Source organism: Nocardia sp. bgisy118 (assembly GCF_057708605.1).
The window spans coordinates 1-56,431 of the sequence record NZ_JBYISM010000034.1 but is presented as its reverse complement, the minus strand read 5'-3'; the positions used below and the strand labels follow the sequence as shown (position 1 = coordinate 56,431).

Here is a 56,431-nt window from a genome sequence, read left to right as displayed (position 1 = left end):
CGACTTCGGCGGGAGAGGTCCAGGCGCGAGCTATCTGTGTCCCGAAGAGAGTCAGCACGTGCTCGGGGTCGCCGTCGGAGGTCGCCATCGCGGCGGTGATCGCCTCGTGTGAGCGGGCGGCCAGATCGCCTGCCGCCGCCAAGAGCAACTCGTCTTTGCTCGGGTATCGGGCGTAGATCGTCTTCTTCGACACCCCAGCCTCGCGCGCGATGCGAGCGAGGTTCGCCTCGGCGTATCCATGGGTCACGAACTCCGCCGACGCGACCGCGATGATGTGACGCCATCGCGCGGCCAGCGTGGACGCAGGCGGCCGACCGGGGCTCACTGTCCGCGGCCGGGATTGCTCCGACGATGCGCTCCTTCCTGCTGTCACGTTCTCGACCATCGCACACCCGCCCGCATTTCGGCCAACCAACCCTTGACAAATGGAACTCACGAGTTCCTATACTACAAAGGAACCCGTTGGTTCCGTTAATGCGCGGCCAGTACGGAGTCGCCGCGGAGAGGCCAGGACCCGCCGCATGACTCCATGACTGCGCGCGACGCCTCGAACATTTCCCCGGATATCGAGCTGATCGGTCGTTCGCCGACCGTGTGGAAGGACCCTGCAATGCCCATCGACCAGATTTCGGCGACACGCGCCGAAGTGACGAGTTGGTTTTTCGAGGACTATCTGCCGCGATGGGTCGGCGTTGCCGCCGGGACCTCCTCGGACGGACCCGAGTGCATCCTCGACTACTGGGGCACACCCATGCACGTGACCGTATCGGACCAGTCGTTCTGGTGCCTCGATCACGCCAGCGTTCTCGCATTTCTGGAGCTCAACCTCGCGCCGTTGCGCGAGTCGGGCTACAGCCACACCGTGGTGCCCGATCGCCGCGTCACCGTCTACAACGCCGTCGGCGCCGCGATCGAGGTGATCTGGTCTCGTCGCCGCGCGGACGAAAGCGAAATCCAGCGCTGGGCCGTTCATTTCGAAGTCGCCAAGTCCGCCGCCGGGTGGCGGGTGATCGCTGTCCAAGCCATCGACACCGCCACGAGCGTGCTCGGGGAGATCTGGTCCTGGGAATCGTCGACCGAGGTGGCCAGCCATGGCTGAGCAGAAGTATCCACCGCTGGTCATGCCCGAGGGTGTCCTCCGCGAGAAGTCCACGATCTGGAGCAACGGCATCCCGCTCGACGCGGACGTGTACCGCCCGGCGACCATCCCTTCCGAGGCCGCGCTACCCGCGGTGGTGTTGTGTCACGGCTGGGGCGGTAGCAAGCACACCGCCGAACGCTATGCCGCGCTGTTCGCCTCCGCGGGCATGATCACTCTCACTTTCACGCAGAGCAGCTGGTTCGGCTCCGGATCGCCACTGCATCTGGTCGGCGACGCCCCCGAACGTGACGACAACGACGAGGCTCTGGCCCGAGTGCGGTTCGTCCGAGATCTGGTCGACCCGTTCGCGTGGACCGCGAATCTCCTTGCCGCCCTCGACTACCTCGAAGGCGAGCCCAACGTCGACACCGCTCGTATCGGAGTCTGGGGAACCAGCTACGGCGGCGGCATCGCCGTCTACACCGCCGCCCACGACACCCGCGTCAAAGCCTTGACCGTTCAGGTGCCCGCCATCTCGCTCGGGCAGGGACCGCTCTTCGAATTCGCCCGCAAATACGCGATCGACACCGCCCGCGGCAATGCCGACGCCATCCCCAAGGGCATCGACCGATTTCCGACCGCGGAGGGCACCCCGTTCCTGGCCACCATGGCGCACTTCGATCCACTCACCCAAGTCGAGCGGTTGCAGGTGCCGACCTTGATCATCGATGCCGGCGAGGAGGAGTTGTTTCCCACTCCCGACAACGGGCGCCGCGCCGCCGAGATCCTCGAGGACGCGGGCGTCGTCGTGGTCGACTACCAGGTCATCCCCGGCATCACCCACTACGGCATCTATTTCGACGGCTACGAGCCCGGCAGCCGGGCCGCACTCGACTGGTTCGAGCGCTACCTATGACACCGTCACGGGCCCGCGGTCTCGTGGTGCCGACCGCACTCGGCGGGCTTCATGTGCACGACGCCGGGCCGGAACACAGTCCCGCAGTATTACTTTGGCCAAGTTTGTTCACCGACGGACAGACCGGCTGGGGAACACAACTCTCCGTTCTGCACAAGCTCGGGTGGAGAACGCTGCTGGTCGACCCCTACGGCACCGGCGAAAGCCCCTCGCCGCCACGGCTGTTCACGATGGAGGAATGCGCCGACGCGGCGGTACAGGCACTGGACGCCGCCGGTGTCGACCGCGCCGCCATCCTCGGGCTTTCCTGGGGCGGCTTCGTCGGATTGCGGGTCGCGCTCGCCGCACCCGAGCGTGTCGTCGCGCTGGTGCTGTCGAATTCCAGCGCGCGCCGAATGTCCCCGCTCGAACGTCAGCGCGATCGTGTGCTGTCGCTGCTCGTGCGGATCGGAATTCCCAGCCGCCCAGGCAAATCGGTGGTGGCTCAGTTGCTGGGCGAGTACACCCGAAGGCACGACCCCCAATTCGCCGCCGAACTCGCCGATTCCATCGATCGCCTCGACAACGTCGGCCTGTCCAGAGCCATGCGCTCGGTGCTGGCCGAACGCACCAGCGTGGTCGACGCCCTGGCGCGGATCACCGCCCCCACCCTGGTGATCGACGGCGCCGACGATCCCGCGTTCACCCGTGGCCACTCCGCGGAATTGGCGAAACGCATACCTGGCGCACAACTCGAAATACTCCCCCGCACCGGCCATCTCGCGCCGCGCGAATCAGCCCTCGCGGTCTCGAAACTCATCGAACAGTTCCTGACCGGACTGAACCCACGGTGACTTTACGCAGCAGCCTGTGCGAGCTGCACTGAAAGGAGCAAACAAATCATGACGGAATTGCGCTACGAAGTGCTGGTGAGCGACGGGGTTACCCGCAACCGGCCGGAACGCCTGCCCGACGGCGGGCCCATCGTGTCGTCCCCGTTGGCCTCGACGCTGATCATGGGCGAAAAGACAGCCGTGCTGGTCGACCCGCCGTTCACCCGCAAGCAGACCCGGCAGGTCGGCGAATGGGTGGCGAGCTTCGGAAAACAGCTGACCTATATCTACGCGACCCATGGGCACGGTGACCACTGGTTCGGCACCGGCGAACTGCTCGAACGATTCCCCGGCGCGATTCCGTATGCCACCGAAGGAACCATCGAAATAATGCGCAAGAATGTCGAGCTTCGGGAGTATTTCTGGGATTCCGACTTCCCGGGCCTGATTCCCGACACTCCCCTGGTCTACCAGCCGATCCCGGCCGAGGGATTGGAGCTGGAAGGTCATCGGATCACCGCCGTCGAAGTCGGCCACACCGACACCGACGACACCACCGTTCTGCACGTTCCTTCGATCGGCCTGGTCGTCGGAGGCGACGTGGTCTACAACGGAGTGCACCAGATGCTGCTGGAAACGGGTGGTGGCGGATTCGAATCATGGCTTGCCGCACTCGATATCGTGGAGTCGCTCGAACCCCGCGCGGTGGTGGCCGGACACAAGAACCGCGATCTGCCCGACGATCCCAGCATCATCGACCAGACTCGCCGATACCTGCGCGACGCACAACAGCTGCTCGCGGACAAGCCGACGCCACAGCAGTTCTTCGACGACATGGTCGCCCGCTATCCGGAGCGGCTCAACCTCGGCCCCGTCTGGTACGGCGCGCACGGCCTACTGGGGGTTCCTCTGCCGCACTGATCGCGGCGAGACCACGGAGTTGTCCGCAAGCCGTGGCGCGAACCAGTGCGCTACCGCAGACCTTCCGCACGCCTCGCACAGGCCACAAGCTTTGCGAGGCGTGTGAAAGGTGTGCGAGGCAAGCGGTGATCGTGCGGGCTCGATCTCGGCGGTTACCGCGACGGCGGGTTCTCCTGATCCGCCAAGTGGGTCTCGAAGAAGGCGAAGATGCGACGCCAGGCGTCGGCGGTCGCGTCGGCGTTGTAGCCGAGCCCGGTGACGCGCAGCAGCCGGTCGCCGGGGAAGGTGTTGGCGAAGCCGTGGGTGACGCCCGGGTACGTCTTGATGTCGTGGGCGACACCGAATTCGGTGAGCGTGCGCTCCAGCTTGGCGGGTGCGCCGACCAGGGACGGGTCGAGGCGGCCGTAGCTGGCGACCACCGGGCAGATGCCGTCGAGCAAGGTCCGGTAGTCGCCGTAGAGGCCCGGATAGAAGGGGGCCGCCGCGTCGAAGCCGCGGGGTGCGGTCAGTAGCGCGAACCCGCCGCCCATGCAGAAACCGATCACGGCGGTGCGGCCGGTGCACGCCGGATCGGCCACCAGGCGATCGCGTGCCGCGAGGATGTCGCGCAGCGGGACCGCGTCGGCGTCGGATTTGCCGCCGGTGAACCACAATGCGCGCATCACCGCCCGCATACAGCGTGCGCGGCCGCGCGAGAACAGATCGGGGGCGATCGCCAGGTAGCCGTGCTCGGCGAGCATCGCCACGTGCCCCTCGAGATCCGGGCCGAACCCCAGCACGTCGTGCACAACGACGACGCCCGGCCACGGACCCGCACCCGAAGGCCGGGCGATCAGCGCGGGCAGGGGGCCGTCCGGTGCGCTCAGCTCGACCGTGTCCATGATCGGAAATGTACGCCGTGCGGGTCGAGGGCGGGCCGCGTTGACGGAAGCGAGATTCGCCGGGCTTCGGCGGTTGCCCGGAGGATGCGGGCCCGACCGAAACTGGACCACCGACCGATCCTGCGCTGGTGCGGCGGGTTCGTCATCGCCTTCAGCAGGATGTCGTCGAAACCGGCACCGGAGAAGGTCGCGACGCCGCTACCTCGAGATGGCGAGTGTCACCGAGGCTCGATACCTCGCGGTTGTGAAAGAAGTCGTCCTCGGTGAGCACGGTGATACTGCCCGACGCCGCTCGGAAGGCGACGTAACCCGCCGAATCGATCGGCATCCCGATCCACGCCGCCACCACGAATGTCATTGCGCCGCCGTGCGTCACGATCACTTGGTGCTCGCCGGGGCTGTCCAGGATCTCTCCCATCGCGGCGTAGATGCGCTGCGCCAGAGACATTTTGGTCTCCGCACCCGCGATGCCCTCGTCGTGGCGCAGACGTTCGCCGACCGCGGGCGGCGGAACGAATCGCCGATCCAGCCACGCCTGCGGCCGTCCGCCCGCCTCGCCGTAGGACTTCTCGCGCAGTCTCGTGTCGAGGATCGGCGCCACGCCCAACGCCTCGCCGATCGCTTCGGCCGTCTGCGCGGTGCGCAGCAGATCCGAGGAGTACACCCGCACATCGGCGTCCTCGGGTATCCGCGCCCGCAGTGCCTCGCCGATAGCCGCCGCGGCGCACAGGCCCGCCGCGGTGAGCTGCGAGTCGTACCAACCGCCGACCACCCGGTCGACGTGATGGGTCGCCTCCGGGTGCGTGACGACGTAGATCTTGCGCACCGAATCTCCTTCTCCCGCGGGCTGCCCGGAGCAGTTCGGGTGGCGCGCACGGCCGATCGCCGACCGCGCTGAAAGGGACTCCCACCCACTTTCACAGTAACGGCTCGGACAAGGAAAAACATCGGCCCGCAGGGCGATGTTCGATGGGCGGCACTTCCCTAGCCTGGTGACCTCTACCCGGATCGATCGATACGGAGGAACAGTGGACAATCTGGACGACAAGGTCGCCGTGGTCACCGGCGCCGGCAGTGGTATCGGGCGCGGGATGGCCGAAGCGTTCGTCGCGGCGGGTATGCGTGTGGTGCTCGCCGACATCGAGGAAGCCGCGCTCGGCGCCACCGCGGCCGAGCTGCGCGACGCGGGCGCCGACGTGCACCCCGTGGTCACCGACGTGTCGGTACCCGGCGACGTCGCCGGCCTGGCCGAATCCGCGTTGCGCGCCTACGGCGCCGTGCACGTGCTGTGCAACAACGCGGGCGTCTTCGCGGGCAGCAAGCCCAGCTGGGAGAGCACGCTCGACGACTGGGCGTGGGTGCTCGGCGTCAATCTGATGGGCGTGGTGCACGGCATCCGCACGTTTCTGCCCGTGATGATCGAGCAGGGCGAGCAGGCGCACATCGTCAACACAGCGTCGATCGCCGGATTGATCGCGGGCGGCTCGGTGTACGGGGCGTCGAAAACCGCGGTGGTCGCGCTCTCGGAAACCGTCCAGTTCGAACTCGTCGACGGCGGATACCGGCCGCGCGTCTCGGTGCTGTGCCCCGGACTGGTCGACACCGGTATCTACATGTCCGAACGCAATCGCCCGGCGCGATATCCACGGGTCGGCCCGCGCCCGAGTGGTTGGTCGATCGACGCGGCCAGGCAGGCGTTCCAGCAGGGCCTCGATCCGCGCGGCGTCGGCGACCTGGTGGTGGAGGCGATCCGCGAGGAACGCTTCTACGTCCTCACCGGCACCGGATACCTCGAGCACATCCGGCACCGCGCCGAACAGATCGTCGAGCAGGAGAACCCGACGATGCCGCCGATGGTGGCGAACTGATCCACCCGGGTGCGCACCAGCCTTCACCGAGAATCGGGCGCCAGGCATTGCGGCGGCAGCGGGAACCAGCGCAGCGCTTCGAAATGCGATGGGAGGCCGGTGGAACCGTCGGGGACCTCATCGGGGCGTGCCTCGAACAGGGCGCGGGCCGTACGGAGGTGTTCGGCCAACGCGTCCTCGTCGAGGGTCTCGCGGTCTGTCGAATAGTGCAGCGCGCCCGCGCTGTCGTACCAGAGGTCCGCCAGACGCAGCGGGGGCTGGTGGGTCCCCTCGCGGTGGCGCCACAGGCCGGTGTCCGGACTGAAGACGTAGTCGGTGAGGAGACGGTGGCCGAACGAGGCCAGCAGTTCCACGGCCTCGATCAGATAGTCGCGCACGGTGTCGGAAATGAAGTAGTTGAAGTTGACACGTGTCCAGCCGGGTTTGATGCCTTCGCAACCCAGGGCGATCTCGTCTCGGTAGGCGGCCGAATTCTGCGCATCGATCGCCAGGAGCCGGTGCCCGTACGGGCCAGCGCAGGAGCAGCCGCCGCGAGCTTGGATGCCGAACAAATCGTTGAGCAGCGCGACGACGTAGTTGTGGTGCAGGTAGCGATCCACACCGGACCGGACGCGGAAGGACACGATGGACAGTCGTCGGGCACGAGGGTGGCCGAGGATATCGATGTTCGGGTGATCGCGCCACCGGCCGAAGGCATGACGCCACAGCCGCTGTTCCCGTTGCTCGATGAGGTCGGTACCGACCGCGTCTTTGAGCGCGAAGACCAGACCGGCACGGATCGACTCGATGATCGCCGGGGTTCCGCCCTCTTCCCTGGCAACGGGATCATCCAGGTAGCGGTGCCCGATCGGGTCCACGAACGCCACCGTGCCGCCGCCCGGCACGGTGGGCACGGCGTTGCGCACCAACTCACGACGGACCACCAGAACGCCAGGAGTCTGCGGTCCGCCGACGAACTTGTGCGGCGAGAGGAAGATCGCGTCCTTGTGGTCGCCACGACCGGGAGCGCTCTCCCGCACCCGGATCGGCACGTAGGGACCGGCAGCAGCGAAGTCCCAGAAGGACAACGCGCCGTGCTCGTGAAGCAGGGCGGCGATCCGGTCGGTATCCGATAAGACGCCGGTGACATTCGAGGCGGCCGAGAAGCTACCTATGCGCAACGGCCGGTCCGCGTAGTGGATCAGCCGCTGCTCGAGTTGTCGCTGATCGATCTGACCGTCGGCGTCTTCGTCGATCACCACCAGGTCGGCGATGGATTCCCGCCATGGCAACTCGTTGGAGTGGTGTTCGTAGGGACCGATGAAGACCACCGGTCGCTGCGCATCGGGAATCTTCCCGTCCCACCGGTAACGCTCGACCAGCCCGGACGGAACGCGGAGCTCGAGAATGCCCACCAGCTTGTTTACCGCCGCCGTGGCCCCGGACCCGCAAAAGATCACCAGATCGTTCTCGGTGCCGCCGACGGCGTCGTGGATGATCCGGCGTGCGTCCTGCCGCAGCAGTGAAGTCTGCAATCCGGTGCCGGAGCTCTCGGTGTGGGTGTTGGCGTAGCGCGGCAACACCTGCCCGCGGATGAAGTCTTCGAGGAAATCCAGCGACCGGCCCGAGGCGGTGTAGTCGGCGTAGGTGATCCGGCGCCGACCATAGGGTCCGTCCAAGACCGCGCCTTCACCGATAACCCCCTGCCGAACTCGCTCGAGCAACGGTGAGGTGGGGACCGGCGCGGCCGAGACATCCACACTTCCCATTGTCATGTCCATGCCGTCCCTCTTTTCACCGTGGAGCACCGATACCCGGCTACCAACCACCGTGCCCCGGAGCCACGCGCCGCGCCAGGGCCATTGGTCCGCCTGCTGAATTATTCGAGCAACTATTTGCTGAAGATATGCTGTATCGGTGGTGTCCGCGCCGCCGCCGATGCTGGCCCGTTCCGGACGACCGCCCGCTGACCCGGACGGTTGGGCTTTCGAGATGAAATGGGACGGCATGCGCGCCATCGCCGCGGCGGCCGAAGGGACGTGTCAGCTCTACAGCCGCAACCGCAAACAGGTCACCGGCTCGTTCCCCGAGATCGCCGCCGCCGTCGCCGCCGCGGCAGGCGATCACCGGGTGACCATCGACGGAGAGATCGTCGCGCCGGAGCGAGCGAGCGGCGCACCGTCGTTCTCCCGGCTTCAGCGACGCATGCACGTGCAGACGCCGTCCGCGCAGCTGATCCACGACGTTCCGGTGCTCTACATGATCTTCGACCTGCTCGCCCTCGACGGGCACGCCACCGTCGCCGTGCCGTACTCGCAGCGGCGAGAACTGCTGGCGCGGCTCGACCTCGCCCGCCCGCCGATCCAGTTGTCGCCCTATTGGACCGACGTCGATCCCGAGACGCTGGCGGCGGCCGCGGCGGAGAACGGGCTAGAGGGCCTGGTCGCCAAACGCCTCGACTCCACGTATCAACCCGGCGAGCGGACGCGCAACTGGATCAAGACGCCGTTCCGGAAGACCGCCGAAGCCGTCATCGCCGGATGGTTGCCGGGAAATGGCCCGTTCGCCAAGACATTCGGCTCTTTGATACTGGGAGCACACAATTCGGCGGGGCGGCTGGTGCCGATCGGGAACGTCGGCACCGGATGGACACTCGTCGAACGCCGCAGCCTGCGCGCCCGCCTCGACGAAATCGCCCGTCCCGATACGCCTTTCGATGTGCCGCCGCCGCGCGCGGTGGCAGCGGCGGCGCACTGGGTCGAGCCCGAATTGGTCGCCGATATCGAATATCGCGAGGCCACATCCGAGGGATTGCGTCATCCCAGCTGGCGGGGGCTGCGCATCGACAAGACTCCCGCCGAGATCACTTGGGAAGTACCAGAGTAGAGGCAACGAACGCTCACGCTCAGCGCCTCTCACCGCTGACCTCACCCGGAGAACGAATCATGAGCCGCTACAGCCTGCGAGACAAAGTCGTCCTGATCACCGGCGCCACCGGCGGCATCGGAGCCGCCTGTGCCCGCGAACTGCTCGACCGTGGAGCTCGGCTGGTCCTCGTCGACTTGGACCAGGCCGCCCTCGACGCTCTCGCCGCCGAGCTGGGGCGCGACGCGGTGCTCGCGGTCACCGCCGACGTGACCTCCCTCGCGCGGATGCGCTGGGCCGCCGATCAGGCGGTCGCCCGCTTCGGCCGCATCGACGTCGTGTTCGCCAACGCCGGTATCGCCGTCGATCCGCCGGTCACCGTCGCCACCGCCGACGTGGCGGCCTACGAAAAGGTCATCGAGGTGAACCTGCTCGGCGTGTGGCGCACCGTCAAAGCCTGCCTGGACGAGGTCGTCCGCAACGACGGCTACGTCCTGGTGAACGCGTCGATCTACGCGTTCATGAACGGACTCGCCAACTCCGCCTACGCCACGTCCAAGGCCGGGGTCGAAATGTTCGGCCGCTCGCTGCGAGCCGAGCTCGTGCACACCGGCGCTCGCGCAGGCGTCCTGCTTCCCGGCTGGGTCGTCACACCCCTCGCCCGCCCCGCGCTCGGCGGCAACCGGACCGCGACCACCATGGCCGAACGCGCCTTCAAAGGCCCGCTGGGAAAACCGGTACAGCCCGAACAGATCGCACGCGCGGTCGCGGCCGGTATCGAACGACGAGCGGCCCGCATCGTCGAACCCCGACGCTGGGTACCGTTCTCACTGCTCCGCGGCCTTTTCGCCACCGCAACCGACGCCTGGCTCGACCGGGACACCACCATGGCCACACACATTCAGCGTCTCGAATCCGAAGCGAAACGCTGACCCGGGCGCGGTCGGCGCATCCCGTACCACCCGGGCGCCGACGGGTTGCCGCGATACCCCGGTGGCCGGATCGCCCGCGCAGAGTTCGCCGAAATCGACGACGCCGGACAGTGTTCCGTCCGCGACGACGATGCCGCGCTGCAATCGCCACAGACGCGACCGGTGCGGGGTTTGCCGACCTCACCGCGCTCGACGCCATCGGTGCCGCGCTGCGGATCGGCACACGCGCAACCGGTGTGAAAACTGTCGATCCCGAGGCGGGTGGCGGACGTCAGCGGCGGAAACGCTGCCACCACCGGCGCGGCGGCGGACTCGCGGCCTCCGGCGCACGCCGCGGAGCAGCAGACGACGACGTCCCGGGCGCGGGTGCGCGGTCGGCACGCCAGTGAGCCACTACCGCGTCGGCGTCCACCGGCCCGACCGGCACGTGCGGTGGCGTCGGCGCCCGCAGATAGCGGACCACGCGCCGATTGAGTTCGGCGATCGCGGCGCGAACCTGACGCTCGGCATCGAATTCGGCCACCGTCTCCTCAATGCGCTCCACATCGCGGCGCAGAACGAGCGAGTCCGGCAGCATGCCGTCGGCGCGCACCCCTTCGCGCCGCAGGTAATCGCGCAACCACCAGTTCTCGTCCACGGGGGTGCCTGCTCCGGGAATCGGGCGGCCCGCGCCGCGCAGATTGTCGAACTCGCCGCGCTCGGTAGCCTCGCGGACCTGTTTGTCGATCCACGATTCGAAGGTCAGATCCGGCGGTTTGCGCTCGGTCACGTCATCCAGCGTACCGAGGCGGGTGTGGCGGCTTCGCGACGTCGGAATGGGATTGTCCGAGAACAGGATTCGGGGAAAGTCCGCGCGTGACCGCTGGCGCGACCTACCGTCGAGGCACAGTGCCGGGCGTCGTGAGTGAGACCGAAATGACCGAACCGAACACCTCCTGTGCCGCTTTTCAGCGCGTGGCCGCGATCGATCCGGACGCCGTGGCCGTCCGATCGATCGGAGGGAAGCAAAGCCTGACATGGCGCGAGTACGCCGACCAGGTCCGTGCCGTCGCCGGCGGACTCAGCGCGCTCGGCGTCGGGCGCGGCGACACCGTGGCGTTGATGATGGGCAACCGCGTCGAGTTCTATCCGCTCGAGGTCGGCGCGCAGCACACCGGCGCCACCTCGTTCTCGGTGTACAACACGCTCTCCCCCGACCAGTTGCGGTACGTGTTCACCAATGCGGGCAACCGGGTGGTGATCTGCGAGGAACAGTACGTCGAGCGGGTTCGCAGCTGCGGTGCGCCGATCGAAACCATCGTCTGCGTCGACGGCGCGCCCGCCGGAACACTCGGCGTCACCGAACTCATGGCCTCGGCTGCCGCCGATTTCGATTTCGAGGCGACCTGGCGGGCCGTGCGCCCGGACGACATCGTCACCCTCTGCTACACCTCCGGCACCACCGGCAACCCCAAGGGCGTGGAGATCACCCACGAGAATCTGCTGTTCGAGGCGCGCGCGTTCGCCTCGGTGCTGCCGGTCGAATTCGGCGACCGCCAGACCTCGTACCTGCCGACCGCGCACATGGCCGACCGATTCACCGCGCTGTATCTGCAGGAGGTGTTCGGCACGCAGATCACCGCCGTCCCCGATCGCGCCCATTTGCCCGCCGCGCTGCTCGACGTGCGCCCCACCATCTGGGGCGCCGTGCCGCGGGTGTGGGAGAAGTTCAAGGCGGCGATCGAGTTCTCCGTCGCGAACGAGGCCGATCCCACTACCAAAGCCGCCCTGCAGTGGGCCCTCGACACGGCCCGCCGCAAGGCCGAGGCCCGGCTGCGCGGCGAGTCGCTCGATCCCGCCCTCGCCGAGGAATGGGCGCGCGCCGATGCCGCTGTGCTGTCGAAGCTGCGCGCGAAACTCGGCCTGGACCAGGTGAAGTGGGCGATGTCGGGCGCCGCGCCGGTGCCGCCGGAGACGCTCGGCTTCTTCTTCGGGCTCGGTATCCCGATCTCCGAGGTGTGGGGCATGTCCGAGCTGACCTGCGTGGCCAGCGTCAGCCCGCCGCAGCAGGCGCGCCTCGGCACCGTCGGCAAACTACTGCCCGGGCTCGAGGGCGCCGTCGCCGAGGACGGTGAATTCCTGGTGCGGGGACCGCTGGTGATGCGCGGTTACCGCAAGGAACCGGACAAGACCGCCGACGCGCTCGACGACGAGGGCTGGCTGCACACCGGTGACATCATCACCGTCGACGCGGACGGCTACCTGAAGGTGGTCGACCGCAAGAAGGAATTGATCATCAATTCGGCGGGCAAGAACATGTCTCCCGCCAATATCGAGAACGCCGTCAAGGCGGCCACGCCGCTGGTCGGATCGCTGGCCGTGATCGGGGACCGGCGGCCGTTCACCACCGCGCTCATCGTGCTCGACGCCGAATCCGCGGCACCCTATGCCGCACAGCACGGACTGCCGGATTCCTCGGCCGCCGCGCTGGCCGCCGACCCGGGCGTGATCGCGGCGATCGCGCGCGGCGTCGCGGCGGGCAACGCGACGCTGTCGCGGGTCGAGCAGGTCAAGCGGTTCACGATCCTGCCCGTCTTCTGGGAGCCGGGCGGCGACGAGATCACCCTGACCATGAAACTGCGCCGCAAGCCCATCGCCGAGAAGTACGCGGTCGAGATCGAGGCGCTCTACGTGGATCGGCCGGACGGTTCGGTGCACGAGCCGATCGAAGCGCTGGACATCGCGGTGAGCTAGGCGGCGACCGCCCGCACACCGAACCGACCGGCCTGAACGGTACCCCGCATAGTTGTATTAGTGTTCCCGCAGATCTAATTTAGGTAGTACGAAACTTTGCGGAAAGGCGTGAGCAGTGCAGCGGGACTCGATGAGGGGAGCTTCGCGGCGGGGTTTTCTGGCGGGCGGCAGCGCGCTACTCGGCCTCGGCGGCGCGGCGGTGGCGGCGCGGGCGGGCCTGTCGGAGGCACAGCCGCGCACGGAACAGACCGGCGGCGGACACGGCATGCACGGCGCGGTCGCCCACGGCGGCGGCGCCAGCGGGCCGACGTTCCGCATCGGCTCGACGGTCGACCACGACGCCAACGGATTCAACCCCACCGACATCCTGCGCGACTTCGACTACGGCACCGTCTCGAAAACCCGTGACGGGCGCACTCTGCGGGAGTGGGAGATCGCCTCCAGCGACAAGGAACTCGAGGTCGCGCCGGGCGTGAAGTTCCCGGCCTGGGTGTTCGACGGGCGCATCCCCGGTCCCACTCTGCGCTGCACCGAAGGCGACCTGCTGCGCGTCACCTTCACCAACGGCTCCCAGCACCCGCACACCATGCATTTCCACGGGATCCACCCCGCGGCGATGGACGGCACCCCGGGTCTCGGCGCCGGGCTCATCGAACCCGGGCAGACCACCGTCTACGAATTCGACGCGACTCCCTTCGGGCTGCACCTCTACCACTGCCACGTCGGGCCGCTCGCCGAGCACATCGCGCGCGGCATGTACGGGACGTTCATCGTCGACCCGCCGCAGCCGCGGCCCGCGGCCGACGAACTGGTCATGGTGCAGCACGGCTACAACACCACCTTCGACGCCGAAGGCAATCAGCTCTACGCCGTCAACGGCATCCCGTTCCACTACATGCACGAACCGGTGCGGGTGAAACGCAACGAGCTGGTGCGCATCTACCTGGTCAATGTGCTCGAGTACGACCCGATCAACAGCTTCCACGTGCACGGCAACTTCTTCGACTACTACCCCACCGGAACTCGCCTGCAGCCAACGGAATACACCGACACCATCGTCCAGGGCCAAGGCCAGCGCGGCATCTGCGAACTGCGGTTCCCGTATCCGGGCAAATACATGTTCCACGCGCACAAGTCCGAGTTCGCCGAACTGGGGTGGATGGGATTCTTCGAGGTGACCGAATGAGCGAACGCAGTGAGCGAATCATGTGCCGGCGCGCCTCACGCATGCCGGAGCCGAGCGTCAGCGAGGCGCAGGCATGAGTGAGCGAACCGAGATCGAGATCGAGACCGAGCGCGAGCCGGTCACCGCACCCGAGATCGAGGCCGAGGCGAAGCGGGAACCGGCGAGCGGGTGGCGCGGCTGGGCGTCGACCGTCGCGGTGGTGCTGTTGCTCGGGTTGGCGTTGGCGGCGCTGGCCGTCGTCGGCGGGCGTTCGCTGCCCGAGCGGATCGGCCCGCCCGTCGAAGAGATCGCGGTCGAACAAGTTCGAATGTCGCCGGGCCGTATCGATCTCACCGTCCGCAATGCCGGACCCGATCCGGTGCAGGTGGCGCAGGTGTTCGTCAACGACGCCTTCGTCGACGTGCGCGGCGGCGAGGAACCGATCGGGCCGCGTCGCAGCACCGTGCTCACCCTGGACTACCCGTGGCAGGAGGGCCAGCCGTATCTGGTGTCCATGCTGACCTCCACCGGGCTGGTCGTCGAACACGAGATCGGCGCGGCCGTCGAAACGCCCACCGGCGGTCGCGACCTGTTCGCGGTGATGGCGCTGCTCGGCACCTACGTGGGCATCGTCCCCGTCGTGCTCGGCATGCTGCTGCTTCCGGTGCTGCGGCGAATCGGCAAGGGCGGCATCCGTTTCCTGCTCGCGGTGACCGTCGGACTGCTGATATTCCTTGCCGTCGACGCGGTCTTCGAAGGGTTCGAACTCGGTGACCGGTCGGCTGGCGCGTTCGGCGGGGTCAGCCTGCTCGCGCTCGGGGCGATCCTCGCCTTCCTCGCGCTCACCTTCGTCGACCGCTGGCTGCACCACCGCACCGACGGCGCGGGCGGACGCGGCGGCGGACGGCTGGCGCTGATGATCGCCATCGGCATCGGCCTGCACAACCTCGGTGAGGGGCTGGCCATCGGATCCGCCTACGCGCTGGGCGAACTCGCGCTCGGCGCGGCGCTGGTGATCGGCTTCGCGCTGCACAACACCACCGAAGGGCTGGCGATCGTGAGCCCGCTGCTCGCGGCGCAGCGCCCCGGCGTGCCGCGACTGCTCGGGCTCGGGCTCATCGCGGGCGCGTCCGCGATCCTCGGTGCGGTGCTCGGGGCGGGCGTCAACAATGCCGAACTGTCGCTGCTGTTGCTCGGTTTGGGCATCGGTGCGATCGCGCAGGTCGTCGTGCAGATCGCGCCCGCGTTGCGCACCACCGACGATCGAGCGACCGGAACCGTGGCCGCGATGGACGCCACCGCCATCCTGGGCGTCGCTGTCGGCGTAGCGGCGATGTACGCGACCGGTCTCTTGGTGCTGGCCTGACCTGAATTGTGGCTGGACCACAGGTTTCGCACGCCTCACATAGACAGCGTCTGTGTGAGGCGTGCGTGCGGTGGGTGGGATCGCGGCAGTTCGTTGTCGCGGTTGGTGGGTGAAAGTGTTCTGCCGGTTCAGAGTGTGAGGGTGAGGCGGGCTGGGCTGAGGTAGTCGGTGGGGTCGTGCATCGTGCGCAGTTCCGGGCGTCGCCCGGGGGCCAGGCGCGCGAGTTCGGTACGTAGCGGTGCGTCGTAGGTGGCGGCGCTCGCCGTCAGGCCGGGCAACCAGTTGTCGTGGTGGGCCGGGACGAAGAGCGAGGAGCCCAGTGCCTCGATGTACTTACGCGGGTCGCGCAGTCCGTTGGTGATCTGGTTGTAGCCCTGCACCGCGCCGATGTGCACGTCGGTGCTCGGCAATCCCGCCAGCACGTCGAAGACGTCGGGCGCCTTCTCCGTCAGCGGGCCCGCCGAATCGTGCCAGGTCAGCGTGAAACCGGGCACGCGGAATTGGTACAGCAGGACACCGCCCTCCGGATCGAGCAGGCGCGGCAGCGTCTGGCGCAGATCGGTGAGCGTCGGACGATGGCGCCGGATCGGGCCCAGTTCGGGACGCGGGAAGAACCGCCGCGCCTCGTCGGCCGGGTCCTCCGGGGTGCGCGCCGAGTGCAGGTGCCGCACCGCGGTGATCTCGACCCCGGCCACGGTGACCTCGTGGCGCTGCCCGATGGGGGTGTGCGCGTCGCCGAGCGCCGCCGTCGGGAACGTCGCCTCGGGGACTTGGCCACGGATGGCGGCGCAGTGTTCGGCCGTGCCGTAGACGGTCGCGCCGCTCGCCTCGGCGATCGCGCCCGCGTCACCGGCGTGATCGAAATGGCCGTGGCCGATGAAGATCGCGGCGGGACGCAGGTCCGCCAACTCCTGCGGGGTCGCGGGCACGTAACCGGAGCTGGTCATCCGCGGCACCCACGCGTCGAGCAGGAACACCGAACCACCGAGCGCGAGCGCGTACGTCGTGCACCCGACCCACGACAGCACCGCCCGATCGGCCTGCACCGCACCGGTCTCGGGATCCGCCGCGTCGCCGAAGAATCGCCGTCGCGCCGCCACCGTCCGCGCGTCCCCCGGCTCACCCACCGGGTCCAGCCGCAGCGGCCCACCCAGTGCGCCACGGAGACCGGCGATCAGAGAGCCAGGATGCAGATTGCACATTCGTGAACCAGATCACGGAACGCGACGTTCGGCAAGCCCTCGGAACCGGTCGCTCGCGGGCGAGTCCCCGTCGGCACAACCCGCCGCCTCGACGGAAAGTTTCGCGCCGAGAATGCGGTGGGTGACGACGCGGTTGCGTGTCCGTCGTTGTGCCGCAGACCCTCACCCGTCAGCGTGGTTCGCCCGGCGGTCGCTCCGAGCACGAACCCGCGCGCGAGCTGATCCGCGGCCCGCGTCGACACAGTCGACGACCGGCCCAGACCGGCTCCCGTGCCCGGTTCGCGGGCTCTCATGGCCTCGGACGGGGCAGCGTGCGGGTCGAACCCCTAGAGCTCGACGCCGAGCAGCGCGTCGAGGGCCGTCGCGATCGAACCGGGCGCTGCGGCGTCGGGGCCGCCGTAATCGAGCGCCTGGGCGACCCAGTTGTCCACGGCGGCAAGGGCTTTCGGGGTGTCGAGATCGTCGGCCAGGTGTTGGCGCAGGCGGGCGACGGTGTCCTCGGCGGCGGGGCCGGAGGCCAGGGTGGTGGCGCTGCGCCACCGGTCCAGACGCGCCACGGCCTCGGTCAGGACCTGGTCGGTCCACATGCGGTCCTGGCGGTAGTGCCCGGCGAGCAGGCCGAGGCGGATGGCGGCCGGGTCGACGCCGGACTCGCGCAGCTTCGAGACGAGCACCAGGTTGCCCCTGGACTTCGACATCTTCTCGCCGTCGAGGCCGATCAGACCGGCGTGCACGTAGTGGCGGGCGAAGCGGCGGCCCGCGACGAGGGATTCGGCGTGCGCGGCGGAGTACTCGTGGTGCGGGTAGATCAGATCACTGCCGCCGCCCTGGATGTCGAACTCCGGGCCGAGGCGGTTGAGCGCGATCGCCGAACACTCGATGTGCCAGCCGGGACGACCCGCACCGAACGGAGCGGGCCAGGACGGCTCGCCGGGGCGGGCGGCGCGCCACAGCAGCGCGTCGATGGTGTCGCGCTTGCCAGGGCGGTCCGGGTCGCCGCCGCGCTCGGCGAAGAACCGTTCCATGGTCGCGCGGTCGTAGCCGGATTCGTACCCGAACTGATCGTTGGCGTCGGCGCGGAAGTAGATGTCGGGGTACTCCGCGTCGTCGACGACGTAGGCCGCGCCCGAGGCGAGCAGTTTCTGCACGAACTCGATCACTTCGTCCACCGACTCGATGGCGCCCACGTATTCGCGCGGCGGCACGATGCGCAGCGCCCGCATGTCCGAACGGAACAGATCGATCTCACGGGTGCCCAGGTCACGCCAGTCGATGCCGTCGCGGGCGGCACGCTCGAACAGCGGATCGTCGACGTCGGTGACGTTCTGCACGTAATGCACGTCGTGGCCCGCGTCGCGCCACAGCCGGTTGACCAGGTCGAAGGTCAGGTAGGTCGCGGCGTGCCCGAGGTGGGTGGCGTCGTAGGGGGTGATCCCGCAGACGTACATGGTGGCGGTGGCGCCCGGGGTGACCGGCCGCACCCGTGCGTCGGCGGTGTCGTACAACCGCAACGGTGGCCCTGCTCCGGGGACGGTCGGTAGGGCGATATCGGACCAGGACTGCATGGTTCGAGGGTAAAGGTGTGGCCGAGCTCATCACCGCTCGACCCGGCTCCCCGGGCCACCGCGGTACCCGCGCACCCTGTCGGGACCAGCCAAAACGAGACGGCTACCAGAAGTCAATGGTTTTGCTCACGTGGACGGGAACATCCGATGAATCCGGGAGTCCACGGTTCGCCCAGCAAACTACCTCGGGTCGCGGAAGCCATCCAAACCGGGGCGTGGCGCCCGGTCGCCGCTCGGCGGCGCGGCAATCTACAGCGAAGCGCCGCGCCGCCTGTCCACCCTGGTCGCGGCGGTGCCGAACACGAACGGATGCGGTTCGCACTCGGCCAGGAAATCGCCGGGAAATCCGCGCTCGAACGGTGCGGCGGCCTCCAGACAGCGCACCGCGTCCTCCGGCAGCGTCAGCTCGGCGGCGGCCAGGTTCTCGGTGAGTTGTCCGACACTGCTCACCCCGACCAGTGGCAGCACCGCGGGCGACTTGTGCTTGGTCCAGGCCAACGCCACCTGTGCGGGCCGGGCGCCGAGCTCGGCGGCCACCTCGGCCACCGCCTCGGCGGCCGCACGCTCGCGCGCGGTGAGCGCGGCCGGATCGACCCGTCTGCCGGTCGCGCCGGACAGCTTTCCCGCGGCGAGCGGCGCCCACGCGGTGACGCTCATCCCGAACGCTTCGGCCATCGGCAACAGTTCGCGTTCGACGTCGCGGTGCAACAGGTTGTACGGCACCTGGAGCCCGGCGAACGGCGTCCGATCCCGCCACTGCGCCAGGGTGTTGGCGCGCGCGACGATCCACGCGGGCGCGTCGGAGATCCCCAGGTACAGCACCTTGCCTGCCGACACCGCGTCGTCGAGAGCGCGCACGGTCTCCTCCAAGGGAGTGTGTCGATCCCAGACGTGCACCCAGAGGATGTCGACATAGTCGGTGCGCAACCGGCGCAGGCTGCGCTCCAGCGAGAGCGTCAAGTTCTTGCGGTGGTTGCCCGCGGCGTTCACATCGTCGGGATCGCGGCTGAGGGTGTACTTGGTGCCGAGAACGAAACGGTCGCGCCGGGCGCCGAGGATCTCGCCGAGAATGTCCTCGCCGTCGCCGTAGGCGGACGCCGTGTCGAGCACATTGCCGCCCGCGTCGGCATAGGCGTCGACGATCTCGCGCGCTCGCGAAGGATCATCGAATCCCATTGTGCCGAGAACGATTTCGGATACGCGGAGGCCAGTGGTGCCGAACGGTCGGTAGCGCAGCATGGATCGAGTCTCGCGGAGGGGACGCGCCATAGGGAGGCCCTGAGAGGGTCACCCTCTGACCGGACGAACTTGTCGGCGCCGACCGCTACCTTGGGCCGAGTGACGGTACTCGGCGCGATCGCGCTGCCCCAGATCCCGCCCGAACGGCTGCCCGAGGTCGCGGCGGCGGCCGAACAGAGCGGGCTGGCCGAATTGTGGCTGTGGGAGGACTGTTTCTGGGCCGCGGGCAGCGCGTGCGCGGCCACGGTGCTCGCCCACACCGAACGTCTGTGTGTCGGAATCGGCGTGCTGCCAGCGCCGCTGCGCAACGTGGCGCTGACCGCGATGGAGGTCGCGGCGCTGCTGCGGATGCACCCCGGGCGGGTCATCCCCGGCCTCGGACACGGCGTGCAGGACTGGATGGGGCAGGTCGGCGCGCGCGTCGACTCCCCGCTGGGTCTGCTGCGCGAACAACTCACGGCGCTGCGCGCACTGCTGCACGGCGCAACGGTCGACATGTCCGGCAGATACGTCCATCTGGATCGGGTCGCCCTCGACTGGCCGCCCGGCACACCGCCGCCCCTCGTCGCGGGTGCGAGCGGACCCAAGACCCTGCGGCTGTCCGGCGAACTGGCCGACGGCACCGTCCTCACCAGCGCGACGACCCCGGACGGTATTCGCGCCGCCCGCCGACTCGTCGACGAAGGCCGCGCGAAAGCCGGGCGCACCGAACCGCACGACATCATCGTCTACCTGCTCAGCGCCAGCGGGCCGAACGCGACCGAACGCCTCGCCGCCGCCCGCCGACGCACAGGTCTGCCCGACACCGTCGGCGTCGCGGGCGATGCCCACGCCATCGCCGACGCGGTCCACCGTTGGTCGGCGGCGGGGGCCGACACCGTCGTCCTCGAACCCCTCCCCGACGAGCCGGATCCCCTCGCCTTCGTCCGCTTCGCAGGCGAACAGGTGCGCCCCCTGGTCGAATGATGGCGACATCGGGTGATCGGCGCGAACCTGAGCCCGGCGTACAGGGTCCCTAGTTGATCGGCCGCAAACCCGCACTCACCGCATCCCGGCACCGAGTGCACTTCCCGCCCTTCGGTTTCCCACCGCCGGGAACGAACAGTGGGCTCAGAACGCAGGCCACGGGATAGGCCGCGACGTTCGCGGCAGCGGCATCACCGGCTGGTCCAGCAGTTCCTTCGTGCGGCCCGCGAGCGCGTCGATTTCCGCGTCGGTGATGTGCGCGGCCAGCGCGTCGGCGAGTTCGCCGGGCAGCGCGGCGGCGAAGGCGGCGATGTCGGCGACCACATCCTCGCCGATCGGTCTGCCCGCCCAACCCCACAGCACGGTGCGCAACTTGTGTTCACTGTGCAGGCAGATGCCGTGGTCGACGCCGTACACCTGACCGTCGACGCCTTCCAACGCGTGCCCGCCCTTGCGATCGGCGTTGTTGAGCAGCACGTCCAGCACCGCCATGCGCCGCAGGCGCGGGTCGTCGGCGTGGATCAGGGAGACCTCGTTGCCCGCACCGTCCAGCGCGCGCAGCACCTCGCAGAAGCCCTCGGGGACCGCGCCGGGCGGGCAGAGGTCGACCAGATCGAGCCGGTTGCCCCGGTCGGTGTGATTGTCGACCGACTCCACCCAGCGCTGCACCATGCCGGGACCGTACGGGCCGTCACGCAGAATCGTCTCGGGAATCACGCCCCAGCCGAGCGCATCGGAGATCAGATACGACGCCACCTCGCGCCCGGCGAGGGTGCCGTCCGGGAAATCCCACAGCGGCCGCTCCCCGCGCACCGGCTTGTACACCACACGCAGCGGATCCCCGTCGACATCCTGGTCCACATCGCAGACGAGCGTCACGTTGCTCGCGGTGCTCACCCGCCCGATCACGCTCAGCTCACCGGTGGAGAACCCCTCGTCGACCCGCGCCACGCATCACTCCTCTAGCTCGGCCGCGCCGAAGATGTCTCCGCGCTTGTAGCCGTTCGTCCGCACGCACATGTGCCCGCGCGACGAAAGCGGTTCCCCGCACAGCGGACACGGCGGACGGCCCGCCGCGATCACCCGCGCCGAACGCAGCGCGAACTCGCGAGCCTGGATCGGAGTGAGGAACACCCGGACCGCGTCGGGGCCTTCCTCGGTGTCGTCCAGCACCACCGACTCGTCCACCTCGGTCTCGGTGATCGCCAGCAGCTCCACCACGACGGCGCCCGCGTCGGCGTCCCAGCCCAGACCCATGGTGCCGACCCGGAATTCGGCGTCGATCGGCGTCACCAGCGGATCGGTGTCGGTCACGTCGTCGGCCTGCGGCGGCACCTGCGCGCCGAAGCGGCGCGCCACCTCGTCCAGCAGCAGTCCCATGCGGTCGGCGAGCACCTTCACCTGCTGCTTCTCCAGCAGCACGCTCACCACGCGCGGCTGCTGCACCGCCTGCAGATAGAAGGCGCGATCGCCCGGCTCACCGACGGTCCCGGCGACGAAACGATCGGGGGTGCGAAATACATGGATTGCTCGTGCCATCTGCACCTCCTGATGCGTGACCCTGATCGACTCTCCGCGGCGCCCGGACTCCCGAAACACCGACTACTCGTTTACAAGGAATCTCAGCGCTCCGCATTCCCATTATCCGCACTAGGGGTACCACCTAGCTCGCCGCCGGGAACGGGGCCGGACGTATCGGATCGATTCGCCTCCACGTCGTTCGCTTGCGGTCGGGGTCTGATCGCCTCCAGCGCGCTCAGATCCGAACCGGTGTCGTTGAGCCGCCACACGTAGGGAGCGTGCGGGGTGTAGCGGACGACGCTGATCGACGCCGGTTCCACCACGATGCGCTGAAATCCGTCCAGGTGCAGGCCCAGTGCGTCGGCGAGCACGGATTTGATCACGTCACCGTGCGTGCACGCCACCCATAGCACGTCGTGGCCCTGCCGCTCGGCGAAGACGCGATCGTGTTCGCGGATCGCGGCCACCGCGCGGGCCTGCACCTGGGCGAGACCTTCGCCGCCGGGGAACACCGCGCCCGAGGCGTGCCGCTGTACGACCTTCCACAACGGTTCGGTGAGCAGGTCGGCGATCGGCTTGCCGGTCCACCCGCCGTAGTCGACCTCGATGAGCCGGTCGTCGTACTCCGGTTCCAGCCCGAGCTTGTCGGCCAGCGGACCGACCGTGCGCTGGCAGCGCAGCAGCGGCGAGTGCACGATGTGCTGGATCGGGAGTGCGCCGAGTCGTTCGGCGACCGCGCGCGCCTGATCGGCGCCGTGCTCGGTGAGATCGACTCCGGCGCTGCGGCCGGCGAGTGTGCGGGCGGTGTTCGAGGTCGACACGCCGTGTCGCAACAGGATCACCGTCATGCGGCCAGCTTAGTGGGCGCTGCCGGGCGAAGTCCGCCCACAGACCTGCGCACGGCCGGAGCGAAAGTGGTATGTCCAGTGGGCGCTGCCGGAGCGAAGCGGCTCATGTCGCCTGCACCACCCCGCCCGCGAGCAGACCCATGATCACCAAGCCGAGCACGATGCGGTAGCCGACGAACCAGTTGAACGAGTGCTTCGACACGAACTTCAGCAGCCACGCCACCGAGGCGTAGCCGACGACGAAGGACACGAGCGTGGCGACCAGCAGCTGCGGGCCGGACGCGTTGAGTCCCTCACCGGAGGGCGCGAACGCGTCGGGCAGGCTGAACAGGCCGGATGCGGTCACCGCTGGGATGGCAAGCAGGAACGAGAAGCGCACCGCGGCCTCGCGTTCCAATCCGAGGAACAGGCCCGCCGAGGAGGTGGCGCCGGAGCGCGACACGCCGGGGATCAGCGCCAGGCACTGGGCGAAACCCATCACCAGCCCGTCCCGGTTGGTGAGCTGCTCGATCGGTCGCCGCTTGGTGCCGTAGTACTCGGCGGCGGCGATCACCAGCGCGAAGGCGATCAGCATGAACGAGACCAGCCACAGGTTACGCGCGCCGGTGCGGATCTGGTCCTTCAGCACGAAGCCGATGACGCCGATCGGGATGGTGGCGATGATCACATACCAGCCGATGCGGTAGTCGAGATCGCGCTGCCGGTCCTCGTCCAGTCCGTACGGAACGCCGCCCGCGGTGACGATGGGCAGTTTCGTGGTGACCTGGTCGGTGATCGGCACCATCTCCCTGGACCTGGCGCTGACCTTCTCGGTCAAGGTGGTGAACCAGGCGACGACGATGCGCCAGATGTCCTTGGCGAAATACACCAGCACAGCCGCCTCGGTGCCCAGCTGGGTGACCGCGGTGAACGAGGCGCCCGCGTCGTCGCCGAAGAACACCGAAGACACGATCCGCAGGTGCGCCGAGGAGGAAACCGGTAGGAATTCCGTCAGACCCTGCACCAGTCCGAGTACCAGTGCCTGCAACCAGGTCATCGACTCGCCCACGCAACCTCCTCTTCCACTGCCCGAAAAATCCATTCCGACTGGGCAATTGGTCCAGCGACGACCCCGCTCGCCGGAAAAAAGCGGCGCCGCAATACGGCAGCGACAGTACATGTCGCCCGGTGAACGCGTGATTCCGGCCGCTGCCGTGCCCTCCGCTACGGCGGTGCGCGCCGGTGATGACGGCTTCCGGCGGGCTCAACCTTTAGGCTTGGCGCCGTGATGAATGCGCGGATCCGGTGATGGAACAGCGGACGGTCGGACGCAGCGGCCTACGGGTGTCCCGGATAGGGCTGGCGACACACACCTGGGGCGCGCAGACGGACGTCGACGACGCCGCGGTGCAGTTGGTGGCGTTCGCGGAGGCGGGCGGCACGCTGGTCGACACCTCCCCCGCCTACGCGGGCGGCGCGGCGCAGCGAATCCTCGCCGATCTACTCGGCGACCTGGTGTCGCGCGACGACCTGGTGCTGAGCGGCTGCGCCGGTGTGCTGCCCCGCACCGAACCGGCACAGACCACCGTTCCCGGTCCCGCGCCACGCGCCGAGATCGACGCGTCCCGCCGTGGACTGCTGCGCCAGCTGGACCGGACGCTGCTCGAACTGGGCACCGACTACCTCGATATCTGGCATGTCGCGGCCTGGGATCCGCACACTCCGCTCGACGAGATCGCGGGCACCCTCGACCACGCGGTGCGTTCCGGGAAGGTCCGCTACGCGGGCGTGCGCGGCTTCAATCCGTGGCAGCTGGCCAGCCTCGCCGCCATCGCGCCGATCTCCGTCGCCCATACGCCGTATTCGTTGCTCGCGCGCAGCGCCGAAAGCGAATTCGTGCCCGCCGCACGGCATCACGGCGTCGGTGTGATCGCCTCGGCGCCGCTGGCGGGCGGCATCCTGACCGGCAAGTACCGCGACGGCGTGCCCGCGGACTCGCGCGGAGCCGACGAGGCGACCGCGGCCGAGATCCGCCACCGCCTCGACGAGCGCGCCACCCGGGTGGTCGACGCGCTGGTCACCGCCGCCGACGGGCTCGGCACCTCGCCGCTCGCGGTCGCGCTGGCGTGGATCCGGGACCGGCCCGGCATCGCCAGCATGATCGTCGGCGCCCGCGACATCGGGCAGCTGACCGGCGTGCTGGCGGCCGAGACCCTGGAATTGCCGCGCGCGATCGCGGCCGCGCTGGACGACGTCAGCGCGCGCGCCGAATGAGGCGGACCCGTACCTCCACCGTCGCTGCGGCCGTGCGCGGGTTCGCGGGCGGACCCGGTTCGACGGCGCATATTAGGCTTGCCTACATGACGTTCCTCGACCGTGTCCGTCCCGGGGTGGTTCGCTACCTTCTCGTCGCCCTCGCCCTGACCCTGTTCGCCGGAACCGCGGCATGCGGCAGCGACAGCGGCGCGGCGGGTTCCGGACAGCGTGGGCCGAGCACCGCGACGATCGCAAACCAGGAGCCGGTGCCGATCGGCCCGGCCCCGACCCCGGCGCTGCCCGCGACGGTGCGTTCCTTCGACGGCACCGAGGTCACCGTCACCTCGGCCGACCGCATCATCGCCGCCGACCGCCACGGCACCCTCGTCCAAACCGTCTGGGCGCTCGGTCTCGGCGCCAATCTCGTGGGACGCAGCACGTCGGGGGTGTTCCCCGCGATCGAGAACCTGCCGATCGTGATCGGCGGCAGCGGCTCGCTGAACGTGGAATCCGTTCTGGCACTGCGCCCCACGGTGTTCCTGACCGACACCACCAGCGCGACGCCCGCGGTGCGGGAGCAGCTTCGCGCGGCCGGGGTGACGGTCGTCTACTTCGACCCGCAGCGAACCATGGACGGTGTGGTGCCGCAGATCGAGGCCGTCGCCGCCGCGCTCGGCGTCCCGGACCGCGGTCGCGCTCTCGCCGACCGCACCCGTGACGAGATCGCCGCCGCCTCGGCCGGGGTTCCCGCCAAGGACAAGCCGTTGCGCATCGCGTTCCTCTATCTGCGCAGCACCGCCATCACGATGATCGCCGGGCCCGGCTCCGGCGCCGACGAGCTGATCACCGCCATCGGCGGCGAGGACGCGGGCACCGCGGCCGGATTGACCGAGCCCTTCACCGCCATCACCAGCGAGGCGATGATCAGCTCCGCTCCCGATGTGCTGCTCGTCATGACCGACGGCCTGAGCTCGGTCGGCGGCGTGGACGGGCTGCTGAAGGTGCCCGGCATCGCGCAGACACCGGCCGGGAAGAACCGCCGCGTGGTCGACATGGCCGATGGGGTAGTGCTCAGCTTCGGCCCGAACACCGGGCGCGTGGTCGCCGCGCTCGACGAGGCCGTGTACGGCCGTGCGCAGGCATGAGCGAACGGAGTGAGCGAATCGTGTGCCAGCGCGCTTCGCGCGTGCCGGAGCTGAGCGCCGGCGAGGTGCAGACGTGAGCGAACGAAGTGAGCTGATCATGTGCCAGCGCGCTTCGCGAATGCCGGGGCCGAGCGCCAGCGGAGCGAAGGCATGAGTGATACCGCGGGCACGTCGTCCGTATCGTCGGCCAACGGCGCCGGGCCTGTGCGGGAGAACGGCACGCTCGAATCGCAGCCAGGAGCGCGGCCGCCTGCCGCGCCGGTTCCCGCCGGCACCCGTTCGGTCTCGCGGATCACCGTCGCGTTCGCGGTGGCGATCGCCGCCTTGGTGGTGCTGGCCTTGGCGTCGGCCGCGATCGGTCAGGTGCCGACTTCGCCCGCAGAGGTCGCGGGCAGCGTCTTTCACCGGATCGGTCTGGACTGGGGGCCTATGCCCGCTCATGCGGCCGGTGACGTGACGCTGTGGGAGGTGCGTTTCCCCCGGGTGGTGCTGGCGATGCTGGTGGGCGCTGCGCTGGCGACAGCGGGTGCGTTGTTGCAGGGTGTGTTCGCCAACCCGCTGGCCGAGCCCGGCGTGATCGGCGTTTCGGCGGGCGCGGCGGTCGGCGCGGGCACCGTGATCGTGGTGGGCGGCGCGTTCGTCGCGGCATGGTCGGTCGCCGCCGCGGCGTTCGTCGCCGGACTGTTCACCACGCTGCTGGTGTATCTGCTCGCGCGTTCCAATGGCCGCACCGAAGTGGTGACCTTGGTGCTCACCGGTGTGGCGATCAACGCCTTCGCGGGCGGTCTGATCGCGTTCCTGTTGTTCGTCGCCTCCCCCGCGGCCCGCGATCAGATCGTGTTCTGGCAGCTGGGCAGCCTCAACGGCGCACGCTGGGAGTCGGTGGCGGTGGTCGCGCCGCTCGCCGCGCTGGGCGTGCTCGCGGCGATCGTCGTGGCGCCTCGTCTGGATCTGCTTGCCCTCGGTGAATCGGCCGCCCGTCACCTCGGCGTCGACGTGGAACGGCTGCGTCGCAATGTCATCGTCATCGTGGCGGTGCTCGCCACCGCGGGCGTCGCGTTCACCGGCATCATCCTGTTCGTCGGCCTGATCGTCCCGCATCTGGTGCGGATGATCGTCGGTCCCGGCCACCGCGTGCTGATCCCGCTCAGCGCCATCGTCGGCGCGGTGGTCCTGCTGGCCGCCGACGTCGCCGCCCGGTCCCTCGTCGACAACGCCGATCTCCCCCTCGGCATGCTCACCTCGCTCATCGGCGGTCCCTTCTTCTTCTGGTTGCTGCGCCGCACCCGCGCCCGCGCTGGAGGGTGGGGATGAGCGCGGCCCGCCCGGACCTCTCGCACGGCTCGGCAGTCGCTGCGCGGGTGCACCATGCGCCGTTCGAGTGGGATCGTCGAGCGCAGCCTGCTGTCATCGCCCGTGCACGGCGCGGTGTCGTACGGCACACAGACGCGTCGATCGATCGCACCGGTCTCGACCGAGATCAGCGGGTCGATCACGATGACGCCCGTGTCGCCCTGGACCAGCGTCATGTTCGACAGGTCGCGGCCGCGGATCCGGCGCTCGGGCCTGCCGCCGCGGACGATCCGAGGATCGGAGGTCGCCGATGAGCGGGATGCGGCAAGGGTTGGGCGCGATGCTCGGGCGGGCGCACGAGGAGCCGCGGCGGCCCGAGCGCGGGACGGTGACCTTGCGGGCGCGCGGGGTGAGCGTCGACCGGCGCGGTGGCGCGAGCGGGCACGCGCGGCGGGTGCTCGACGCGGTCGATTTCGCGGTGGCCGCGGGTGAGGTCGTCGCGCTGGTGGGGCCGAACGGGGCGGGCAAGTCCACGCTGCTGGCCGCATTGGCCGGGGAGCTGGCGCTGAGCGAAGGGGCCGTCGAACTGGACGGCCGCGCGCTGGAGCATTGGACGCCGCTGGACATGGCGCGCAGGCGGGCGGTGCTGCCGCAGAGCCACACCGTGGGATTCCCGTTCACCGCCCGCGAAGTCGTGGCCATGGGCCGGGCGCCGTGGGTGCGCACCGCGCGCGGCGAACGCGACGACGAGTTCGTCGCGGCGGCCATGACATCGGCCGACGTCGCGCACCTTGCCGCGCGATCGTTCCCGACGCTGTCCGGCGGTGAACGCGCGCGCGTCGCCCTGGCCAGGGTCCTCGCCCAGGACACCGCCACCCTGCTGCTCGACGAACCCACTGCCGCACTGGATCTCGGCCACCAGGAAGCGGTGCTGCGGCTGGCCACCGAGCGGGCAGCGGCGGGCGCCGCGGTGGTCGTCGTCCTGCACGACCTCGGTATCGCCGCCGCCTACGCCGACCGCGTCGCCGTGCTGGACTCCGGCCGCGTCGCCGCCGACGGCCCGCCGCGCGAGGTGCTCACCACCGAACTGCTGAGCCGGGTCTACCAGCATCCGGTCGAAGTACTCGACCACCCGGTCACCGGTGCGCAACTGGTTCTTCCGGTCCGCCGCTGACCGAGGTCTGCTCCCCTCGCCTACCCGGTCACCGCCAGATCAGCTTCAACACCGCGGGGGTCAGCAACATCCGGATGACGGTCGCGTCGATGATCAGCGCCGCGATCATGCCGTAGGCGATGTATTTCATCAGCACCAGATCGGAGAAGCCGAACGCGCCGGTCACCACGATGAGAATCGCGGCGGCCGAGGTGATCACGCCGCCGGTGTGGGCGATGCCGTAGCGGATGGCCTCCGGTGCGCCGGCTCCCGCCTGCCGCGCCTCGGCGACCCGGGACAGCAGGAAGACCTCGTAGTCGGTGGACAACCCGAACACCACCGTCACGATCAACGCCAGCACCGCGAACATCAGCGGCCCCGGCGTGAACAGGAAGACCTCGGCCCCGTGCCCTTCCACGAAGATCCAGGTGAGGATGCCCAGCGTCGAGGCGAGACTCAACGCGCTCATGGCGACGGCCTTGAGCGCCAGCACGATCGAACGGAACGCCACGAACATCACCACCAGCGCGGTACAGGCGAGGATCGCGACCAGTGCGGGCAGACCCTCGAGCAATCCGTTGATGCTGTCGCGCTCCAGCGCGGGCACACCGGCCACCATCACCTGCACGCCCGGTGGTTCGGGGATGGCACGCAGCGCGGCGATCACGGCGTCGGCGTCGCGTTTGTCGGTCAGCCCGGCGCCGAGGACGTTGACGCCGTCCTTGGTCGTCGCCGCCGGTTCGAAGCGCCCGGTGAGGCCGGGAATCTGGTTGGCTTCGTAGCGGATGTCGCTGAGCTGCTGCGGATTCGCGCCGACCACCACGAGTTTCAACGGCTCGGTACGGAAGCTGGGAAACAGCTCGTCGAAGCTCTCCTGGGCGACGCGGGCCGGATTGTCCTCGGCGAGATAGCGTTCGCTGATTCCACCGAATTCGATATTGCGGAACGGGATGCTCAACGCGAGCAGCACCAGCACGATCGGCACCGCCACCGCCCACGGCCGCCGCATGGCGAACAGCGCGAGCCGGGAGAAGAATCCGGCGTCGATCTGGGCTTCGGTCTTGGTGCGGGAGAAGCGTTTCCAGCCGAGGAAGTCGATGCGGCGGCCGACGATGCTCAGCGTGGCGGGCAGCACCGTCACCGAGAGCAGCGCCGCGAGCAGCACCGAGCTGATGCCGCCGTAGGGCACCGAGCGCAGTACTCCGATGGGGAAGATGAACAGCGCCGCGAGGCTGATCGCGATGATCGCGGCGGAGAACATCACCGTGCGACCCGCCGTGGCGACGGTGCGTGCGGTCGCCTCCTCCACGCTGCGCCCGGCCGCCAGTTCCTCGCGGAATCGGGTGACGGTGAACAGGCCGTAGTCGATGGCCAAGCCGAGGCTGACCAGCGTCATCACCGCATTGGCGAAGACGTTGACCTCGATGTGATCGGTGAGTACACGCAACATGCCCTGGGTGCCCAGGATGGTCATGCCGCCGATGATCACCGGCAGCAGCGCCCCGATCACCCCGCCGAACACGAAATACAGCATGATCGCCACGATCGGCAACGCGATCAGCTCCGCGCGGTGGATGTCGTTCTGCATCCCGGTGTTGATGCCTTCGACGACCGGTTGCAGTCCCGCCAGTTGCACCGTGGTGCCGCCCGGTCCGCCGCCTTCGCTGCCCGCGCCGAGCGCGTTCTTGATCGCGAGATAGTTCTGGATGGTGGCGGTGCCTTCGCCGCGGAGTCCGACGCTGGCGAACGCGTGGGTTTTCGTGGCGTCGCTGGCGTTGGCCGTGAACGGGCTGTCCCAGTAGCTGTCGATCTTGAGTATCCGGTCCGGATAGCGTTCGAGCAGGCCGCGCAGCTGGGCGGTGACCGCGGCGCGCACCTCAGGAGAGTCGACGGTGCTGCCCTCGGGCGCGGTGTAGAGCAGGATCAGGTCGCTGTCGGTGTCACGGCCGAAGGTGGCGTCGGCCAGTTCGGACGCGGCCACCGATTCGCTGCTCTCGTCGAACCAGCCCTCCTGGTTGAGCCGCTCGACCAGGTCGCGCCCGTACCAGCCGGACAGCAGCACGGCCAGCGCGACCCCGGCCAGCACGAGATAGCGGTAGCGGTGGACCAGCCGACCCCACCCCAGGAAACCGGAATGCAGCATCGAGAGGGCCGCGCCGCTAGCCGCACGCCGCGGTGCGATAGTCGGCCGAGCGCAGAATTCCGCACAGGTCGGTGCGGGAGATCTTCCAGCGGCCGTCGAGGTAGACGAAGTGCACCACGGTGGTGCGCACGGCGGTGCCGGTGCCGTCCCTGTCCAGTCGCATGGTGGCGGTCAGGGTGCCGTCGCGGTTGTCGAACACCGGATCGGTGACGCCGTAGATGGCGCGCGGGTTGTCCTGGAGCGCCCGGTACATATCGGGGATGGCGTCGCGGAAGGCATCGCCGTCCTCGATCAGCGCGGTGCGCTCGCTGTCGGGCAGCGCCGGGTCGAGCGCCCGCTTGATCTGGGCGTCGAGTTCGGCGGCGGTCGGCAGCGGCCGGTTGGCGATGGCGCTGGACGTGGCGGCGGACGAGGAGGACAGCTCGGCGATGGCCTTGGAGCGGGCCACCTCGACCGAGGCCTCGTCCGGACCCGAATTGCATGCGGCGGTCGCGGCCACCGTGACACAGGCGAGCGCGGCCAGCGCGATTCGGGCGATTCGTGTGGAGTGCATCACTACCTACATACCATCGATGACGGAACTGATCCGTCCGAGCAGGGCGCGCACGGTCGTGACGTCCCGGTCCGCCGCCGCCTCGACCGGAACGGCGTCGGGGATCATGTCGCGCACCAGCGCGACCACGCTGCGCTCGTCGTCCACATCGACGTCGGTGACCCGCACCTCCGCCACCGCGACCACGTCCTCCGGACCCGGCACGTCGCTGTCCAAGTCGGCGCGGTAGATCTCGAGCGTCAGGATCTGCCGCACCGTGCGGAACGCGTACGGCCTGCCGTCGGCGGTGGTGCCGAACCCGTGAGCAAACGGACCAACGGTTATGTCATCGATGGCAAATCCCGATGGATGGTCGGCTTTCAACCGGATCTCCCTGAGTTGGACGCTGTTTGGTTACACGGTAACCCCCATCACTGGTAATTCGGTGCCGCCGCCACCCCGGTCGGTGGCGGTGTTGCGCCATCATGGTCAGATGGTGACGTCGGGTTGATTCGTCGGTAGGAGGAGTTCGGTGGTGCGCCCTCGCGGCTCGGTCCCCTCAGCGCTCGTCGTCCTTGCGGTGCTCGCCCTGCTGGCCGGATGCTCTTCCGACAAGGGCGAACCCGAAGGTCCGACCCGAGAACCCGCGACCGCCGCGATCGCGCCCGCACCGCAGACCCCGCCCACGGGCCAGGTGATCGGCCTGAGCGCGCCGATCCGCAGCCTCTTCGCCGAATCCGGCACCGGCCTGCTCGCCGCGCTCGACGCGAGCAGCGACAGCTCCACCCTGCTCTTCCTCATCGACCCCGCCGCCCCCGCGGGCGCAGGGCAGCGCACCGTCACCCTGCCCGCGCACGGGACCAGCCTGGCCCAGGGCAAGCCCGGTGAAATCCTGGTCACCGCGCCCGGCCGGATCATCCGCGTCGACGCCGCGAGCGACGCGGTCACCGAGACGCCCGTCGAGGGCGACGTCCGCTCGGTCCGGCAGCGTGAGGACGGCACGCTGGTCGTCGGCACCGCCGACGGCGCGGTCCGCATCCTCGGCTCCGGCGGCGACGTGCTCGACTCCGTCTCCGGCCTGGCCTCGGCCGACGTCGTCGCGCTGACCGCCGACCGCATCGCGGTGCTCGACCGCCGCCAGACCTCCGTCACCGAGATCGACCCGGCCAAGGACCACCTCGGCCTCGCCCTGCGCGCGGGCGACGGCGCCACCAACATGATCTCCGACCACTTCGGCAGGGTGATCGTCACCGACACCGCGGGCGAGGAACTGCTCGTCTACACCACCGGACCGCTCGTCCTGCGCCAGCGTTTCCCGGTAGGATCGTCGCCTTACGCGCTCGCCTACGATCGACGGTCCGAGACCGTGTGGGTGACGTGCACGCAGAGCAACGAAGTCGTCGGATTCGATCTGTCGACGGGTATACCGAAGGAAGTGGGACGCTATCCGACCGTCCGGCAGCCCGACTCGGTGACCGTCGACGACCGCACCGGTGATCTGTTCGTCGGATCCGCCACCGGTGACGGTGTCCAGCGGATCCGCGCGGACCAGCTGAAGAGAGGGCAGTGATGGCGCCGAAAAGCTCCCGCGCAGCATTACCGGCGAACTGGGAGACCAGCAGCGACGACTACGAATACGTCCCGCTGCGCTTACCGAAAGACGTGACCAGGGTGACCGCCTCGATGCGCCTGGCGATTCAGGCCGAATTCGGCGGATGGGAGCTCTCGCGCGTGCGCGCCTACACCGACGGCAGCCGCAAGGTTCTGCTGCGCCGTCGCAAGACCTCGCTACTACCCCAGCCCGAGCCGGGGATGTGACACGGATGTACGCACTGCTGCTTCGACTGATGTTCCTGGTTCCGCCGGAACGCATCCACCACCTCGCCTTCGCGGCCATGCGCGTGGCCGCCCGGTTCGCGCCGACCCGGCTGCTGCTGAAGCGGCTCGCGGTCGTCGACGACCCGATCCTGCGCAACACCGTCTTCGGCGTCGAGTTCCGCGCCCCGCTCGGTCTGGCGGCCGGTTTCGACAAGAACGCGGAGGGCGCCGACATCTGGGGTCCGTTCGGCTGGGGCTTCGCCGAAGTCGGCACCGTCACCGCCCAGGCTCAGCCCGGCAACCCCACACCGCGGATGTTCCGGCTGCCGGCCGACCGCGCCCTGATCAACCGGATGGGCTTCAACAACCACGGCGCCGCCCGCGCCGCCGACCAGCTGCGCACCAGGACCGCCACCGTCCCGATCGGCGCCAACATCGGCAAGACCAAGATCGTCGAAGCGGCCGACGCCGCCGCCGATTACGCGATCAGCGCCGCCCTGCTCGGCCCGCTGGCCGACTTCGTCGTGGTCAACGTCAGCTCCCCCAACACCCCCGGCCTGCGCGACCTGCAGGCCGTGGAATCGCTGCGCCCGCTGCTGCGGGCCGTGCTCGACACCGTCCAGATGCCGGTCCTGGTCAAGATCGCCCCCGATCTGTCCGACGACGACATCGACGCGGTCGCCGACCTCGCCCTCGAGCTCGGTCTCGCGGGCATCGTCGCCACCAACACCACCATTCGCCGCGACGGCCTGCGCACCGACGCCGCCGAGGTCGCGGCCATGGGTGCGGGCGGCCTGTCCGGCGCGCCCGTGGCCGAACGCTCGCTCGAGGTGCTGCGCCGCCTGTATCGGCGCGTCGGTGATCGCCTCGTGCTGATCTCCGTCGGCGGGATCGAAACCCCCGACCAGGCTTTCGAGCGCATCCTCGCGGGCGCCAGCCTGCTGCAGGGTTTCACCGGCTTCATCTACGGCGGCCCGTTCTGGACTCGCAAGATCCACCGCGGCCTCGCCGCGCGTCTGCGCGACCACGGATATCGCTCGATCGCCGAGGCGGTCGGTGCGGACAACGTGGCGAGGACCTGAATCCGGCTTTCTCTCACCCGAACACGCGCGGTGGACCGCCCGCGCGCCGCGGAAGGCCGTGCGCGCGAGAACCACTGCCGCATGCGCCGACCGGGCCCGGAGCCGACTCGTCTGGCCGGTCGCGCAGTCGCGCGACGATCCGCTTGTGCAACAAGATGATCGCGTGATCGAGCAAGATGCCCAACCGGTCGGCGCGCTCGGCGGCGCGGGCGTGGGTCATGCGGTCGTGCACCATGTCCGGGTCGCTGAGCAATTCGTCCAGCTCCATGCCGGCGAACGCCTGCTCGCGGGAGAGTGTGCGACCTGGCAACCAGCTCAGCCGCCACGCATCGGCGCTGGGTTCGCCGTCGCGGTAGGCCGATTCGGGGGTCAGGTCGCTGATCATGGTCCACTCGGTGGTGTGAATGGTCATGGCTGCCTCCGGTACTACAGCCCGAGCAGAATCTGCTCCAGGGGAATTCCGAGTTGTCCGGCGTAGTGCACCGCCCGCAGGTGGGCGAGCCGATCATGCCGGTAGGTCTGGGTGCTGACGATCTCGGCGAGATCCATCCCCGCCAGTGCCTGCTCGCGAGTGAGCAGGCGGTCGGGCAGCCAGCTCAGCCGCCACGACTTGGGCCATTTGTCGGCGACGCGCTGCGCCGATTCGTTGGTGCAATCGCTGGTCATCGACCAGTCGGTGACATAGATGGTCACGAATGCCTCCTGTCGAGCATCCGGAGGTCGAAGGGGGTCACCGAAGTTTTCGGAGAGCGGCGAGCCCCGGCGAAGTGCGCGAGAGGCGCACGGGCCGGGGCTCGCTGGACGGCGAAGCGGAACCGGCGGTGAAAGCAGTTCGGACGGTGCGGCGTTCGGCCGGGTACTATACGGCCGGACGGTTCGGTCCGAGTTCGGTGTCGGCCGCGCCGGGCTTGCGGCGCCTGCGCCGCCTGTCACGGCGTATCAGCAGAATCTCTTTCATCACCAAGGCCCTCCCGAGTCCGCTGGTGGGGACGACCAGATCGCCCAAAATCAGTGTGGCATTTGCCTTTCCCCCGGTCAATTGCCGGAGTATCTTGGGAATTGTCGGACTCATCGCCCGTTAAACCCGGGAATGAGGGCAATCTCCGCAAAGCACAACGAAACGACAACGACGTGATGGAGGGCGGACTCGCCGATGGCTCCGCAGAATCCCCGCACGATCGCGATTCGCGACATCCTCACCCGCTTGTGCACCTATTACGGTCTGCGGCCGGAACGCTTGGGCAACACCGAGATCGACGTCACCAGCCTGCTCGAGCTGCCGATCGTGCGCCAGCACGCGCAGCGCACCGGCCTGCCCGCGGGCGAATCCCTGTTACCGGTCGTGCGCGAGACGGCGCGCCGGCTGTCGCCGACCGATCGCCTCATCGCCGATTCGGCGTTGGCGCTCGGCCTTTTTCGTGACAACCCCCCTGACGGCGTCGATCTCGCCCGCCTGTACGCGGACAAGCTCGGCCCCCGGCGCGAATACCTCGTCGAGCACTGGCGGCGGCTGCACCAAGCGCTCGGGGTCGACCGCGTTCCCGAGGCGCCGACGGTGAAGCGGCTGCGCACGTCGTCGGAGGGCGACACCTTCACCGCGCTGGCCGACCTGCTCACCGCCGACACGGGTTACGTCATCCCCCAGGCCATGCCGAGCGGGAAAATTCTTGTCGCACTGCCCGATTCGGTTCGGCGGCCGAAATCGGTGACAGTGGTCGGCGACGCGGTCATCGATCACCTCTACCGCGTCGACGGTTTCCCCGCCGCGGACCGCGCGGCACGCGGCACCTTCACCAGGCCACCGGGTGGAAAGGGGTTGAATCGCGCGGTGGCCGCCGCGCGCCTCGGCTTGGACGTCGCGCTCGTTTCCGCGGTCGGCAACGACAAGGACGGCGCGGAGATTCTGAGCTTCCTGACCAACGAGAACGTCCGCTGCGATCTGGTGAAGATCGTCGACGGCGGCCGGTCCCCGGTGACGGCCGTGATCATGGATTCCAGCGGCGAGACGAGACTCATCGGATGCAAGGACGACAGGGTCAAACTCGATGTGGCGGACCTGCATACCGGCGCCGTGCAGGCGGCGCTGGCGAGCTCGGAGGTGGTGTTGCTGACGTTCGAACACCCCAAGGGCATCGCCGAGAACGTCCTCGCGATGGTGCGCGAGATGCGGCCGCGGCCGCAGGTCATCGTCTGCGCCACGCCGAGTCCGGCTGTGCCGCAAGATCTTTACCAGCACCTCGAGGTGGTGGACTACTTGGTGGGATCGCCGTCGGAACTGAAGGCGATGCTGCCTGCCGTGTCGACCGACTCGGCCGGGGACAGTGCGGAGATCTTGCTCGGGCTCGGGGTGCGCGCGGTGTGCGCGATCGACAAATTCCGCTGCTCGGTGCTCTCGGAACAGTTGAAGTTCGATGTCAGCCGGTTCCAAGGGGCGCTGAAGAATTCGGTGGGCGCCGCCGCCGCATTCTCCGCCGCGCTGGCATGCCGTGTCGTCGAAACCGGCGGCGAGCTGGCCGCGAAGGACTTCGTCTGGGCCACAGCGGCGATGATTCCCACCCAGCAGCTGGGTGCGGTGCCGCGCGCGATGCCGGACAAGGACCGTATCGACCAGGTGGTCCGGCAGGGCAACGAACGATGATCCGCGCGGCGCGGCAGCGTATTTTAACACAAAAGACCTGGTAGTAACATGCGTGTTACGTCACACGCAGGGTACGGTTGCGAGGTCATCTCGGATGTGCGGCAGCTGCTGCACCTGTTGAGTCGGAGGAGCGGTTGACGACGGTTGCGTCGGATCTTGCCGAAGCCGGTCATCGGTTCACGCGCAAGGGGCGTGACACTCGCGTTCGCGTGATCGAACTACCCGATCGCGGCGACGGAGGCGGCCACATTCTCGTCTTCGGAGACATCGTCGACGGATGTCTGGTTCGAGTTCATTCGCGTTGTCTCTACGGTGAGGCGCTGCGATCGGACGACTGCGACTGCGGTCCGGAACTGGACAAGTCCCTCGACATGATTCAGGAAGCGGGGTCCGGCGTGCTGGTCTATCTCGAGCAGGAGGGCCGCGGTGCGGGTCTGCTCGCCAAGGCGCGCGGGTACCTGGAGAGCGAACAGACAGGCGAGGACACCTTCACCAGCTACGAGCGACTCGGCTATCCGCCGGACGGACGCTCCTACGAGCAGGCGGCCCGCGCGCTGTTCGACGTGCTGAACCTACGGACGGTGCAACTGCTGACCAACAATCCGGCCAAGATGCACGCGCTGCGCGAGGTAGGCCTTGTGGTGGAAGTGGTTCCGCTGGTCACCGAGGCGTTGAGTCAGCGCGCCGTCGAGTATCTCGACGCCAAACGCCGGAGACGCCGGCACTGGATCCCCAACGGCGAATCGCCGTGGTCGTTGGAGCAGACGATTCTGCCGCGGGCGAATTCCGGCGGCGCGCTGCCGGACGGATCCGCCCACGAAAGCGCACCGCCCGTTCTGGTGTAGCCCCTGCTGCGATGCCCGGCCTCCCGCTACCATAGATGGATTGTGCGACTGGGGATTCCGCAGTTCGCCGACCGCTGCACTGTGCATCGGAGGGGCATGGACCGAGCGGCATCCGATCTCCGTGAGACCGGGCATCGTCTGACTCGCAAGGGGCGAGAACTCCGCGTTCGAGTCTTGGCGATCCCTGGCGCCGAGGACGGCGGGCACGCCCTCGTCTTCGGCCCGATGGTCGATGGCTGCCTGGTACGTATCCACTCGCGCTGCCTGTACGGCGATGCACTGCGCTCCGACGACTGTGATTGCGGGCCCGAGCTCGACCTGTCGATGGACATGATCCAGGACGCCGGGTGCGGCGTGCTGGTCTACCTCGAACAGGAGGGCCGCGGCGCCGGATTGGTCGACAAGGCAAGGGGTTTGCGCACCAGCGAGGTGTTCGGGCTGGACACCTTCGACAGCTACGAGCGACTCGGGCTGTGCGTCGACACGCGCTCTTACGAACACGCGGCCCGCGCGCTGCTGCACCTCGGTCTCGGTTCGGTGCGCCTGCTGACGAACAACCCGGACAAGGTGCGCGCCCTGACCGACCTCGGCATCGCCGTCACTGTAGTGCCTTTGGTGACCCGGCCGCGCAGCGAGCGCGCCCGCCGATACCTGGAGGCCAAGCGGCGCCGGCGCGGGCACACGATTCCGGCCGAGGACGAGACATGGTCGGCGCTGGGACGTTCAGGCTGGCGGTTGTCGTCCCGGCGGTCCACGCCGGGGTGCTGGTGGCGTCGGCTGCTCGCGCTGTAAAGGCCGTCACATTCGGTCCGCTCTGGCTACGATGAGTGAGCCGCGCCACTCGTTGACACCTAAATCAGTGAGAAGATGACATAGAGTCTGGCGCATTGCGTCAGCGGTTGGCGCCGAGCGTATCGAGTCGGTTCACCGACAGGATCATCGGGAACAGGGAATATGAGCACTACAGAAATCGGTTTCGCGCACGAATCAGGCAAGACGGTCTACACCGTTCCCGAGGCGTTCCAGGAGACCGTCAAGCTGCGGCCGGACGGGGTCGCGCTGCGCACGGTCGGCGGCACGACGGAGATCACCTGGCGGGAGTACGGCAAGCGGGTCGAATCGATCGCGGCAGGACTCGCCGCGCTCGGCGTCGGCCGCGGCGACTCCGTCGGGATCATGCTCACCAACCGGCCCGAGTTCAACCTCGTCGACACGGCCGCACTGCACTTGGGCGCGACACCGTTCTCGATCTACAACACCAGCTCCCCCGAACAGATCACCCACCTGTTCACCAATGCCGAGAACACAGTGGTGATCACCGAGCGCGCGTTCCTCGACGTGATCACCGGCGCGGGTGTCGAACTCGCGCACACCGTCGTGGTGGACGGCCCGGCCACCGGCGCGATCACCCTGGAGGAGGTGGAGGCCAACCCGGCCGCCGACTTCGATTTCGCCGCCGCCTGGCAGGCCGTCGAGCCCGGCGATCTGGCCACGCTGATCTACACCTCGGGCACCACCGGCCCGTCCAAGGGCGTGGAGATCACCCACCGCAACGTGCTCGCCCAGATCATCGCGCTGGTGTCGGGGCCGCTGCGGGTCGGCTACGACGACCGCGCGATCTCCTACCTGCCCGCCGCGCATGTCGCCGACCGCATCTCGGGACATGCCATCAGCCTGCTCACCGGCATTCTCATCACCTGCGTTCCGGATCCGCGCGAGATCGCCGCGGCGCTGCCCGACGCGCGGCCGACCGTGTTCTTCGGTGTGCCGCGGGTGTGGCAGAAGATCAAGGCGGGCATCGACGGCAAGCTGGCCACCGAGCCGAGCCCGGTCAAGAAGTCGCTCGCGGCCTGGGCCATCGGCACCGGGATCGCCGCCGCGCGCGCCGATCTCGCGGGCAACGGTCGCGGTCCGGTGCTCGGCTTGCAGTACAAGGTCGCCGACGCGCTCGTGCTGTCGAAGCTGCGCCACGCGCTCGGCCTGGACAATCTCAAGGTCGCCGCCTCCGGTGCGGCCGCTATTCCGCCGGAGACCCTCGAGTACTTCCTCGGCCTCGGCTTCACCGTCACCGAGGTGTGGGGCATGTCGGAGACCAGCGGCGTGGCCACCTATACCGAACTGGACAAGCCGCGGCCCGGCTCGGTCGGCCGCGCGGTCGACGGGCTGGAGGTGCGCCTCGGCGAGGACGGCGAGTTGCTGGTGCGCGGCCCGATCATCACGCCGGGCTACCGCAAGCAGCCCGACAAGACCAAGGAGGCGCTCGATTCCGACGGCTGGCTGTCCACCGGCGACGTGGCGACCATCGACGCCGACGGCTACGTGCGGATCGTGGACCGCAAGAAGGAACTCATCATCAACGAGGCGGGCAAGAACATCTCGCCCACCAATATCGAGAACGCCGTGAAGGCGGTGTCCTCGCTGGTCGGCCAGGTGGTGGCGATCGGCGAGGCCAAGCCCTACATCTCCGCGCTGATCGTGCTCGACCCCGACACGGTAGCGATCCGTGCCAAGGAGATCGGCGCTCCCGCCGAGGATCTCGCCGCGCTGGCCACCCGCAAGGAGATCGTCGACGAGGTGCTCGCGGCGGTCGAGACCGGTAACCGCAAACTGTCGCGGGTCGAGCAGATCAAGCGCTTCACGATCGTCGGCACGCCCTGGGAGCCGGGCGGCGACGAGCTGACCCCGACCATGAAGCTCAAGCGCAACCCGATCGCCGCGAAGTACGCCGAGGAAATCGGGGCGCTGTACGCCAACCCGCTGCCCGAGACGGTCGTCAACGTCTCCTGAGCCGCGACCAGATGACCGTGGCCCCGAGCCAAAAGCTCAGGGCCACGGTCTTTTTCGCGCAGGACTACTGCTCGTAGGTGCCGATCAGGGTGGCGCGGGCCAGGGTGTGGGAGAACAGGTTGAAGCCCAAGTAGGCGGGCGACGCGTCGGGCGCGATGCCGAGGCTCTCCACGTCCACCGCGTGCACCACGACGAAGTAGCGGTGCGGGCCATGCCCGGGCGGCGGTGCGGCGCCGACGAATCCGGCGAAGCCGCCGTCGTTGCGCAGGGTGACGGCGCCCGCGGGCAGCGAACCGCCCTCGCTTCCCGCGCCGCTGGGCAGGGAGGTGACCGACACCGGGATGTCGGCGACGGCCCAGTGCCAGAAGCCGGAGGCGGTCGGGGCGTCGGGGTCGTAGACGGTGACGGCGAAACTCTTGGTCTCGGCGGGGAATCCGGACCAGGACAACTGCGGGGAGATGTCCTTGCCTCCGGCGCCGAACACGCCGCTGACCTGATCGTTGCCGAGCGGGGCGCGGTCGGTGACGTCCCCGGAGGTGAGGGTGAAGCCGGGTACCTTCGGGAGTGCGTCGTAGGGGTCGTAGGTCATCGTTCCTCTTTTCGGAGCGTTGTATGTCGGAGCCGTGGTATTCGGATCAGCTGTGCAACAGGAAGTGTTCCAGCACCTGGGTGCCGAACTCGAGGGCGTCCACCGGAACGCGTTCGTCCACACCGTGGAACAGGGCACTGAAGTCCAGGTCGGGGGGCAGCCGCAGCGGTGCGAAGCCGAAGCAGCGAATTCCCAAGCGGGCGAAGGCTTTCGCGTCCGTGCCTGCGGAGAGCATGTAGGGCACCGTGCGGCCCTGCGGGTCGTGGGCCAGGATCGCGTCGTTCATGGCGTCGACCAGGTGCCCGTCGAAAGTCGTCTCGTAGGAGTCGAGCTTGGTGACCCACTCGCGTTCGACATCGGGGCCGATCAACTCGTCCACCTCGCGTTCGAAGGCGGCTTGGCGGCCGGGCAGCACCCGGCAGTCCACCACCGCCTCCGCGGTCTGCGGAATGACGTTGGCCTTGTAACCGGCCTGCAGCATGGTGGGATTGGCGGTGTCGCGCAGGGTGGCGCCGATGATGCGGGCGATGGTGCCGAGCTTGGCCAGCTGTCCCTCGATGTCCGGGCTGTCCGGATCGAAGGGGAAACCGGTCTCCTCCGACACGGCGGCGAGGAACTCGGCCACCGAATCCGAGAGCACCAGCGGGAAGGTGTGTTTGCCCAGCCGCGCCACCGCGTCGGCCAGGATGGTCACCGCGTTGTCCTCGTGCAGGAACGAGCCGTGTCCGGCGCGGGCCTTGGCGCGCAAGCGCATCCAGCCCAGGCCCTTCTCGGCCGTCTCCACCAGGTAGAACCTGCGTTCACCACCGTCGCGGCGCGGCACCGTCAGCGAGAAGCCGCCGACCTCACCCACCGCTTCGGTGACTCCGTGGAACAGGTCGGGCCGATTGTCCACCAACCAGTGCGAGCCCCACTTGCCGCCGTTTTCCTCGTCGGCCAGGAACGCGAAAACGATGTCGCGCGGCGGCACCGTGCCCTCGATCGCGAACTGGCGCGCCACCGCCAGCATCATGCCGACCATGTCCTTCATGTCGACGGCCCCGCGGCCCCACACGTAGCCGTCGCGGACCGCGCCGGAGAACGGATGCACGCTCCACTCCGACGCCTCGGCGGGCACCACGTCCAGGTGCCCGTGCATCAGCAGCGCGCCACGGCTGGGATCGGCGCCTTTCAGGCGCGCGAACACGTTGCCGCGGCACGGCGCACCGGATTCCACGTATTCGGTGGTGTATCCGGCCTGTTGCAGTTGGTCGGCCACCCACTGGGCGCATTCCCGCTCACCTTTGGTGGTGGCCAGGTCACCCGTGTTCGAGGTGTCGAATCTGATCAGGTGACTGACCAACTCGACGACCTCGTTCACCGCACGAGATCTGCTGTTCGGACCGGAGTCTTCGCCGTTGACGGACACGTCCCTTTCCTACCACTCGTCGCCGGTACGGCGCGTCGCGGCCGCGCCGCGAGTCCCCGCGCGGCGCGGTCTGGCGTGCGTGATCGCGCGTGCGGCCGATCGCGATCAGCGTGAGCCGAACCCGTGCCCGCCGAGCCGAAACACGCTGTCGCGGCCGCAAGCACGTCGGCGGGCGGTCGACGGGAGAGGGTGGCCGCGACCCACTACACTGCCGGAGACCTGGTCAACAGACTGTCAGGGTCGTTCGGGGGGCGCGCGCACTCGGAGTTCCACCGAAGCCCACATTCGCGCTCGCCGAGCGTCGACGACAAGTGAGGAATTGATGACGTACCCCCCGCCCCAGCCCGGCTTCGATCCGTACAAGCAGTCCGACCCGTACGCGCAGCAGCAGCCGCAGCCGGCGAGCGACCCCTACGCGCAGCAGCAGCCCGGCTACCCGGCCGCGCCGGGATATCCCGCGACGCCGGGTTATCCGGCCGCACCCGGCTACCCCGCGGCGCCGGGCTACCCGGCCGCGGGCGGCTATCCCCCGGCCCCCGGCTACCCCGCCGCCCCCGGTTACGGTCCCGGCTACAACCCCGGCACCCCGCCGGACAACAACATGGTCTGGGCGATCCTCGCGACGGTGTTCTGCTGCCTTCCGTTCGGCATCGTCGCGATCATGAAGGCGGCCAACGTCAACAGCCTGTGGGCGCAGGGTCAGGCCGCCGAGGCCTACCGTGCGGCCGAGGACGCCAAGAAGTGGACGATGATCGCCGCGGTCTGCGGCGTGATCGGCTTCGTGATCGCCCTCGTCCTCAATATCGCGCTCATCGGAGCCTCTGGGGTGTGAGCACCCCCGTCTCCGTCTCGCACCGGCTGGCCGCGCCCGTCGCGGTCGCCGGTGCGGGCGCGCTGGTCTGCGCGGCCGTGCTGTGGGCCGATCCCACCACGCCGGGCGGCGTCATCCCGGTCTGCCCGTCGAAGGCACTGCTCGGCATCAACTGCCCCGGCTGCGGCAGTTCCCGCATGCTGTATTCGCTACTGCACGGGGATCTTCCCGCCGCGCTGCACTACAACGCCCTCGGCCTGCTCGCGCTGATCGCGCTGATCGGCACGTTCGTCTTCTGGACCCGCGACCGCGTCCGCGGCCGTGATTCGGTGCGCTGGTATCAGTACCGGAACGCGCCGCACCTCGTGCTCGCCCTGGTGCTCGGCTGGCTGGTGCTGCGCAACATTCCGATCGCGCCTTTCACCGGTCTGCGCGTCTGAGCTCAGGTGCGCGGTGTCGCCGCCATCGGCACCGGCCCATCGGGCCCGCCGGTGAACGACAGCGCCCGCCGAATCGGCTCCTCGGTCGCCAGATCCAGCTCCATGCGCTGCGCCAGGACCGCCAACGACAGCGTCATTTCCATGATCGCGAAGTTCTGCGCGATGCAGATGCGTTTGCCCGCGCTGAACGCCAGCGAGCCGTGTCGGCGTTCGGTGGTCAGGTTCTCCGGCAGATGCCGCGACGGGTCGAAGCGCTCGGGGTCCTCCCATACCGACGCGTTGTGGTGCACGCCGTGCAGGCTGATCACCACCGTCGTCCCCGGCTCGATCCGGCAGCCGGCCAGGACGTCGGGGCCCTTCGCCACCCTGGTCAGTCCGATGATCGGTGGATACAGTCGCATCGATTCGGCGAGAACGGCTTTCGTCCACACCAGCTTGTCCACGTCGGCGGCCACGGGGGTGCGATCGCCCAGCACGTCACGCAGTTCCTCGTGCATCGTGGCGCGTGCCCCGGGATGCTCGGCGAGCAGTGTCCAGGTCCAGGTCAAGGCGGTGGCCGAGGTCTCCATCCCGGCGCCGATGAAGGTCATCAGTTCGTCGTGGATCTCGGTGTCGCTGTAGACGTGGCCGGTTTCCGGGTCCCTGGCGTCCATCAGCAGGCCGAGCAGGTTGTCCTTGCGCGCGATGCGGCCGCTGCGATGATCGGCGACGAGGGTGTCCACGGCCCGCTCGATGCGGCGCAGCTCGAGCATGATGTGCGGTGCGGTGAGCCAGGTCAGCCAGCGCATGGCGCGGAGGGGGATGCGTGAACCGGCCCGCCGCTCTTCGGGTGTCGTGCACCGGACGACGAACGTCGACAGCGCGCGCAGCGGTCTGCTGATATTGGTGGCGAAGCCGATGCCGAAGAACTTCAGCAGATTCGTCAGCCGCATCTGGGAGATCGGGCCGGACAGATCGGTGCCGAACATGGTGCGCGCCACGATGTCCAGGGTCAGCCGGTTCATTTCCGTGCCGATGTCCACGGGGCCGTTCGCGGCGCAGGCTCGCAGGATGCGGTCGGCGGCGTCCCCGGCCGCCTCGGTGATCGGTCCGGCGAACTGCTCGATGTTGCCGCGCGCGAAGATCGGCTGCACGAGGCGGCGGTTGCGCTGGTAGCGCCGGTCGTCCATATCGGTCACCAGACCCTGACCGAAGGTCACCGCCATCATGTCGTATTCGGCACTCTTGCAATAGTTCTCCTGGTTCGAGACCAGGATGCGCCGGGCCAGCGCGGGATTGCGCACGACGGCGTAGCGCAGCAGCGGCATGCGGGCGACGAGCACGTCGTCGGCGCCGGGCAACTCGACGGTCAAGTAATGCACCAGCGTGCGGTCACGCCAGCGTGGGATCAGCGCGGCGGCGTAGCGCCAGGACTGCGTCCAGCCGACCTCGGTGCGATGCCAGCGCATGGGCGCGGGCTGCCAGCGCGGCGGGTGCAGGGTGCTGTCACCTGGGTGATCGGTGGGGTGCTCGGTTGCCGATGTCGTCATACGGCAGTCCTCATCGTGTGTGAATGCGTCTGCGCCGAAAGGCGTTCGGCCCGTGCGGGCTCGGTCGAAGAGTAGACGACGTGTCCGGTGTGGGAACGCCCCTCGCGGCCCGCCGAAAGTACCGGCTTGCGGGAACTTTTTTCCTCGATTACCGGCCGGTAGTTTGTCGCTGCGCGCCGCGGTCGATTGGTGTACGTTGCTGTTTGTAGATAGAAATCTGCTGCTGGGGTGGGGTTTTCACGCAGCACGTCACGAAAGTTTGCTTGTGACCGAGACATTCGACGACGTTGTGGTTCGTCCGGCTACGAAACAGGATGTGCCCGAGCTGGTCTCGGTGCTGGATCGGGCGTTCGCCACCGACGACCCGTTCGGCGAGTACATGTTTCCCGACGCGGCGCAGCGCCGCCGCAACCAGCCCAGGCTGACCAGGGCGATGATCCGCCACCAGTACCTGCCCGCGGGCGGGGCGCTGGTCGCGACCGCCGACGGGCGAATCGTCGGAGGGGCGCTGTGGCAGACGCCGGACTACCGTTTCGGTCCGCTGCGCTACCTCGCCTCGATCCCGGAATTCGTGTGGGCCATGGGTTCCGGCGGTCCGCGCGCCCTCGCGATGGATGCCACGATCACCGATCTGGTCAAGGGCCTGCCGCACTTCTTCGGGGTGACCCTCGGCGTCGATCCCGTGCACCAGCGCGGCGGGGTGGGCCGGGCGGTGCTCGCCTACGCGATCGCGGAGATCGAGCGGGTGGGCGCGCCGATGTTCGGGGTGTGCAAGGACGGCAATGTCGCCTACTACCGGGCGCTGGGTGCGCTGCGGGTGGGCCGGGTGCGGATCGGCCGCACCGGCCCGCTGGTCAACGTGATGATGTGGCTGCCGCGCAGCCTGGCCGAGTGAAGGAGCACGTTCCGTGACGGACATCGCGATCGTCGGCGTCGGCTGCCGCTACGCCGGTGGCATCGACTCGCCGGAAGCGTTCTGGGATTTCGTGGTGAACAAGCGCGACGCGGTCACCGACATCCCGGCCGACCGCTGGGACTACCGCCGCTACTACGACACCGACCGCCGCGCGCCCGGCCGGATGTACACCAAGCGCGCCGCGTTCCTCACCACCGACCCGTGGGCCTTCGACCCCGATTTCTTCGGCATCTCCCCGCGCGAGGCCACCGCGATGGACCCGCAGCAGCGGTTGGTGCTCGAGGTCGCGTGGGAGGCGCTCGACGACGCGGGCATCGCAGGCCGCACGGGCGAGGCTCCGGTCGGCGTCTACATGGGCGCCTTCACCCTGGACCAGCTCGCGGTCGGTTTCACCGGTGAGGCGGTGCCGCACATCGATATGCACTCCTCGGCGGGCGCGTCCTACACGATGCTGTCCAATCGAATCTCCTACGCGCTCGACCTCGGCGGGCCCAGCGTCACCGTCGACACGGCGTGCTCGTCGTCGCTGGTCGCGCTGCACCTGGCCTGCCAGGCACTGCGCGACGGCGACTGCCGTACCGCACTGGCGGGTGGGGTGAACCTGATGCTGCAACCTGGCACGTTCATCTCCATGTGCAAGGGCGGTTTCCTCGCCGAGGACGGACGAAGCAAGTCCTTCGGCGCCACCGCCGACGGCTACGGGCGCGGCGAGGGCGCGGGCATGGTCGTGCTCAAGCCGCTCGCCGATACCGAAGCCGACGGCGACCGCGTCTACGCGGTGATCAAGGCGACCGGCTCCAACCAGGACGGCCGCACCACCGCCATTACGGTGCCCAACGCCGAAGCCCAAGAGGCGCTGGCGAAATCGGTGTGCGAGCGGGCGGGCATCGCACCGCACGAGGTGACCTACGTGGAGGCCCACGGCACCGGAACACCGGTCGGCGACCCGCTGGAGCTGCGGGCGATCGGGCGAGCTTACGGCGCCGTCGAAGGACGCGCCGCGCCGTTGGGTGTGGGGTCGGTGAAGGCGACCCTCGGTCACACCGAGGCCGCCGCGGGCATCGCGAGCGTCATCAAGTCGGCATTGGCCATCTCCCATCGCACGCTACCGCCGCAGGGCTGGCTCGACGACGAGCTAAATCCCGACCTCGCGCTCGACGAGCTGCGATTGACTATTCAGACCGAGGCCGAACCGGTCAGGCCCGACGAGCGGATGACGGTGGCGGTCAACGGATTCGGCTACGGCGGCACCAATGCCCACGCCATCCTGCAAGAACACCGCCCCGCCCGGGGTCCTGGTGCAACGGCTGCGCGCTCGAGCGCAGCCACCGAGCCGATCGGCCACGCGCCCGCGTCGGTTCGCCCAGTGCTCGCAGCGGTCGAGATCGCACCCGCAGCGGCTGCCCCAGCCCCCGCAGCAGCCGAAACCACACCCGCAGCCGCTAACCCAGCCCCCGCAGCAACCACACCCGCAGCCGCTAACCCAGCCTCCGTAGCGGTCGAGACCACGCCCGCAGCAGCTGACTCATCGTCCACAGCGGTTGGCCGGGTGCTCGCTGCGGTCGAGACAACCCCGGCGTCGGTCGGCCGGGCGCTCACCTTGGTCGCCCACGCTCCGGCCGCGTTCGATACAGCTCCCGCATCGGCCGACATGGCAGCCACATCGACCGACGCAACACGCGCGCCGGGCGATGTAGCTCCCCCAGCCGCCGCCATAGCGCCACCGCGCGCAGACACCACCCGGCGTCACCGCGGCGTGCTGCCCATTTCGGCGCGCAACGAGCAGGCCGTGCGGCATCTCGCGGCCGATTTCACCGACCTGCTCGCCGCAGGCGCAGACCCTGACCACGTGGCCGTCGCCGCCTGGACTAGACGGCACCACCACCCGTTTCGCATCGGCGTGCCATTCGCCGACACGGCCGAATTGATCGACGCCCTGCGCGGTTTCGCGGCGGGCGAGGGGCGCGCCCCAGTGCGTACCGTCGGAAATGCCACTACCGGACCGGTTTTCGTGTTCACGGGGATGGGTCCGCAATGGTGGGGCATGGGACGCGAGCTGCTCGCCACCGACCCGGTCTTCGCCGCCGCTGCCGAGCGCGTCGATGCGGCGTTCACCGCGCTGGCCGGTTGGTCCATCCGCGCGGAATTGGCTCGTCCCGAGACCGAGTCCCGGGTGACCGCGACCGAGATCGCCCAGCCCGCGAACTTCCTCGTCCAGGTAGCGCTCTTCGAAACCCTTGCGGCGCTGGGGGTCCGGCCGTCCGCCGTGGTCGGGCACAGTGTCGGCGAGGTGTCGGCCGCGTACGTCACCGGCATGCTCTCGCTGACCGACGCGGTCGCGGTGGCCTATCACCGCGCCCGCCTGCAAGCCACGACCGCGGGCACCGGGGGCATGCTCGCCGTCGGACTGCCCGCCGAGCAGGCGGCCGACCTGCTCGGTGCGGGCGTCGACATCGCCGCGATCAACAGCCCCACCGCCGTCACCCTCTCGGGCGCGGTCGACCGGCTGGATGCAATCGCCGAAACACTCACCGGCCAGGGTGTTTTCGCGAAGCGCCTACAGGTCGAGGTTCCGTACCACAGCGCGCTCATGGATCCGATCCTCGAACCACTGCGCGCCGCCCTCAGCATGCTCACCCCGCGACCTCCGTCGATCCCGCTCTACTCCACCGTGACCGGTGACCGGGTGAACGAGGCGGACTGGGACGCCGACTACTGGTGTGCGAACGTGCGTCGGCCGGTGCGCTTCGCCGCGGCGATCCGCGGCCTGATCACCTCGGGCGAGCGTGTCTTCCTCGAGGTGGGCCCACATCCGGTGCTGGCCGCCAACCTCCGTGAGCTGTTGCTGCACGTGGGCGAGAGGGGCGCCACCATCGCGACGCTGCGGCGCAAGCAGTCCGACGCGGTCAGTGTGCGCGAAACGATCGCCGGGCTGTACGCCGCGGGCGCTCTCGACATCCCCGCCCTGGTCGGTCCGGCACCGGTCGCACACCTGCCGCTCCCCCGCTACCCGTGGCAGCGCAAGCGTCTGCGCTCCGACCTGCCGGAATCGTCGCAGCAGCGCTACGGCACTCCCGGCCTGTACACCATGCTCGGCGATCCTGGCCTGGACGAGGAGCGGCACTGGACCGTCCAGATCGCTGCCGAGGTGCTGCCCTGGATCGACGACCACGTCGTCGACGGCGCCCGAATCCTCCCCGGCGCCGCGTATCTGGACGCGGCATTGAGCGCGGCCGCCGTCGAATACGGCGCGAGCGCCGAGCACGGCATCGCCGCGGTGGAGCAGGTGCGGTTCATCGCGCCGCTGGTCGTCGAACCCGGCGACGTCCCGGTGATGCAGTTGCGCGTCGAGGAGTCGACCCGCCGCTTCACCATCCGCTCCCGAACCGCGGTGGGGACGGCATGGACAGTGCACGCCACCGGCCGACTGGTCGAGGGCGCGTTCGAACCGGTCAAGATCGCGGTCCCCGACACGGCCTCCATGACCCCCGTCGCACCCGAGACCCTCTACGACGACCTGACCGCGACCGGCGTCGCGCACGGCCCGGCCTTCCGGCTGGTCAGCGAAGCGTGGGTGGACGGCGACACCGTGGTCGCGACGCTGGATGCGGGCATCGCCGGGCGAAGCGGGCATCTGGCGCACCCGTGTGTGCTGGACGCGGCCTGGCAGATCGTCTCACTCGGCGACGCGGGCGGCCCCGAGCTTGCGGGCGCGGTCATCCCGATCGGCGCGGCCGCCGTGCGGATGTTCGCGCCGCTACCGTCGCGCGCGGTGGTGGTCGCCCGGCTCACCGAACCGTTGCGCGCCGACGTCGCGGTGCTGGACGCCGAGCACAATCCGATCCTGCAGATCGTCGGCGCGAAGTTCCAGGCGGTGCCGTTCGGCGGCGGGCTACTGCGCGGGCTCGAAGACCTCTACTACGAGGAACGCTGGACCCTGCGCGACCCGCTCGACCGCGCCGCGCTCGACCGGACCGCCACCGGGTACACCCTCGTCGTCCCGCTGACGGGTGCCGCACGCGCCCGCGTCGAGCAGCTCACGCGCTCGACCGAGTCGGCCGAGATCATCGATCCCGCAACCGATTTCGAGGAGATGCTGGCCGAGCGGCTGCACGCCGCGCACGCCAGTCGCGGCATCGACCGCGTGCACGTCTGTGTGGTCGCCGGGACGGGCGCGGACCCGGTCGCCGACCTGTGGCTGCTGAGCAGGCTGGCACTGGTCCTCGCCGACGTCACCGATGCCGTGCACCCCGAACCGCTGCCGTTGACCGGAGACGGCTCCTTGCACGTGACCCTGGTGACCGAACGCGCCTTCGCGCACCCGGAGGACGCGACCCTGCCCAACCCCGCCCACGCCGCCCTCGCGGGCGCACGCCGGGTGCTGCTCAACGAGCAGCCGTCGCTGCGCTGGCGTCTGGTCGATATCGAACCGGAGACCTCCGAAGCCGAGCTGCTCGCCGAACTCTGCGTGCCGGGTGCGTTCAGCGCCGACGGCACCGACGAGGTGTTCCTGCGCAACGGATTACGGTGGTGCACCGTCGTGACGCGCGCGCTGCCCGACCGGCTCGCCGCTCTCGACGAGCCGGAGCCGCTGAACGACCCCGAGGCCAACTTCGTCCTCGACATCCCGCGCTCGCGCGTGCTGTCCCAGCTCGGGTGGCGCCGTGCCGCGCGCCGGGCGCCAGGTCCCGGCGAGGTCGAGGTGCGGATGGCCGCGATCGGACTCGGCTTCAAAGATCCGCTCAAGGTTCTCGGTGTGCTCGGCGCGGACGACTTGGCCGACACCCATTTCGGCGTCGCGCCGGGCATGGAGGGCGCGGGCACGGTGGTGCGGGTCGGCCACGATGTCACCCGGTTGCGCGTCGGCGATCGTGTCGGACTGGCCTCGGCGGGCATGATCGAACGCTTCCACGTCGCCGATACCGAGGTGGTGGGTCCGGCGGCGGAGAGCATCCGCCCGGAACTGTGCACCTCGACGGTCTCCCTCGTCACCGCCGAGTACTCGCTGCTCGACCTGGCCCGGTTGCGGTCCGGGGAGACGGTGCTGGTCCACGGCGCTGCGGGCGGCGTCGGCGCCTGCGCGATTCAGGTCGCCAAACGGCACGGCGCCAGGGTGATCGGCACCGCGAGCACCGACGAACGCCGCGCCTACGCGCTGGAGCAGGGCGCGGACGAGGTGGTGAACTCGCGGTCGCTGAACTTCGTCGACGATGTCCTCGGCCTGACCGGTGGCCGCGGCGCCGACATCGTCATCAGCACCGCGCCCGGCGAGATCGTGCACCAGAACTTCAAGGCCGTCGCCGAGTTCGGTCGCATCGTGGAGGTCGGCAAGGCCGACATCTACTCCGGCGGCGTGCTCGATCTGCGCAACTTCGACAAGAACGTCGCGTATTTCTCCTTCGATCTGGACCGCATGCTGAAACTGCGGCGCGCCGAGGTGGTGGCCAGGGTGCAGGCGGTGAACGAGAAACTCGCCGACGGCACCTACCGCCCGCTGCCGTACCACCGTTTCGGTGTCGACGAGGTCGGGGCCGCGTTCGAGGAGGCCCTGCGCTCGACCCGCCTCGGGCGCATCGCCCTCGACCTCACCGGCGAAACACCGTCGGTGCGACCGCAATCCGCCGACGTGACCATCGACCCGGCGGGCCGCTATCTGATCACCGGCGGCTTCGGCGCTTTCGGCCTGGCCACCGGCCGCTGGCTTGTCCGCCGCGGCGCGCGGCACTTGGTGCTGATCGGTCGAAGCGGCGCGGGCACCGACGCCGCCCGTGCGCACCTGGACGCCTGGCGCGCCCAAGGGGTGCAAGTGCTCGTCGAGCGGGCTGACGTCACCGACGCCGACGCCATTCGCGACGTCGTGGCGCGCGTCCACACCGAAGCGCATCCGCTGCGCGGCATCTTCCACGCCGCGGGCGTTCTCGACGATCAGCGCATCGCGACGATGGACCGAGCCAGTCTGACCGCCGTCTTCCGCCCGAAGCTCGACGGAGCGCTGGCCTTGCACGCAGCCCTGACCGCCGCCGATGTGCGACCCGACCTGATCGTGCTGTTCTCCTCCGGCAGCGCCATCATGGGCGGAATCGGCCAATACTCTTACACCGCGGCCAATCTCGCGCTCCAATCGTTCGCGGACCGGTTGGCGCGCCGCGGCGAGCGGGTGCTGTGCATCGGATGGGGCGCGATGTCCGGTGGCGGCATGGTCGACGCCGACGAGAACGTGCAGCGCTACCTGCGGATCGCGGGCTTCGACGCGATCGACATGGACGATGGCACCGAATACCTCGGCGAGGCACTGCGTCTCGGTGTGCGGCAGGCCGCGATCATTCCGGTCGACTGGAGCAAGGTGGTGCTCGCGGCGCCGCAGCTGGCCGACACCGCGCGGGTCGCCGACCTGATCGCCTCGGCCTCCGAGGACAATTCGGCGGCGGCGCGGCTGCGCGGCGAGATCATCGCGCTGGACGAGGCGCAGCGCGCGGCCGTCGTCGGTTACGTTCTCGCCGAACAGCTCGCCGAGGTGATGGGTGTGGCGCCGGATTCCATCGACCTGTCGGTTCCGCTGCCCGAGCTCGGCCTGGATTCGCTGATGGCGGTCGAGTTCGGCGCGCTGGTCGGCAAGACGCTCGGTGTGGAGATGAACAGCATTCAGCTCGGTCGTTCGTTCAGTCTGGCGCAGGCCGGGGCCAGGATCGCCGACATCATCGTGGGATCCGCGGGCGCCCAAGAGGTCGCGGCATGACCGACGAGCGGGCTATCGCGCGACGGCTGCTGGCCGGTGCGCGTGAACGCAACACCGCGACGTCGACCGGAACCGATCGGCCCGCGGCCGCGCAGACGGGCGCCCGCACGACAGTGCGGCGCGGGCCGGGACGCCAGTTCGCCGACCATCCGGCGGTAGTGGCGGCGCTGGAGAAACAGGCGGCGATCCAGCGCCTGATCGACGCCACCGGGCTGCCGCATCCGCTGTTCTTGTCGCCGGAAGGCCACAACGGCGCGGTGATTCGTTCCGGCGGAAACGAATTGGTGAACTACAGCTCCTACAACTATCTGGCACTGGCCGCGCACCCCCGGGTTATCCGCGCCGCCAACGAGGCCGCCGAGCGGTACGGCACCTCCGCATCGGCCACCCGCATCGTCACCGGGGAGATCCCGCTCTACGGCGTCCTCGAACGCCGCCTCGCCGACATCTACCGCGCGGGTGCGGCACTGGTGACCTCGAGCGGGTTCCTCACCAACGCCGCCGTGATCGGGTTCCTGCTCGGCGAAGGCGATGTCGCCGTGTGCGATTCGCTCGCGCACGCCAGCCTGGTCGCGGGCACCCAGTGGGCGGGGTGCAGGCGGGTCACCTTCCGGCACAACGATCCCGAGTCGCTGGCTGCGTTGCTGCGGTCGTGCCGTCACCAGTTCGATCGGGCGCTGGTGATCATCGAAGGCCACTACAGCATGGACGGCGATCTCGGTGCGATCGCCGAAATATCCTCCGTGGCAAGGGCATACGATTGCGCCGTGCTCGTCGACGAGGCGCACGCCATCGGTGTCCTCGGACCCACCGGCCTCGGCAGCAGGGAACACTTCGCTCTGCCCGGCGACCTGGTCGACATCTGGGCGGGCAGCCTGTCGAAGGCGCTCGGCAGCACCGGAGGATTCATCGCGGGCGACGCCGACCTGGTGCGGGCCGTCAAGTACGCCGCGCCGGGCATGGCGCTCTACACCGCCGGACCGTCCCCGTCCAACGTCGCCGCCGTCCTGGCCGGACTCGACGTCCTCGCGGACGAACCCGACCGGCTGGCTCGCCTGTGGTCGAATGCTGGCCTGTTCACCGACGCGCTGCGCGCGCGAGGCATGAATCTCGCGGACTCCCAATCGACTCCGATCGTGCCGGTCATCGTGCCCGGCGAGATCCGCGCCGGATACGCCGCGGCGGCGCTGCTGCAACGCGGCTACAACGCGGGCGCCATCCTGTCTCCCGTCGTGCCCGCGGGCACCGAACGCCTGCGCTTCTTCCTCACCAGCGAACACACCGAACGCCAATTGCTCGACACCGTCGACCAACTCGGCGACATCCTCGACATCGTGCACCATATCCCCGACCTCACCATCGGAGCCCCCGAAACCCCGGATCAACTCGGCTCCTTCCCCATCCCCGGCCGCTGAGATCACTGCGCGAGGGCGACGTACACGGCCCAGGCGATATAGCCGATGTTCACCAGCAGACTCGTCAGCGCTCGCCCGGTTCGCAAAGGCGGGTGATCGGCGCGGGCACGCCGGAGTGCGTCGAGCCAGACCGCCAGGAATGCAGTGATCAGCGCGGCCGCAGCCCACCCGCCGAGCGCCCGTGTCTGCGGCAGATACAGCAGGCTCGCGACCACGAGTTCGGCCAGACCACTCGCGACCACGACGAGGCCGGGCGCGGGCAGCCACGGCGGCACGAGCGAGCGGTAGTAGTTCACCGCGACGAAATGACTCAGGCCGGTGATGGTCGAATAGATCGCCAGCAGAACGGAAGCGAGGGGGCCCACGTTCTGCGGCGCTGCCATCGGACGAGCCTCGGCGACGCCGCCACGGAAGCGGGACTCTCCGCGCCTCGGCTGCGGACCTTGGCTCGCGAAACGATCGGCGTCCCCCTCGTCCGAGTCCGGCAGTGGCAGCGGTTGCGGACCGCGATCGCCGCATTGCCACACCACCGGATCAGCGAGGTCGCCGCACACGCCGCCTTCGCCGATCAAGCCCACCTGACCAGAACCGCGCAGCGAATGCTGGGACGTAGCCCCGCCTCGTTGCGCTGAGCGTCACGAGCTCTTGCCCGCTGACGGCAATCGCACCGCATCCCACGGCACCCAGTGCCGCAGCGTCGTCTCGGTGAGCTTGTTGCGGGTCCGGTAGTCGACCGCGACCTCGGCGTACCACGCGACGTAGTGCCCGAGGTGCAGCCGGACCCAGCCGTACTGGGTCGCCTGCACCCACGGCTCCTGGAACCTCGGATCCAGGCTGTTCGACGCGACACCCAGCGACGGCCGCTGGGGTCCCGGCTTGTTCGGCAGCAGCCAGATCCGCTTGGGATCGACCAGCACCGGGCGCGGGCGCGGCAGGCGCCGGACCGCCGAAAAGGCATCCTCGCTCACCGTCGACCACCCGACCCGACCGCGCCGCAATTCGAACACATGTTCCCATCATGACACGTCTACGAACCGGTCGGAATGGCACCCGCTACTAAAGTTGCTGCGCTTGTGCGACGAGCTCCAGAAACGCGTCGCCGTAGCCGCCGCGGCCACCCGCGCCTGCCTCGAGAGCGGGTTTCTCTCGACGCAGGCGCGGGCTGGACAATCGCTGAGCGGGTCGAGGATCACTTCCTGCGGCCAGCGCCTTTGCAGTCGTTGGCGGCTTTGGCGGCGTCCTCGGCGGCTCGCGTGGCTTCGGCGGCAGCCGAGACTGCGTCTTCGATCGACTGCGAACATCTGGCCCGACAGTCTCGGTTGGCCGAACACATCATCACGGTGTCGGTGACGGGCCCGGTTCGCGACTGCTCAGGTACGGGTTCGGAAGCATGAAACATACGGTGCTCACAAATCCGCAGAAGCGGCGTGGAGCGAGTATCGGCACGCCGCTGCGTCGCGATCAGGATTCGGCTGATCGCGACAGCGTTTTCGCTCGAGCGCGCCCGCGCTCAACGGGTATCGGAGCTGATCGGCGAGGTTCAGCCGATCGATGCCCTGAAGTCCGCGCCTTGCTGGAAGGCTTGCGCGCCCTCCGCGATCTCGACGACAGGGTAGATCTCGTACTCCGCGAAGAAGCCGAACTTGGACGGACCGTCGGCCAGGTCGATCGGATTATCGGTCTCGACCACCGCGAATCCGCCCCTGCCGTCCAGCCGACCGACGAATTGGTGGTACTTCGTGGTGGGGGACGGCTTCCAATTCGCGAACACGTCCAACGCGCGCTGCATGCCGGCTTCATTCTCGGCCGCGGAGCCGTTCCAACGGTAGGTCCAGGAAACCACGTACTTCATTCCATCCTCCTAGGGATGCATCGAAGTTGCTGGTCTGGCGCGGATACCCACAGCGGAGCAAGACATACCCGCACGTTCTCGTCGCGCTGTGGCCCCGTCGGGCGGCACAGCACCACCGCGGCGGATCGTTGCCGTAGGACCGGATCGTGACCGGTCGCTTGTGCGCAACCTGAAGCTGCGCGATACGCTGCGACCGGCTGGCAA

Annotated in this window: 51 protein-coding genes and 1 pseudogene (1 of these 52 cut by a window edge); 28 read left to right on the top strand and 24 right to left on the bottom strand. The window is 69.0% G+C overall.

Annotated features, from left to right (window positions below; genetic code table 11):
• On the bottom strand, positions 1-373 hold the 5' portion of the coding sequence (locus tag AC3EO7_RS31975) for a TetR/AcrR family transcriptional regulator (protein WP_431965859.1). It extends 314 nt beyond the left edge of the window; only the first 373 of its 687 coding nucleotides appear in the window; its start codon is at positions 371-373; its stop codon lies beyond the left edge, outside the window.
• Positions 374-610: 237 nt separating this feature from the next.
• Between AC3EO7_RS31975 and AC3EO7_RS31970 the strand changes: the two genes are divergently transcribed.
• The 4 genes from AC3EO7_RS31970 (at position 611) to AC3EO7_RS31955 (ending at position 3,730) form a co-directional block, all read left to right on the top strand.
• Entirely contained in the window at positions 611-1,099 is a 489-nt protein-coding gene (locus AC3EO7_RS31970; RefSeq protein WP_435593239.1) for a DUF6841 family protein, read from the top strand.
• The gene (locus AC3EO7_RS31965; RefSeq protein ID WP_431965863.1) at positions 1,092-1,997 is read left to right on the top strand and encodes an alpha/beta hydrolase; all 906 of its coding nucleotides are present in this window, start codon (positions 1,092-1,094) and stop codon (positions 1,995-1,997) included. The genes AC3EO7_RS31970 and AC3EO7_RS31965 overlap by 8 nt, the downstream gene beginning before the upstream one ends.
• A gap of 104 nt (positions 1,998-2,101) precedes the next feature.
• The gene (locus AC3EO7_RS31960; protein ID WP_431965865.1) at positions 2,102-2,830 is read left to right on the top strand and encodes an alpha/beta fold hydrolase; all 729 of its coding nucleotides are present in this window, start codon (positions 2,102-2,104) and stop codon (positions 2,828-2,830) included.
• Between the two features lie 48 nt (positions 2,831-2,878).
• On the top strand, positions 2,879-3,730 hold the full coding sequence (locus AC3EO7_RS31955) for an MBL fold metallo-hydrolase (protein ID WP_435593238.1): 852 nt from the start codon (positions 2,879-2,881) through the stop codon (positions 3,728-3,730).
• A gap of 152 nt (positions 3,731-3,882) precedes the next feature.
• On the opposite strand, the gene AC3EO7_RS31950 is transcribed toward AC3EO7_RS31955, so the two are convergent.
• Positions 3,883-4,611 (bottom strand): dienelactone hydrolase family protein, encoded by a 729-nt coding sequence (locus tag AC3EO7_RS31950; RefSeq protein ID WP_431965869.1) that lies wholly within the window; start codon positions 4,609-4,611, stop codon positions 3,883-3,885.
• Between the two features lie 151 nt (positions 4,612-4,762).
• Positions 4,763-5,437 carry a histidine phosphatase family protein gene (locus AC3EO7_RS31945; RefSeq protein ID WP_435593237.1) on the bottom strand — a complete coding sequence of 225 codons (675 nt, stop codon included), beginning with the start codon at positions 5,435-5,437 and terminating at the stop codon, positions 4,763-4,765.
• 202 nt (positions 5,438-5,639) lie between these two features.
• Here AC3EO7_RS31945 and AC3EO7_RS31940 point away from each other — a divergent pair, with 202 nt between their 5' ends.
• Positions 5,640-6,479 (top strand): SDR family NAD(P)-dependent oxidoreductase, encoded by an 840-nt coding sequence (locus AC3EO7_RS31940; RefSeq protein WP_435593236.1) that lies wholly within the window; start codon positions 5,640-5,642, stop codon positions 6,477-6,479.
• Positions 6,480-6,502: 23 nt separating this feature from the next.
• Here the strand turns inward: AC3EO7_RS31940 and AC3EO7_RS31935 are convergent, their stop codons facing one another.
• Complete coding sequence (locus AC3EO7_RS31935; RefSeq protein ID WP_435593235.1) at positions 6,503-8,137, bottom strand: aminotransferase class V-fold PLP-dependent enzyme; 1,635 nt, start codon at positions 8,135-8,137, stop codon at positions 6,503-6,505.
• Between the two features lie 238 nt (positions 8,138-8,375).
• Here AC3EO7_RS31935 and ligD point away from each other — a divergent pair, with 238 nt between their 5' ends.
• Both ligD and AC3EO7_RS31925 read left to right on the top strand, forming a co-directional pair.
• On the top strand, positions 8,376-9,344 hold the full coding sequence (gene ligD, locus AC3EO7_RS31930; protein ID WP_435593234.1) for a non-homologous end-joining DNA ligase: 969 nt from the start codon (positions 8,376-8,378) through the stop codon (positions 9,342-9,344).
• Positions 9,345-9,403: 59 nt separating this feature from the next.
• Complete coding sequence (locus AC3EO7_RS31925; RefSeq protein ID WP_431965879.1) at positions 9,404-10,255, top strand: SDR family NAD(P)-dependent oxidoreductase; 852 nt, start codon at positions 9,404-9,406, stop codon at positions 10,253-10,255.
• Between the two features lie 271 nt (positions 10,256-10,526).
• Here AC3EO7_RS31925 and AC3EO7_RS31920 read toward each other — a convergent pair whose 3' ends face one another.
• Positions 10,527-11,024, bottom strand: coding sequence for a DnaJ family domain-containing protein (locus tag AC3EO7_RS31920; RefSeq protein WP_435593233.1), 498 nt, complete (start codon positions 11,022-11,024; stop codon positions 10,527-10,529).
• A 146-nt stretch (positions 11,025-11,170) separates the two neighbouring features.
• On the opposite strand from AC3EO7_RS31920, the gene fadD11 reads away from it, so the two are divergent.
• From fadD11 to AC3EO7_RS31905, 3 genes are all read left to right on the top strand, one after another.
• Positions 11,171-12,988 (top strand): fatty acid--CoA ligase FadD11, encoded by a 1,818-nt coding sequence (gene fadD11, locus AC3EO7_RS31915; protein WP_435593265.1) that lies wholly within the window; start codon positions 11,171-11,173, stop codon positions 12,986-12,988.
• A 130-nt stretch (positions 12,989-13,118) separates the two neighbouring features.
• The gene (locus AC3EO7_RS31910) at positions 13,119-14,174 is read left to right on the top strand and encodes a multicopper oxidase domain-containing protein (RefSeq protein WP_431965883.1); all 1,056 of its coding nucleotides are present in this window, start codon (positions 13,119-13,121) and stop codon (positions 14,172-14,174) included.
• A 73-nt stretch (positions 14,175-14,247) separates the two neighbouring features.
• The gene (locus AC3EO7_RS31905) at positions 14,248-15,519 is read left to right on the top strand and encodes a ZIP family metal transporter (protein ID WP_435593232.1); all 1,272 of its coding nucleotides are present in this window, start codon (positions 14,248-14,250) and stop codon (positions 15,517-15,519) included.
• Positions 15,520-15,647: 128 nt separating this feature from the next.
• On the opposite strand, the gene AC3EO7_RS31900 is transcribed toward AC3EO7_RS31905, so the two are convergent.
• The 4 genes and pseudogenes from AC3EO7_RS31900 to AC3EO7_RS31885 all read right to left on the bottom strand — a co-directional run bounded on the left by AC3EO7_RS31900 (position 15,648) and on the right by AC3EO7_RS31885 (position 19,525).
• Complete coding sequence (locus tag AC3EO7_RS31900; RefSeq protein WP_435593231.1) at positions 15,648-16,721, bottom strand: MBL fold metallo-hydrolase; 1,074 nt, start codon at positions 16,719-16,721, stop codon at positions 15,648-15,650.
• Between the two features lie 107 nt (positions 16,722-16,828).
• Positions 16,829-16,984 (bottom strand): annotated as a pseudogene (locus AC3EO7_RS31895) (hypothetical protein); the annotation flags it as partial.
• A gap of 63 nt (positions 16,985-17,047) precedes the next feature.
• Complete coding sequence (gene mshC, locus AC3EO7_RS31890) at positions 17,048-18,286, bottom strand: cysteine--1-D-myo-inosityl 2-amino-2-deoxy-alpha-D-glucopyranoside ligase (RefSeq protein ID WP_435593230.1); 1,239 nt, start codon at positions 18,284-18,286, stop codon at positions 17,048-17,050.
• 249 nt (positions 18,287-18,535) lie between these two features.
• Positions 18,536-19,525 (bottom strand): aldo/keto reductase, encoded by a 990-nt coding sequence (locus AC3EO7_RS31885; RefSeq protein ID WP_435593229.1) that lies wholly within the window; start codon positions 19,523-19,525, stop codon positions 18,536-18,538.
• A gap of 99 nt (positions 19,526-19,624) precedes the next feature.
• Here AC3EO7_RS31885 and AC3EO7_RS31880 point away from each other — a divergent pair, with 99 nt between their 5' ends.
• Complete coding sequence (locus AC3EO7_RS31880) at positions 19,625-20,491, top strand: LLM class flavin-dependent oxidoreductase (RefSeq protein WP_435593228.1); 867 nt, start codon at positions 19,625-19,627, stop codon at positions 20,489-20,491.
• A gap of 144 nt (positions 20,492-20,635) precedes the next feature.
• On the opposite strand, the gene AC3EO7_RS31875 is transcribed toward AC3EO7_RS31880, so the two are convergent.
• The 4 genes from AC3EO7_RS31875 to AC3EO7_RS31860 all read right to left on the bottom strand — a co-directional run bounded on the left by AC3EO7_RS31875 (position 20,636) and on the right by AC3EO7_RS31860 (position 23,896).
• Positions 20,636-21,442 carry an SCO1664 family protein gene (locus tag AC3EO7_RS31875; RefSeq protein ID WP_431965896.1) on the bottom strand — a complete coding sequence of 269 codons (807 nt, stop codon included), beginning with the start codon at positions 21,440-21,442 and terminating at the stop codon, positions 20,636-20,638.
• A gap of 3 nt (positions 21,443-21,445) precedes the next feature.
• Positions 21,446-22,030: a DUF3090 domain-containing protein gene (locus AC3EO7_RS31870; protein WP_067783416.1), complete on the bottom strand. Its 585-nt coding sequence runs from the start codon at positions 22,028-22,030 to the stop codon at positions 21,446-21,448.
• Between the two features lie 83 nt (positions 22,031-22,113).
• Complete coding sequence (locus AC3EO7_RS31865; protein ID WP_435593227.1) at positions 22,114-22,860, bottom strand: histidine phosphatase family protein; 747 nt, start codon at positions 22,858-22,860, stop codon at positions 22,114-22,116.
• Positions 22,861-22,963: 103 nt separating this feature from the next.
• Positions 22,964-23,896, bottom strand: a complete 933-nt coding sequence (locus tag AC3EO7_RS31860; RefSeq protein ID WP_435593264.1) for an undecaprenyl-diphosphate phosphatase — start codon at positions 23,894-23,896, stop codon at positions 22,964-22,966.
• Positions 23,897-24,147: 251 nt separating this feature from the next.
• Between AC3EO7_RS31860 and AC3EO7_RS31855 the strand changes: the two genes are divergently transcribed.
• From AC3EO7_RS31855 to AC3EO7_RS31840, 4 genes are all read left to right on the top strand, one after another.
• Entirely contained in the window at positions 24,148-25,113 is a 966-nt protein-coding gene (locus AC3EO7_RS31855) for an aldo/keto reductase (RefSeq protein ID WP_435593226.1), read from the top strand.
• Between the two features lie 86 nt (positions 25,114-25,199).
• Positions 25,200-26,240, top strand: coding sequence for a heme/hemin ABC transporter substrate-binding protein (locus AC3EO7_RS31850; protein WP_435593225.1), 1,041 nt, complete (start codon positions 25,200-25,202; stop codon positions 26,238-26,240).
• 150 nt (positions 26,241-26,390) lie between these two features.
• Entirely contained in the window at positions 26,391-27,554 is a 1,164-nt protein-coding gene (locus AC3EO7_RS31845; RefSeq protein ID WP_435593224.1) for a FecCD family ABC transporter permease, read from the top strand.
• 289 nt (positions 27,555-27,843) lie between these two features.
• On the top strand, positions 27,844-28,707 hold the full coding sequence (locus AC3EO7_RS31840; RefSeq protein WP_431965909.1) for a heme ABC transporter ATP-binding protein: 864 nt from the start codon (positions 27,844-27,846) through the stop codon (positions 28,705-28,707).
• A gap of 28 nt (positions 28,708-28,735) precedes the next feature.
• Here AC3EO7_RS31840 and AC3EO7_RS31835 read toward each other — a convergent pair whose 3' ends face one another.
• From AC3EO7_RS31835 to AC3EO7_RS31825, 3 genes are read right to left on the bottom strand one after another with little or no spacing between them, the layout of a single operon-like run.
• Positions 28,736-30,829 (bottom strand): MMPL family transporter, encoded by a 2,094-nt coding sequence (locus AC3EO7_RS31835; protein ID WP_435593223.1) that lies wholly within the window; start codon positions 30,827-30,829, stop codon positions 28,736-28,738.
• A 16-nt stretch (positions 30,830-30,845) separates the two neighbouring features.
• Positions 30,846-31,382 (bottom strand): WKL family lipoprotein, encoded by a 537-nt coding sequence (locus AC3EO7_RS31830; RefSeq protein WP_435593222.1) that lies wholly within the window; start codon positions 31,380-31,382, stop codon positions 30,846-30,848.
• A gap of 6 nt (positions 31,383-31,388) precedes the next feature.
• Positions 31,389-31,745 carry a hypothetical protein gene (locus AC3EO7_RS31825; protein ID WP_431965915.1) on the bottom strand — a complete coding sequence of 119 codons (357 nt, stop codon included), beginning with the start codon at positions 31,743-31,745 and terminating at the stop codon, positions 31,389-31,391.
• Between the two features lie 148 nt (positions 31,746-31,893).
• On the opposite strand from AC3EO7_RS31825, the gene AC3EO7_RS31820 reads away from it, so the two are divergent.
• From AC3EO7_RS31820 to AC3EO7_RS31810, 3 genes are read left to right on the top strand one after another with little or no spacing between them, the layout of a single operon-like run.
• Positions 31,894-32,931, top strand: a complete 1,038-nt coding sequence (locus AC3EO7_RS31820) for a YncE family protein (protein WP_431965917.1) — start codon at positions 31,894-31,896, stop codon at positions 32,929-32,931.
• On the top strand, positions 32,931-33,179 hold the full coding sequence (locus tag AC3EO7_RS31815) for a DUF5703 family protein (RefSeq protein WP_067783446.1): 249 nt from the start codon (positions 32,931-32,933) through the stop codon (positions 33,177-33,179). The genes AC3EO7_RS31820 and AC3EO7_RS31815 overlap by 1 nt, the downstream gene beginning before the upstream one ends.
• A gap of 5 nt (positions 33,180-33,184) precedes the next feature.
• Complete coding sequence (locus tag AC3EO7_RS31810; protein ID WP_435593221.1) at positions 33,185-34,261, top strand: quinone-dependent dihydroorotate dehydrogenase; 1,077 nt, start codon at positions 33,185-33,187, stop codon at positions 34,259-34,261.
• A 13-nt stretch (positions 34,262-34,274) separates the two neighbouring features.
• Here AC3EO7_RS31810 and AC3EO7_RS31805 read toward each other — a convergent pair whose 3' ends face one another.
• Positions 34,275-34,673 (bottom strand): hypothetical protein, encoded by a 399-nt coding sequence (locus tag AC3EO7_RS31805; RefSeq protein WP_431965921.1) that lies wholly within the window; start codon positions 34,671-34,673, stop codon positions 34,275-34,277.
• A 14-nt stretch (positions 34,674-34,687) separates the two neighbouring features.
• Complete coding sequence (locus AC3EO7_RS31800; RefSeq protein ID WP_357457543.1) at positions 34,688-34,954, bottom strand: hypothetical protein; 267 nt, start codon at positions 34,952-34,954, stop codon at positions 34,688-34,690.
• Positions 34,955-35,414: 460 nt separating this feature from the next.
• Here AC3EO7_RS31800 and AC3EO7_RS31795 point away from each other — a divergent pair, with 460 nt between their 5' ends.
• The 4 genes from AC3EO7_RS31795 (at position 35,415) to AC3EO7_RS31780 (ending at position 40,531) form a co-directional block, all read left to right on the top strand.
• Positions 35,415-36,899: a PfkB family carbohydrate kinase gene (locus tag AC3EO7_RS31795; RefSeq protein WP_431965924.1), complete on the top strand. Its 1,485-nt coding sequence runs from the start codon at positions 35,415-35,417 to the stop codon at positions 36,897-36,899.
• 209 nt (positions 36,900-37,108) lie between these two features.
• On the top strand, positions 37,109-37,744 hold the full coding sequence (locus tag AC3EO7_RS31790) for a GTP cyclohydrolase II (RefSeq protein ID WP_431965926.1): 636 nt from the start codon (positions 37,109-37,111) through the stop codon (positions 37,742-37,744).
• 174 nt (positions 37,745-37,918) lie between these two features.
• On the top strand, positions 37,919-38,536 hold the full coding sequence (locus AC3EO7_RS31785; RefSeq protein ID WP_431965928.1) for a GTP cyclohydrolase II: 618 nt from the start codon (positions 37,919-37,921) through the stop codon (positions 38,534-38,536).
• 162 nt (positions 38,537-38,698) lie between these two features.
• Positions 38,699-40,531 (top strand): AMP-dependent synthetase/ligase, encoded by a 1,833-nt coding sequence (locus AC3EO7_RS31780; RefSeq protein WP_435593219.1) that lies wholly within the window; start codon positions 38,699-38,701, stop codon positions 40,529-40,531.
• 64 nt (positions 40,532-40,595) lie between these two features.
• On the opposite strand, the gene AC3EO7_RS31775 is transcribed toward AC3EO7_RS31780, so the two are convergent.
• Together AC3EO7_RS31775 and AC3EO7_RS31770 are read right to left on the bottom strand one after the other, a co-directional pair.
• A complete protein-coding gene (locus tag AC3EO7_RS31775) occupies positions 40,596-41,120 on the bottom strand; it encodes a YbhB/YbcL family Raf kinase inhibitor-like protein (protein ID WP_431965932.1) in 525 nt (174 codons plus the stop codon).
• A 46-nt stretch (positions 41,121-41,166) separates the two neighbouring features.
• Entirely contained in the window at positions 41,167-42,528 is a 1,362-nt protein-coding gene (locus AC3EO7_RS31770) for a M20/M25/M40 family metallo-hydrolase (RefSeq protein ID WP_435593218.1), read from the bottom strand.
• A 322-nt stretch (positions 42,529-42,850) separates the two neighbouring features.
• On the opposite strand from AC3EO7_RS31770, the gene AC3EO7_RS31765 reads away from it, so the two are divergent.
• Both AC3EO7_RS31765 and AC3EO7_RS31760 read left to right on the top strand, forming a co-directional pair.
• On the top strand, positions 42,851-43,360 hold the full coding sequence (locus AC3EO7_RS31765) for a CD225/dispanin family protein (RefSeq protein ID WP_435593217.1): 510 nt from the start codon (positions 42,851-42,853) through the stop codon (positions 43,358-43,360).
• Positions 43,357-43,779: a DUF2752 domain-containing protein gene (locus AC3EO7_RS31760; RefSeq protein ID WP_431965938.1), complete on the top strand. Its 423-nt coding sequence runs from the start codon at positions 43,357-43,359 to the stop codon at positions 43,777-43,779. Before AC3EO7_RS31765 ends, AC3EO7_RS31760 begins: the two co-directional genes overlap by 4 nt.
• A 2-nt stretch (positions 43,780-43,781) precedes the next feature.
• On the opposite strand, the gene AC3EO7_RS31755 is transcribed toward AC3EO7_RS31760, so the two are convergent.
• On the bottom strand, positions 43,782-45,308 hold the full coding sequence (locus tag AC3EO7_RS31755) for a cytochrome P450 (protein WP_435593216.1): 1,527 nt from the start codon (positions 45,306-45,308) through the stop codon (positions 43,782-43,784).
• A gap of 265 nt (positions 45,309-45,573) precedes the next feature.
• Between AC3EO7_RS31755 and AC3EO7_RS31750 the strand changes: the two genes are divergently transcribed.
• The 3 genes from AC3EO7_RS31750 to AC3EO7_RS31740 are packed head-to-tail and all read left to right on the top strand — an operon-like array spanning position 45,574 to position 54,375.
• Positions 45,574-46,203 (top strand): GNAT family N-acetyltransferase, encoded by a 630-nt coding sequence (locus AC3EO7_RS31750; protein WP_435593215.1) that lies wholly within the window; start codon positions 45,574-45,576, stop codon positions 46,201-46,203.
• A 13-nt stretch (positions 46,204-46,216) separates the two neighbouring features.
• Positions 46,217-52,960, top strand: coding sequence for an SDR family NAD(P)-dependent oxidoreductase (locus tag AC3EO7_RS31745; RefSeq protein WP_435593214.1), 6,744 nt, complete (start codon positions 46,217-46,219; stop codon positions 52,958-52,960).
• The gene (locus AC3EO7_RS31740; protein ID WP_435593213.1) at positions 52,957-54,375 is read left to right on the top strand and encodes an aminotransferase class I/II-fold pyridoxal phosphate-dependent enzyme; all 1,419 of its coding nucleotides are present in this window, start codon (positions 52,957-52,959) and stop codon (positions 54,373-54,375) included. The genes AC3EO7_RS31745 and AC3EO7_RS31740 overlap by 4 nt, the downstream gene beginning before the upstream one ends.
• Positions 54,376-54,377: 2 nt before the next feature.
• On the opposite strand, the gene AC3EO7_RS31735 is transcribed toward AC3EO7_RS31740, so the two are convergent.
• Positions 54,378-54,758, bottom strand: a complete 381-nt coding sequence (locus AC3EO7_RS31735) for a DoxX family protein (protein WP_431966187.1) — start codon at positions 54,756-54,758, stop codon at positions 54,378-54,380.
• On the opposite strand from AC3EO7_RS31735, the gene AC3EO7_RS31730 reads away from it, so the two are divergent.
• Positions 54,681-55,007: a helix-turn-helix domain-containing protein gene (locus AC3EO7_RS31730; protein WP_431965948.1), complete on the top strand. Its 327-nt coding sequence runs from the start codon at positions 54,681-54,683 to the stop codon at positions 55,005-55,007. The genes AC3EO7_RS31735 and AC3EO7_RS31730 overlap by 78 nt on opposite strands.
• A gap of 3 nt (positions 55,008-55,010) precedes the next feature.
• Here the strand turns inward: AC3EO7_RS31730 and AC3EO7_RS31725 are convergent, their stop codons facing one another.
• Both AC3EO7_RS31725 and AC3EO7_RS31720 read right to left on the bottom strand, forming a co-directional pair.
• The gene (locus AC3EO7_RS31725) at positions 55,011-55,343 is read right to left on the bottom strand and encodes a hypothetical protein (RefSeq protein WP_431965950.1); all 333 of its coding nucleotides are present in this window, start codon (positions 55,341-55,343) and stop codon (positions 55,011-55,013) included.
• A gap of 572 nt (positions 55,344-55,915) precedes the next feature.
• Positions 55,916-56,227 carry a DUF3303 domain-containing protein gene (locus tag AC3EO7_RS31720; RefSeq protein ID WP_431965952.1) on the bottom strand — a complete coding sequence of 104 codons (312 nt, stop codon included), beginning with the start codon at positions 56,225-56,227 and terminating at the stop codon, positions 55,916-55,918.
• Positions 56,228-56,431: the final 204 nt, after the last annotated feature.

Excerpts from the sequence above, each read along its gene's own strand:
- AC3EO7_RS31970 (WP_435593239.1), top strand. The coding sequence starts at position 611 with ATGCCCATCGACCAGATTTCGGCGACACGCGCCGAAGTGACGAGTTGG.
- AC3EO7_RS31965 (WP_431965863.1), top strand. The coding sequence starts at position 1,092 with ATGGCTGAGCAGAAGTATCCACCGCTGGTCATGCCCGAGGGTGTCCTC.
- AC3EO7_RS31955 (WP_435593238.1), top strand. The coding sequence starts at position 2,879 with ATGACGGAATTGCGCTACGAAGTGCTGGTGAGCGACGGGGTTACCCGC.
- AC3EO7_RS31950 (WP_431965869.1), bottom strand. The coding sequence starts at position 4,611 with ATGGACACGGTCGAGCTGAGCGCACCGGACGGCCCCCTGCCCGCGCTG.
- AC3EO7_RS31925 (WP_431965879.1), top strand. The coding sequence starts at position 9,404 with ATGAGCCGCTACAGCCTGCGAGACAAAGTCGTCCTGATCACCGGCGCC.
- fadD11 (WP_435593265.1), top strand. The coding sequence starts at position 11,171 with ATGACCGAACCGAACACCTCCTGTGCCGCTTTTCAGCGCGTGGCCGCG.
- AC3EO7_RS31910 (WP_431965883.1), top strand. The coding sequence starts at position 13,119 with ATGAGGGGAGCTTCGCGGCGGGGTTTTCTGGCGGGCGGCAGCGCGCTA.
- AC3EO7_RS31905 (WP_435593232.1), top strand. The coding sequence starts at position 14,248 with ATGAGTGAGCGAACCGAGATCGAGATCGAGACCGAGCGCGAGCCGGTC.
- AC3EO7_RS31900 (WP_435593231.1), bottom strand. The coding sequence starts at position 16,721 with ATGTGCAATCTGCATCCTGGCTCTCTGATCGCCGGTCTCCGTGGCGCA.
- mshC (WP_435593230.1), bottom strand. The coding sequence starts at position 18,286 with ATGCAGTCCTGGTCCGATATCGCCCTACCGACCGTCCCCGGAGCAGGG.
- AC3EO7_RS31885 (WP_435593229.1), bottom strand. The coding sequence starts at position 19,525 with ATGCTGCGCTACCGACCGTTCGGCACCACTGGCCTCCGCGTATCCGAA.
- AC3EO7_RS31870 (WP_067783416.1), bottom strand. The coding sequence starts at position 22,030 with ATGGCACGAGCAATCCATGTATTTCGCACCCCCGATCGTTTCGTCGCC.
- AC3EO7_RS31865 (WP_435593227.1), bottom strand. The coding sequence starts at position 22,860 with ATGACGGTGATCCTGTTGCGACACGGCGTGTCGACCTCGAACACCGCC.
- AC3EO7_RS31860 (WP_435593264.1), bottom strand. The coding sequence starts at position 23,896 with ATGACCTGGTTGCAGGCACTGGTACTCGGACTGGTGCAGGGTCTGACG.
- AC3EO7_RS31855 (WP_435593226.1), top strand. The coding sequence starts at position 24,148 with ATGGAACAGCGGACGGTCGGACGCAGCGGCCTACGGGTGTCCCGGATA.
- AC3EO7_RS31850 (WP_435593225.1), top strand. The coding sequence starts at position 25,200 with ATGACGTTCCTCGACCGTGTCCGTCCCGGGGTGGTTCGCTACCTTCTC.
- AC3EO7_RS31845 (WP_435593224.1), top strand. The coding sequence starts at position 26,391 with ATGAGTGATACCGCGGGCACGTCGTCCGTATCGTCGGCCAACGGCGCC.
- AC3EO7_RS31840 (WP_431965909.1), top strand. The coding sequence starts at position 27,844 with ATGAGCGGGATGCGGCAAGGGTTGGGCGCGATGCTCGGGCGGGCGCAC.
- AC3EO7_RS31835 (WP_435593223.1), bottom strand. The coding sequence starts at position 30,829 with ATGCTGCATTCCGGTTTCCTGGGGTGGGGTCGGCTGGTCCACCGCTAC.
- AC3EO7_RS31830 (WP_435593222.1), bottom strand. The coding sequence starts at position 31,382 with ATGCACTCCACACGAATCGCCCGAATCGCGCTGGCCGCGCTCGCCTGT.
- AC3EO7_RS31815 (WP_067783446.1), top strand. The coding sequence starts at position 32,931 with ATGGCGCCGAAAAGCTCCCGCGCAGCATTACCGGCGAACTGGGAGACC.
- AC3EO7_RS31810 (WP_435593221.1), top strand. The coding sequence starts at position 33,185 with ATGTACGCACTGCTGCTTCGACTGATGTTCCTGGTTCCGCCGGAACGC.
- AC3EO7_RS31805 (WP_431965921.1), bottom strand. The coding sequence starts at position 34,673 with ATGACCATTCACACCACCGAGTGGACCATGATCAGCGACCTGACCCCC.
- AC3EO7_RS31795 (WP_431965924.1), top strand. The coding sequence starts at position 35,415 with ATGGCTCCGCAGAATCCCCGCACGATCGCGATTCGCGACATCCTCACC.
- AC3EO7_RS31780 (WP_435593219.1), top strand. The coding sequence starts at position 38,699 with ATGAGCACTACAGAAATCGGTTTCGCGCACGAATCAGGCAAGACGGTC.
- AC3EO7_RS31775 (WP_431965932.1), bottom strand. The coding sequence starts at position 41,120 with ATGACCTACGACCCCTACGACGCACTCCCGAAGGTACCCGGCTTCACC.
- AC3EO7_RS31765 (WP_435593217.1), top strand. The coding sequence starts at position 42,851 with ATGACGTACCCCCCGCCCCAGCCCGGCTTCGATCCGTACAAGCAGTCC.
- AC3EO7_RS31755 (WP_435593216.1), bottom strand. The coding sequence starts at position 45,308 with ATGACGACATCGGCAACCGAGCACCCCACCGATCACCCAGGTGACAGC.
- AC3EO7_RS31740 (WP_435593213.1), top strand. The coding sequence starts at position 52,957 with ATGACCGACGAGCGGGCTATCGCGCGACGGCTGCTGGCCGGTGCGCGT.
- AC3EO7_RS31730 (WP_431965948.1), top strand. The coding sequence starts at position 54,681 with ATGACTCAGGCCGGTGATGGTCGAATAGATCGCCAGCAGAACGGAAGC.
- AC3EO7_RS31735 (WP_431966187.1), bottom strand. The coding sequence starts at position 54,758 with ATGGCAGCGCCGCAGAACGTGGGCCCCCTCGCTTCCGTTCTGCTGGCG.
- AC3EO7_RS31720 (WP_431965952.1), bottom strand. The coding sequence starts at position 56,227 with ATGAAGTACGTGGTTTCCTGGACCTACCGTTGGAACGGCTCCGCGGCC.